Source organism: Lutibacter sp. (assembly GCF_013139515.1).
Lineage (GTDB): Bacteria > Bacteroidota > Bacteroidia > Flavobacteriales > Flavobacteriaceae > Lutibacter.
On the sequence record NZ_WTAR01000003.1, the window covers coordinates 1 to 41,265 of the forward strand.

Genomic DNA, 41,265 nt, shown 5'->3' on the forward strand with positions numbered 1-41,265 from the left:
CAGCATTTTATAACATTCAAAAGGGAAATGCTTCAGCTGAACGAATTTTAACAGTTTTAGAAACCAAAAATACCATTGTAGATAAACCAAATGCTTCAAAAAAAGATACATTTAAAACTGCTATTTCTTTTGAAAATATTTCATTTAAATATTTAAATGAATATGTTCTTAAAGATTTCTCTTTACATATTCCAAAAGGGAAAACAGTAGCTTTGGTTGGTCAATCTGGTAGTGGGAAATCTACACTTGCAAATTTAATTACACGTTTTTATGATGTAAATACTGGAGTAATTAAAATTGATGGAGTTGACATAAAAGACATTCAACAAAAATCACTGCGTAATTTAATGGGAATAGTTTCACAGGAATCAATTTTATTTAATGACACTGTTAAAAATAACATAAGTTTAGGTGTTGAAAATGAAACAATTGAACAGGTAATTGAAGCTTCTAAAATTGCGAACGCACATGAGTTTATTAAAGATTTACCTAACCAATACGAAACAAATATTGGTGACAGTGGAAATACGCTTTCTGGTGGACAAAAACAACGTTTAAGTATTGCGCGTGCTGTACTTAAAAATCCTCCAATAATGATTTTAGATGAAGCTACTTCTGCACTTGATACCGAGAGCGAACAATTAGTACAAAAAGCACTAGAGAAAATGATGGAAAACAGAACGTCATTAGTTATTGCTCACAGGTTATCTACAATTCAAAAAGCCGATTTAATTGTAGTTATGAAAAAGGGTAAAATTGTTGAACAAGGTAAACACGAAGAGTTAATTACAAAAAAAGGTGAATACTTTAAGCTAGTTACTATGCAATCTTTTTAAATAATTATTAATTACTAACTATTTTCAATCCTAATTTCTCAGCTCTTTTAAGCATAAAAGCATAAGCTTCATCATAATTATTAGTTATTTCACCTTCTAAAATTGCTTCTTTAATAGCATCTTTAATTGTTCCAATTTCTCGGCAAGGTTTTAAGTTAAAGGTTTCCATAATTAATTCACCAGAAATTGGTGGTTGAAAATTACGAACGTGGTCTCGTTCTTCAACTTCTTTAATTTTTTCTCGAACAATTTTAAAGTTGTTATGGTACTTTTTAAATTTAGCAGGATTTTTAGTGGTAATATCAGCTTCACACAACGTCATTAAACTATCAATATCATCACCTGTATCAAAAATTAAACGTCTAACCGCTGAGTCAGTAACATCAGTTGCCAATACAATTGGACGAGAACTTAAATAGACCATTTTCTGAACAAATTTCATTTTCTCATTCAAAGGCATTTTTAACCGTTTAAATAATTTATACACCATTTTTGCACCTACAAATTCGTGGCTATGAAAAGTCCAACCAATAATAGTATCAAATTTTTTGGTAGGTGCTTTACCAATATCATGCAAAAGCGCAGCCCAACGCAACCACAAATTATTGGTGTTCTCAGAAATATTATCTACCACTTCTAAAGTGTGGTAAAAGTTATCTTTATGCTTCTGCCCTTCTACTTCATCTACACCTTGTAAATTAGTAAGTTCAATTAAAAAACGTTCCAATAAACTTGTTTTATGAAGCAATAATAATCCAACTGAAGGAACTTTAGAAAGCATTATCTTATTAAATTCAACTATAATACGTTCACAAGTAATAATGTCTAATCTACTTGCATTTCGTTTAATTGCACTTAGTGATTCACTTTCAATATTGAAATTTAATTGAGATGAAAAACGTACAGCACGCATCATTCGCAATGGATCATCTGAATAGGTAATATCTGGATTTAAAGGTGTTTTTATGACTTTGTTTTGCAAATCATTTAATCCGTTAAAAGGATCTAGCAATGTTCCAAAATCTGTTTTATTTAAACTTAATGCCAACGCATTTATAGTAAAATCTCGTCTATTTTGATCGTCTTGTAAAGTTCCATCTTCAACAACGGGATTTCTACTATCTTCATTATAAGACTCCTTTCTAGCGCCAACAAATTCAATTTCAATATCTTCAAAACGTAACATAGCTGTTCCGTATGTTTTAAAAACTTGTACTTTTGGGTTGTTAGGCAACAATTTTGCAACCTCTTTAGCTAAGTCAATTCCGCTACCAATAGCTACAATATCAATATCGTCAGGAGTTCCTCGCTTTAAAAAATAATCACGTACAAAACCCCCAATAACATAGGTTTCTAATTGTAAATTAGTGGATGCTTTTGATATATATTCAAAAATAGGATGCGTTAATGCATCTTTATAACTGTTGTTTATTGACATAAATTAATTTCGAAGTACTATTAGCTCACCGTTATCAGCTACTTTTAATATGGTAGAAGATTTATCATTGACTACTTCGCTATGCAAATTTACAATATAGTCTACGCTATCCAAAATTGATTTATCTATTTCTTTAAAACATTTAGGAGTTTTATTTCCGCTAATATTTGCTGAAGTTGAAACTATTGGTTTCCCAAATGCAGTAATTAATTGCTTACAAAAATCGCTTTTAACAATTCTAATCGCCACAGAGTTATCTTTTGCCACCACATTTTTAGCTAAACCAATTGGATTGTTATAAATAATAGTTGTTGGTTTTGTAGTTTTTGACAAAAGACTTAAAATGTTTTCTGAAATTGTTGGAATGTATTTTTGAAGCATTTCAATACCATCAACTAAAATTATTAAACTTTTACTTTCGTTTCGTTCTTTAATCTTAAAAATAGTTCCCACAGCCTTTTCTGAAGTTGCATCACAACCAATTCCCCAAACAGTGTCAGTTGGATATAAAAGTATTTTTTGATTATTTAATACTTCTAGAGATTTATTTAATTCTAACTTTAGCATACTAATTTTGCAAAAATAAACCTTTAAATAATAGTTATAAAAAAAACTTCAAAAAATATTTTTTGAAGTTTTTTTAATTTATTCTGAGTTTCTAATTAAACTGCAACATCATTTTCACGAAGCGCATCATTTAATGAGGTTTTTTTATTAGTACTTTCTTTACGCTTACCAATAATCATAGCACAAGGAACATTAAACTCTCCTGCAGGAAATTGTTTTTTATAACTACCAGGAATTACTACAGAACGAGCAGGAACTCTCCCTTTCATTTCAATAGGTTTATCACCAGTAACATCAATAATTTTAGTGCTCATTGTTAAAACCACACCAGCACCTAAAACAGCTTCAGTTTCAACATGAACACCTTCAACAACAATACAACGAGAACCAACAAATACATTGTCTTCAATAATAACTGGAGCGGCTTGTAAAGGTTCTAAAACTCCACCAATACCAACTCCACCACTTAAATGAACATTTTTTCCAATTTGAGCACAACTACCTACTGTAGCCCAAGTATCAACCATAGTTCCTTCACCTACATAAGCACCAATATTTATATAACTTGGCATTAAAATAGTTCCTGGAGCAATATAAGAACCGTGACGAGCAACTGCATGCGGTACAACTCTAATTCCTTTTTCTTTATAACCCGTTTTTAATGGAATCTTATCATGATATTCAAAAATACCAACTTCTAAAGTTTTCATTTTTTGTATAGGAAAATATAATACCACTGCTTTTTTCACCCATTCATTTACTTGCCAGCCACCATCAATAGGTTCAGCTACACGAAGTGTACCACTATCTAATAAATTAACAACTTCACGAATTGTATTTTGAGTAATTTCTTCTTTTAACAATTCTCTATTTTCCCAAGCGGCTTCTATAATTTTTTTTATTGCATTCATTCTTTAAAAATTCTATTGAGCACAAATATATAGTTTAAAAAAAAATTATCGTTCAAAATCACTAAATTTGCACAACTTTAAAAATATCGTTAATATTTTGGCTCGAATTTTAGCTTTTGATTACGGAGAAAAAAGAACTGGCATTGCTGTAACAGATGAATTACAAATTATTGCATCAGGGTTAACTACAGTTAATACTAAAAAAATATTCTCTTTTTTAACTGAATATTTAAAAACTGAACGTGTAGAATTATTTATTGTTGGAGAACCAAAACAACTAAATAATACTGAAAGCGAAAGCGAACAATTTATAAGGCCATTCATTTTAAAATTAAGTCAAACATTTCCAAAAATTCCAATAAAAAGAGTTGACGAACGTTTTACTTCAAAAATGGCTTTTCAAAGCATGATTGATAGTGGTTTGAAAAAAAAACAACGTCAAAACAAAGCTCTTGTTGATGAAATTAGTGCAACCATTATTTTACAAACTTATTTAAATCAATAATAAAAGGTTTAAAAAGGAAATGACTTTTTGAGTTTTTCTAAATCTATCTCAATTTCATATTCTTCAAAAACATTTAGAATTTCATCTAAATTTTTAAATTCCTCAAATTGATAAGGAGTTTTATCTAAACGCCCTACCGATTCAAAATAATCTCTAAATTTAAAACCCGACCCAAAAACTTTATCTGAAAATTCTACCCAAACAGATGGTATCTTATATGCATCAGCAATAATTATCCCATGCAGTGAACTTGAAATAATTTTTTCGCACTTCAACATTTCATCAACAACTTTTAATGGGTTTTTATTTTGAACATCAATAATATTAATTGCAGGATTATTAGAAAATAGACTTTTTAATAATGAGTTATTTTTATCGTGATAATGAGGAATAATACCTAATTTATAGTGTGCTGTTTTATGTTTTGCAGGATATACTTCAGGTAACAATAATGCAGGATCACCATAAATTTTAGGACAATCTACACCAAGTTCAATCAATTTCGCTCTAGTTAAAGGACCTCTAACCGCTAAAACCTTTTTGGGAAGTTCATCACAAATTGAATCAGCAGAAATAAAACCACTTCCCCAAATAATAGAATTACGAGTACTTCTTTGCAGAATAGAACCTATCATAAAATAGTGTGTAAGTTTTCTACACTTTCTTTTCGATATTCTTTTAACTTTTTTTGAACCAAAAAAATTAGCAATTATTGGGTTTAAAATATCTCCAAAATTATTTCTATGCGCATCATAAGAAAGGTAAATACTATTATTTTTATCTGATTTAAACCAAGGGAATTTAAAACTCATATCTATATTTTTACCAAAATTACCTAAATTAAATAACACAACAAAAGTATCAGGTTTTATAAACTCTACTATTTTTTTATACTAAACTTTCATTTAATTTTCAGTTTAATGATAACTATTTCATTATTTATCTAATCTTTTGTACTTTTGCAAACCAAAAAAAGAATATGATATTACCAATTATTGCATATGGCGACCCTGTTTTAAGAAAAGTAGGTATTGATGTTGATAAAGAGTACCCAAATCTTTCTCAACTTATTCAAAATATGCAAGAAACCATGGTAAATGCAAACGGTATTGGTTTAGCTGCGCCTCAAATTGGTAAAGCAATTAGAATTTTTATTGTTGATACTTCTCCGTTTGAAAATGATAAAGATCTAGATGAAAATGAGCGTAATTTTTTAGCAACTTTCAAAAAGGTTTTTATTAACGCTAAAATAATAAAAGAAGAAGGTGATGAATGGGCTTTTAACGAAGGCTGCTTAAGTATTCCTGATATTACTGAAGACGTATACAGAGAAGAAAAAATTACTATTGAGTATTTAGATGAAAATTTTAAAAAACACACCGATGTACTAGACGGACTAGCCGCAAGAGTTGTTCAACACGAATACGATCACATTGAAGGAATATTATTTACCGATAAAATTTCATCATTAAAAAAACGATTAATTAAAAAGAAATTAGAAAATATTTCAAAAGGAAAAATAAATCCAAGTTACAGAATGAAATTTCCTTTTCTAAAAAAATAAGAATATTATGGAATTAAAAGATATAGTTGCAATTAACGGAAAACCAGGATTATACGAAATTAAAGCACAATCTAAAGGTGGTATTATTGTAGAATCGCTAATTGATTCAAAAAGATTTCCAATTACTGTTACTCACAACATTAGCGCTTTAAACGAAATTGCAATTTATACGTATGAAGAAGAAATTCCGTTGCGAATTGTATTAAAAGGCATTGGTGAAAAAGAAAGTGGTAAAGAAGCTATTAGCCATAAAGAAAGTGGTACTATTTTAACTTCATACTTTAGAGAAATATTACCAGATTTTGATGAAGAACGTGTATATACTTCAAATATTAAAAAAGTATTACAATGGTATAATTTATTAGCTTCAAAAAGCTTTGATTTTACAGCAATAAAAGAGGCCGAAGAGGAAACTGAAGAAGCTTAATTTATGAATACTCGCGAACAGCAATTACAAGCATTTGGTCGTTTATTAGACATTATGGATGAGTTGCGCTTAAAATGTCCGTGGGATAAAAAGCAAACTTTTGAATCACTGCGGCATTTAACTATTGAAGAAACCTATGAATTAGGTGACGCAATTCTTAATAATGACTTACAAGAAATTAAAAAAGAGTTAGGAGACGTTTTACTTCACATTGTTTTTTACGCTAAAATTGGTTCTGAAACCAATGATTTTGACATCGCTGATGTTGCAAATTCTATTGCCGAAAAACTAATTTATCGTCACCCGCATATTTATAGCAATGTAGAAGTGAAGGATGAAGAAGAAGTGAAACAAAACTGGGAAAAACTTAAATTAAAAGAAGGTAAAAACTCTGTTTTAGAAGGTGTTCCAAAATCGTTACCTGCTATGGTAAAAGCAAACAGAATTCAAGATAAAGTTGCAGGTGTAGGTTTTGATTGGGAAAAACCAGCACAAGTTTGGGAAAAAGTACAAGAAGAACTTTCTGAATTAAATACTGAAATTAAGAAAGGTAATACAGATGCTATTGAAGCCGAATTTGGTGACGTTTTATTTTCAATGATTAATTATGCTCGTTTTATAAACGTAAATCCAGAAAATGCTTTAGAACGCACCAATAAAAAATTTATCAATCGCTTTCAATTTTTAGAAAAAGAAGCTAAAAAAATTGGTAAAGATTTGCATGATATGTCACTCACTGAAATGGATGTATTTTGGAATGCATCAAAAAAATTCTACAAATAAAATCAGCTGTATTATTTCAATCAAAATATTTTTCTACCTTAGTAAAACAAATATACTATTATGGAGAAAATTGTAATTATAACTGGAGGGAATAGAGGTTTAGGTTTAGGCTTAGCAAGTGTTTATCATAAAAATGGCTATAGAGTAATTTCAATTTCAAAAAGTAACATTGAAAAATTATATACTGTTGAACATTATCAATGTGATTTAAGCAAACCAGATACTATTGAAAATACAATGGTAGAAATATTTTCTCATTTTGATAAAAATAACACTGTTAATTTAACGCTAATTAATAATGCTGGAAATTTAGGAACGGTAAATACTTTAGAAAACATTTCTCCATCAAATATTAGCTATACTATTCAAGTTAATTTAGTGGCTCCATTAATTTTAAATTCTCTATTTATAAAACTTTCAAAAGATTGGGATTGTAAAAAGCAACTATTCAATATTTCATCTGGTGCAGCTATTAACCCATATGAAAGCTGGGCTATGTATTGCTCTTCAAAAGCAGGTGTAGACATGATGACTAAAGTACTTTCTAAAGAACAAAAAGAGGTGCAAAACGGTGTAAGTATTGTTTCTATTTACCCAGGAATTGTTGACACAGATATGCAAGCTGAAGCAAGAAACACACCCAAAGAAAATTTCAAGTCAGTTCAACGGTTTATTGATTTTCATGAACACGGTGAATTAATTTCACCTAATGAAGTTGCTACTAAAATTTACCATTTAGATATTTCTGGTGAATTAAAAAACGGGCGAATTTTAGATATAAGAAACGTATAAAAAAAGCAGCCAATTGGTAGTCATGGTCGGAAGATTTTTTCTTCCGACTTTTCTATTTTATAAAGGATCACAAAGTAAATTAATCATCTGATTCTCAATTATTTACCTTGCGTGTTTGACATAATTTTCGTATCTTAATATCTGCTAATCAGTTTATTATGTCGATATTTAAAGGTCACAAAATTTCAGTAAATCAATTATTAAGAGTTATTCCAGAAGCTCTTTTATCCAAACTCTCGATAACCACTAAAGTAGATTACTATGCTAAAGTTCTTCACGGAAAAAAAATGTTCTATCTTTTATTATATGGTATTTTAGAAAACGAAAAACTTAGTCAGCGTACTTTAGAAGACACATTTAATGATGTGATTTTTAAAACACTCTTTGATTTGGATAAATCAGAAAGTATAAGGCGTAGTTCTATTTCAGAACGACTCTCTAAAATTGATTCTGATTACTTTAGGCAGATCTACCAATGCGTTTACAGGCAATTTTATGATGCTTATCCAAATAAAGGCAACGCAAAACACCAATTAATTCATGTTGATAGTTCTATGGTTAGTGAAGCAGCAGGAAAACTGTTAGAAGGACTTGATAATAAAAGTGGTAAAAAGTCAGTCAAATATAGTGTTGCATTTGATGGTTTATTGCCTTGCCATTTTGATGTGTTTACTAAATCAAAGTATTCTAGTGAGAACATAGCTTTACCAGAAGCTATAATGAATCATGTGAAGCAAGAAACTCACCATCAAAATATTTATGTTATTGATAGAGGACTTCAGTCTACAAGAACGATGAAATCATTTAGTAATGATGCTGTTACTTTTATTGTTCGAGCAAAAGAAAATCGAAAACATGTAGAACTACAATCATTACTTAAGCAAGGTCAAGATTTAGATTTAGGAGAACTGACCCTTGTTAAAGATAGTAAAGTGCATCTTTATACAGGAAGACCTATCAACAACAAAAAAGGGAATATTCACTATAGAGAAGAATTGGTAGAAACCCCTTTTCGCCTAATTGTTGCGAAAACAAAAACAGAAGATTCTAAAGTCTTTTGGTTTATTACCAATAATTTTGATTTATCTGCTAAACAAGTTGCTCAAGCCTATAGAAGAAGATGGGATATTGAAGTATTCTTTCGTTTTATAAAACAAGAACTAAATGTAAGCCATCTTGTTTCGTTAAACAAAAATGGAATAGAGGTCATGCTATATATGACTTTAATTGTTGCCATGTTAATCTTAATATATAAGAAAGCCAACAAAATAGGTTATAAAACCGCTAAAAGAAGATTTAAAATGGAGCTTAGAAACTTGGCTATTGCTATGATTGTTGTAAAATGTGAAGGCAAACTAGACCATTTTGAAACCTAAAAAAAATGGTCGAAATTTCTTCCGACCATGACTAGCCAATTGGCTGCTTTTTTTGATTATAATTTTTTAGCGTTTTTAACTTTTTGTTTTGTTAAAGCTAAATCTATAACTTCTTTCATTTCAGAAACATAATTAAATGTTAATCCTTTTAAATAAGATTGTTTAATTTCTTCAATATCTTTTCTATTCTCTACAGAAAGAATTAATTCTTTAATATTAGCGCGTTTTGCTGCCAATATTTTTTCTTTAATTCCACCAACTGGTAATACTTTACCTCTTAAAGTAATTTCACCCGTCATGGCTAATCTAGATTTAACTTTTCGCTGTGTAAATACTGACACTAATGATGTTAACATGGTAATACCTGCACTTGGCCCATCTTTAGGCGTTGCGCCTTCAGGAACGTGAATATGCACTTTGTATTTGTCTAAAATTTCACTATCAATTCCAAAATCACTTGCATTTGCTCTAATATATTCCATAGCAATTGTTGCAGACTCCTTCATTACTTTCCCTAAATTACCCGTAATTGTAAGTCCTTTTCCTTTTGAAATAATAGATTCAATAAATAAAATATCACCTCCAACACTTGTCCAAGCCAAACCTGTTACAACACCTGCAACATCGTTACTTTCATATTTATCACGCTCTAAATGTGAGGGTCCTAATACTTTTTCAATAATTTCTATTGAAATTTTAGTATCGTACTCCTCCTCCATTGCAATAGATTTTGCTGCAAAACGCACCATTTTAGCTATTTGTTTTTCTAAACCTCTTACTCCAGATTCACGAGTATAAGCTTCAACAATTTTTTCCAATTGTTTTTTTCCTATTTGAAGGTGCTCACTAGTTAAACCATGTTCCTTTAACTGTTTTGGCAATAAATGACGTTTTGCTATTTCAACTTTTTCTTCAATAGTATAACCCGAAACGTTAATAATTTCCATTCTATCACGTAAAGCCCAAGGAATTGTTGATAAACTATTTGCTGTTGCAACAAACAACACTTTAGATAAATCGTAATCTTTTTCTAAGTAATTATCGTAAAAAGTAGTATTTTGCTCAGGATCTAAAACTTCTAACATTGCTGAAGATGGATCTCCATTATGACTTGAGGAGGCTAATTTATCAATCTCATCCAATACAAAAACAGGGTTTGATGTTCCTGCTTTTTTAATGTCTTTAATAATTCTACCTGGCATTGCACCAATGTACGTTTTTCTATGTCCACGTATTTCAGCTTCATCACGCACACCACCTAAAGACATTCTCACATACTTCCTTCCCAATGCTTCAGCTATTGATTTTCCTAAAGAAGTTTTACCAACTCCTGGAGGGCCGTACAAACAAATTATTGGCGATTTCATATCGCCTTTTAATTTCAACACAGCTAAATGTTCAATAATACGTTCTTTTACTTTATCCAACCCAAAATGATCTCTGTCTAATATTTTTTGAGCTCGTTTTAAATCAAATTTATCTTTAGAATATTCGTTCCAAGGTAACTCTAACAATAAATCTAAATAATTGCGCTGAATTGAATACTCAGCAGCTTGTGGGTTCATACGTTGTAAACGCCCTAACTCTTTATCAAACGTTTCTTGAATATCTTTATTCCACTTTTTAGATTTAGATTTCACACGCATTTCTTCCAAATCCTCATCGTACGAAACGCCTCCTAATTCTTCTTGAATTGTTTTTAATTGCTGATGTAAGTAATATTCACGTTGTTGCTGATCCATATCAGAACGTGTTTTAGATTGAATATCACTATGCAATTCTAAACGCTGTAACTCAGCATCCATCTTTTTCAGCGTCAATAAAGCACGTTCTTTTAAGTTCGTAGTTTCTAATAATTCTTGTTTTTCTTCAACTTTTAAGTTCATATTAGACGAAACAAAATTTATCAAAAATGGTTTACTTTCAATATTTTTTATTGCAAAAGAAGCTTCTGAAGGTAAATTTGGATTTTCCTTAATAATACGAACAGCCATCTCTTTAATTGAATCTATAATTGCTACAAATTCAGGTTCTTTCTCTTCTGATCTATCTTCAACGCGTGCTTTTGTAGTTGCCTGTATATAAGGTTCTTCTTGTACAAAAGTATCAACTTCAAATTGTTTTTTTCCTTGAATAATTACAGTTATATTTCCGTCAGGCATTTTTAGCATTCTTAAAATACGTGCAACTGTTCCAACTTTATGAATATCATTAATTGTTGGGTCTTCAACTGTTTCATTTTTTTGTGCTACAACACCAATAATTTTATTTCCTTTATTTGCTTCCTTAATTAATTGTATTGATTTATCTCTTCCTGCAGTAATTGGTATTACAACTCCCGGAAACAAAACAGTATTACGCAATGGCAAAATTGGTAATACATCTGGTACATCTTCTTTATTTATTTCCTCTTCATCTTCAGGGGTCATTAAAGGTATTAAATCAGCATCTTCATCTAAAATGTGCTGTAATGACATATTGTCTATATTTAAAAATTTTGATTTACTCATAGTCTTTATTGGGTCATTTTGTCATTAATAAATTCCTTTTTGAAGAAAACATTAAAACGAAAATGATTTATTTTTCTGATTATCAATAGTTTATAATTGCGCTAACAATATTTTCAATTATTAAATTTCAATTGTTATGCCAAATAAGTGAAACCTAAACATATTTTTTTAGTAACTTTAAATAAAACTGTAACAGTTTACAAATAACAATGTCTTTAATATAGAAATCAATTTTTGGAAGTACAGATTCAACATAAAAACCAACTTGTAGAACGTTGTAAAAAAGGTGATAAAACAGCACAGTTTTCACTGTATAAACAATACTATAAAGCAATGTATAATACGGCTTTAAGAATTGTAAATAATAGTTTTGAAGCTGAAGACATAATGCAAGAATCATTTTTAGCTGCTTTCACAAAATTAGATTCATTTAGTGAAACTGTAACTTTTGGAGCTTGGTTAAAAAGAATTGTAATAAATAAAAGTTTAACAGCTTTAAAAAATAATAACAAACTAGAAACTGTTTCACTTGAAAAAGTAACTGTAAAAGATGTTGAAGATGAAAAGCACGATTACAGTTTGTTAAAAACGAGTGACATTTTAAACAAAGTAGCGCAACTTAAAAATAATTATAAAGTGGCATTAACGTTAAATTTAATTGAAGGATACGATTATGAAGAAATAGCTCAAATTATGGATATAAGTTATGAAAATAGTAGAACAACTGTATCTAGAGCAAAAAATAAATTAAGACAACTTTTATCTCAATAAAAATGAAAGATAATTTAGAACATACATTTAAAGAGTTAGAAAATCAATTTGATATTGAAGAACCATCTATTGGTCATTTTAACAGGTTTGAAGCTAAACTAAACAGTAAACCTACTTCAAAGAAAAGCTTTAAATTATTTTCGTATGCAGCTGTTGCAGCCTCCATAATATTAATGGTTGGCGTTTGGATGGGAGCATCATTCTCTAATAAAGGAATGGAATTAGCAGGTATTTCTTCTGAAATGGAAGAAACACAAAGTTATTTTATTACAACAATTCAAAAAGAACTTTCAACAATTGAAAATGAACGAAATACTACAACTGAGCAACTAATTAACGATGCTCTTTTACAAATAAACAAACTAGAAAATCAATACCAGCTACTTACTTTAGAGCTCAAAGAAAGTAGTGAAGACAGAAGAATTATTTACGCAATGATTTCAAATTTTCAACAACGTATTGATATTTTACAAAGTTTGTTAATTCAAATTGAAACAATAAAACAATTAAAAACACAAAACAATGAAAACTATATATAAAATAGTACTTATAATTTTCCTAATACCACTTACAATTACTGCTACTGATAAAAAAGGAAAATATACCAAGTCTAAAACCATAAATAAGGAGTATAAAGTATCTAAAGATGCTACTTTAAATGTGAATAATAAATATGGAAATATTACAATTGCAAGTTGGAATGAAAATAAAATTGTAATTGACATAACCATTACTACCAATGGGAATGATGAAGATAAAGTTGAAAAACGTTTAAAACAAATTGATGTTGAATTTGAAGCAAGTTCAAGCAATGTTTCAGCTAAAACTATCATTGAAAAAAACTCAAGCAATTGGAACTTATGGGGGAAAAATAATAATGTAAATATGCAAATTGATTATATTATTAAAATACCTGTAACAAATAATGTTGATTTAAATAACGATTACGGAGCAATTAGTTTAGATAAACTAGAAGGAACTTCAAAAATTAATTGTGATTATGGTAAATTAACTATTGGTGAATTATTAAATGCTAACAACCATATTAATATAGATTATACCAATAAATCAACTATTGATTTTATGAAAGATGGTGAAATTAATGCTGATTACTCTACACTGCACGTTGAAAAATCTGGAAAAATTAAATTAAATGCCGATTATTCACATATTTCTTTTGGGAAGCTTGAAAGTTTAAATTACAACTGTGATTATGGAGATTTAAAAATTGAAAATTGTGAAAGTTTAATTGGAAATAGTGACTATATGCATACAACTGTTGGAAAGTTAAGAGAGATGGGAGATTTAAATGCTGATTACGGTTCAATAAAAATTAAAGAGTTAGATACTAATTTTAAAAGCATAAAATTAACATCTTCATATACTAACGTGAAATTTGGTGTAAGTTCTTCAGCATCATTTAATATTACTGCTTCTATAAATTATGGTGAATTTAAATTTGATGAAGGTTTTACTTTTACCAAAGAAATTAAAAAATCAACTTCAAAAAAATATGAAGGATATTTTAATTCATCAAACTCAAATAGTAGCATTATTTTAAAAACTAGCTATGGAAATGTAACGTTTAATAGTTATTAAATTTTGAACATAAATACCTTGAAATTTTAAAAAAGTCGAGATTTAAAATCTCGGCTTTTTTATTTAGGCCACTTTATAGTATCATCATCAATAAATAATGGTGACCATTGTATTTCATCTAAAACACCATCGTTTAGCCAAAAGTTAATAGATTTTTCATCTATTTCAATTACTTTTTGATCTTCACTATCATTTTCTGAACAATCTTCTAAATTTAAGCCCCCTAAATTAATATCTTTCAAATATTTTAATAAATCGCTTTCTTCTAAACCAACTAATTTTTTTCCTTGCAACTGATAAAATTTAGAAGAAACTGAAATTAAAAGTAATTTCCAATCTTCCTCTTCATCAAAACTAAGCGATAGTTTTAATTCATCATATTCCCAAGCTTCTGTTAAGTCTTCATTAGAATCGGAATGAGAATACTTATCAATAAATGATGGTTCTCCTATAATTAATTTAACTTCAGCTCTAGACATTCCAAATTTTAAATTGCCCAAACCAAAACCTGGTTTTATTTCTTTTAATGCTTCTTTCATAATTTTATATGGATTCATTACCCTAGCAAATACAATTGATTATTTATAAGTCTATTATAAAATTAACTTTTCCCAAGTTTCCTTAAAGCTACCCATTGTCTAAACATATCTCTAGAATCGGTTGCTGGATAACCCACTACCGTTTTACCAGCAGCAACATCGCTCATTACACCAGAACCTCCACCAACAACAGCACCTGAATGAATTGTTAAATGATCCTTTATTGAAGAACTTCCTCCTATAATAACGCCATCTCCTAAGGTTACAGAACCTGCTAAACCACTACTTCCTGCCATAATACAAGAACGGCCTAAAACACAATTATGAGCAATTTGAACTAAATTATCTATTTTACAACCATCACCAATAACAGTAGAACTAAATTTTGCTCTATCAACTGTAGAGTTAGCACCTATTTCAACATAATTTCCAATTACAACATTTCCTATTTGAGGTATTTTTACAAGACCTCTTCCATCATCACTAGGTCTGTATCCAAAACCATCAGCGCCAATACTAACATTCGTATGAAAAATACAGTGACTTCCAATTTCACAACGCTCACGAATGACCGTACCTGACCAAATAACAGTATGACTTCCTATTATTGTTTCATCAAAAATGGAAACATTTGGATATAAAATTGCACCGTCACCAATTACAACACCTCTACCAATATAGCAATTAGCACCAATCTTACAACCATTTCCAATACTAGCAGATTCATGAATTACAGCTGTAGGATGAATATCAACATCAAATTGAGGTGGGCAAGGATTAAATGCTTCTAACAATTTTGCCATCGCTAAATCCGCATTTTTTACTTTAATTAATGCTTGGTTATCTTTAGGTTCAATCTTTAAATTATCGTTTACAATTGCAGCACTTGCATTGGATTTATCCCATAAGTGCACATATTTCCTACTACCAATAAATGTAATTTGATTTTTAGTTGCTTTTTCTAATTGCTCAGGGGAAGTAATTTTTTGGTCTGTATTCCCAACTAACTCACCTTTTAAAATTGTATTGATTTCTTGAATTGTAAATGATTTCATTATTTTCTATTTTTTTAACAGCGATAACTTAAGGTTATAAATATTTTGTTAAATATATCAATATATTTAGAGTATGAAAGTTCAATTGCAAATTTATCTTTCATTTACAATAAATTTAAACTTTCTTTTATAAAATGCTCTAAAATCAATAATTGTATTATAATATTTCCATCAAAAATCCGTACTTTTCAAACTTTAAATTTTTCTGCCTAAATGAAAGTATGTATTGCTGAAAAACCAAGCGTTGCTAGAGAAATTGCTACTGTTTTAGGAGCAAACACAAAACGCGATGGTTATTTTGAAGGAAATGGTTATGCAGTAACCTATACTTTTGGGCATTTATGTACTTTATTTGAACCTAATGATTACAAGCCTTACTGGAAAAGCTGGGATTTGAATAATTTACCAATGCTTCCAGAAAAATTTCAAACAAAAGTTGTTTCAAATGATGGAATTCAAAAGCAATTTAATATTGTAAAAAGCTTATTTGATAAAGCGTCTGTTATTATAAATTGCGGTGATGCTGGGCAAGAAGGAGAATTAATTCAACGTTGGGTTATAAATCAGGCGAATTATAAAGGTGAAGTTTTGCGCTTATGGATTTCTTCTTTAACTACTGAAGCTATAAAAGAGGGATTTCAAAATTTAAAACCTTCTGAAAATTACGATAATTTATATTATGCTGGGTTTTCAAGAGCAATTGGAGATTGGTTATTAGGAATGAATGCCACCAGATTGTACACTGTAAAACACGGTGGATACAAACAAATGCTTTCTGTAGGAAGAGTTCAAACTCCAACTTTAGCAATGTTAGTAAATAGATTTAAAGAAATTGAAAGTTTTAAACCTAAACCTTATTGGGAATTACAAACATTGTATAGGGAAACACTCTTTAATTGTGAAGAAGGTCGGTTTTTAAAGAAAGAGGAAGGTGAAATTTTCGCAAATAAAGTAAAAGAAAGTGATTTTGAAATTGTTTCCATTACAAAAAAGAAAGGTACAGAGTACGCTCCAAAATTATTTGACTTAACTGGTTTACAAGTTTATTGCAATAATAAGTTTAGTTTTTCGGCTGATGAAACCTTAAAAATTGTTCAAAAACTATACGAACAAAAAGCCGTTACTTATCCAAGAGTTGACACCACATTTTTACCTAATGATGTATACCCAAAAATTGAAGGTATTTTAAAAAATTTAACCAACTATAATGCTTTAACTCAACCTTTATTAAAGAAAAAAATAAAGAAATCATCAAAAGTTTTTGATGATAAAAAAGTAACCGATCACCACGCAATTATTCCAACTGGAGTTCAAATAAATTTGCAATACGCTCAACAACAAGTTTATGATATTATAACAAAAAGATTTATTGGTGTTTTTTATGAAGACTGTAAAGTTTCAAATACTGCAGTAATTGGAAAAGCAGATGATGTAACTTTTAAAACTAGTGGGAAGGAAATATTAGAAAAAGGTTGGCGTATTGTTTTTGAAACTCCTGGAGTTGAAAAAAAAGAAGTTGGAATTCTACCAACATTTAAAAAAGGAGAAAAAGGAAGTCATATTCCATCATTTCTAGAAAAACAAACCAAGGCTCCAAGTTATTATACAGAAGCTACACTTTTAAGAGCAATGGAAACTGCTGGAAAACAAGTAGATGATGACGATTTACGCGAAGTAATGAAAGAAAACGGTATTGGTCGTCCTTCTACTCGTGCAAATATTATTGAAACCTTATTTAGACGCAAATATATTGAGCGTAAAAAGAAAAAGCTTATACCAACTCTTACTGGCATTCAGTTAATAGATACCATACAAAATGAATTGTTAAAATCTGCCGAATTAACTGGTAGATGGGAAAAAAAATTAAAAGAAATTGAGCAAGGAAATTTTAATGCCGGAACATTCATAAAAAACATGAAAAATATGGTGGATAATTTAGTGTACGAAGTTCGTTCTGAAACTAGAAGAGCTAATATTTCATCAACAAACATTGCTAAAACAACGGTAAAAAAAATAGCAACTAAAAAAACTGGAATTACTGCAGAAAAATGTCCTAAATGTAAAAATGGCACCATTTTAAAAGGTAAAATAGCTTATGGTTGTAATGATTATAAAAATGGTTGTACACTTCGTCTTCCATTTAACTTTTTAGATAAAAAGATTTCAGAAAATCAATATATACGTTTATTAAATAAAGGATGTACAGTAAACTTAAAAGGTTTTAAAACTGAAACTGGCACAACTGAAGGTTTAGTCCGTTTTGATGAAAATTTCAACTTAAAATTAGAAGAAAAGAAAGTTGTTAATAATAAAATTCCTGACATATTAACTTGTCCTAAGTGTAAAAAAGGAACTGTACTTAAAGGAAAAACGGCTTATGGTTGTAGTGAATTTAAAAGTGGTTGTGATTTTCTTTTTAATTTCGATAAAATTAGAGAAAAAGCAGCAGGACAAAAACTTACCAAAGAATTAGTTTATGAAATTTTAAATGGAACAGCTTAAAAATTCTCAACAACATCAGCATTTTATAATTTTTAAACCATTTGGTTATTTAAGTCAGTTTGTGAATAATCAAACCAGACGTAAAAATAAAAAAATGTTAGGTGAATTATATAATTTCCCTAAAAATACGATGGCAATTGGGCGCTTAGATGAAACTTCAGAAGGGCTTTTATTTCTAACAACTGATGGAAAAGTGAGTGAGTTTATTAGAAGTAGTAAAGTTGAAAAAAAATACTACGCACAAGTTGATGGAAAAATTACTTCAGAAGCAATTGAGCAATTAAAAAATGGTGTAGAAATTAGCACTGAAACTGGTCTATATTTTACAAAAAACTGTATTGTTAAAAAAATAGATAAAACTCCTCAACTCCCCAAAAGAGCAAAAAAAATTAGAGATGATAGGCACGGCTCAACTAGTTGGGTTTCTATTACTTTAAGAGAAGGTAAATTTAGACAAGTACGTAAAATGACGGCCGCTGTAGGTTTTCCAACCTTACGGTTGGTAAGGGTTAGAATTGGCGTAATTCACATTAATAATATGGTTGCTGGTGAAGTTATAAAACTTAACAAGTTAATTTAAAATTTTCTATATTTTTCAGTTATTTCAAAAATATGTTCAAAAATACGTTGTTCAACTTCGTTAAATTCTAAACTTCTTCTTTTTAAAACTAAATTAGCTGTTTCATTAGCTTTATTAATTTGATACGTTGAAAATCCTGCTGCACCACCCCAACTAAATGAAGGTATAAAATTTCTTGGGAAATTGCTTCCATAAATATTACAACTAACGCCTACAACAGTTCCCGTATTAAACATGGTATTTATCGCGCATTTAGAATGATCACCCATCATTAAACCGCAAAATTGTAATCCAGTTTTAGTAAATCTACCAGCTTCATAATTCCATAATTTAACCTCAGCATAATTATTTTTTAAGTTTGAATTATTAGAATCTGCTCCAATATTACACCATTCTCCTAATACGGAATTCCCTAAGAATCCTTCATGTCCTTTATTTGAATAACCCATCAAAACTGAATTATTTACTTCTCCTCCAACTTTACAATAAGGACCAATTGTTGTTGCTCCATAAATTTTGGCTCCCATTTTAATAACTGACTGTTCTCCCAAACTAAAAGGTCCTCTAATCAAACTTCCTTCCATTATTAATGAGTCTTTTCCAATATAAATTGGACCTTCAGTAGCGTTTAAAATTGAAAAAAGAACTTGAGCGCCTTCTTCAATAAATATATTTTTTTCATTAATACATTGAACTCCTACAGGGATTGACTGAGATTTTCTTCCTTCAGTAATTAATTCAAAATCATCACTAATTGCTTGATCATTTAGAGAAAATATATCCCACGTATTTTTAATTTGAATTAGATCAAAATTAAAATCTTCATGTTCATAATTTTCAAAATTAACTTCTTCTTGTGTTTCATTGGTAAAAAAAGCAATGACTTCTTCATTCTTAAAAAGAGCCTGATTTTCTTTAAGGTTTTTAACTTTTTCTATTAATGCTTTGGTTGGTAAAAAAGAAGCATTAATCATTATATTTTGCTCCATTTCAACCATTGGGTATTTTTCTTCTAAATACTCTTCAGTTATAGTTGTAGTTGTATAACCTAGTTGTTTCTCCCACTTTTCACGAATAGTTAATATTCCTACTCTTAAATCGGCAACTGGTTTGGTATAAGTAAATGGCAATAGTGTATTACGTACCGTACCATCAAATAAAATATAATTCATTTTTAAAATAATTTAAACAAATGTACAGTAAGTTTTTTAGTAGTCAAACTAAAAAAAATGTGTTCTTATAATACTTTATATTTTTTCAAATAAGTATCAATATTATCAGCAATATCATAACAAGCGCTTACCGAATTTATTTCAGAACAATAACGAGAATCTATTGCGTGGTTTTTACAACCAATAGCTCCCATTTCTATTTGTTTAAAATTTGAGTCAATTTCAACGCACTTATTGTATAAAGTTTCAATGGTTTCATTGGGTTGAAGTGTTACTTCATTTTTGGTTAAAAACCCTTTCAAGTAATTTTCTATCGCAAATTGAGAATTTTTACAAACCGAATAACTTACAAAATCTTCAGCTGGTTTAAATAGTTCTTCTTTTGCTGTTTCTAGTTTTTTTGTTGCTTCTTTTAAAAAGGCTTCAGATCTAGATTTCATATGCTTAAAATTTATTTTTGATGTTTTTTAAAACTATAGTTTTTATATATTATTATACGATATAATAGTACTATAAAACGACACTTAAAGGTACAAAAAAAGTGCCAAGTATAATAACTTGGCACTTCAAAAATTAGTGTAATTTATAAATTTTTATAAAGTTCTAATCGTTCCCATTGAACATCTACTTGTTCTTGGGCTTTATCTAACAGTTCTTTACCTAATTCTGCATTTTCTTTAACAACTCTTGTAAAACGAGTTTCAGTATACATAAACTCTTCTAAAGGTGCTGAAGGTGCTTTTGAATCTAATTTAAATTTCTTTCCTTTTTTAGCTAAAGGATTAAATCTAAATAATGGCCAATAACCTGTTTCAACAGCTTTTTCTTGGTGTGACGTTCCGTCTTTTAAATCATAACCGTGTTCCCCACAATGTGAATAAGCTATAATTAATGATGGCCCTGGATAAGCTGCTGCTTCTGCAATTGCTTTTAAAGTTTGGTTATCTTTAGCTCCAATTGCAATTTGAGCAACATACACATTCCCATAAGAAACTGCTTGTAATGCTAAACTTTTTTTAGCAGTTGGTTTTCCTGAAATTGCAAACTTAGCACTTGCTCCCATTGGAGTTGCTTTTGATGCTTGTCCACCAGTATTTGAATATACTTCAGTATCCATTACTAAAACATTGATATTTTCTCCTGATGAGAATAAGTGATCTAAACCACCATAACCAATATCATAAGCCCAACCATCTCCACCAAAAATCCAAACGTCTTTTTTACGTAAATATTCAGAAAGGTTTCTTAGTTTTTTGGCTTCATAAGTATCTATCGTATCTAAAATTACATTTAGCTCTTCAATACTGTTTAATTGTTGCTCTTTTAAAGCTTCTGTACCTTCAACATTATCAACTAAACTATTAACTAAAGTACTTCCTATTTTTCTTTCTAATGATTTTAATAAATCAAATGCAATTTCTTGTTTTTTAGATAAAGCTAATTTCATACCTAAACCAAACTCTGCGTTGTCTTCAAATAAAGAGTTTGCCCAAGCTGGTCCTCTACCATCTTTATTAGTAGTATAAGGTGTTGTTGGTAAATTACCTCCGTAAATTGAAGAACAACCTGTTGCATTAGCAATTGAGATACTGTCTCCAAATAATTGAGTAACTAATTTAATATAAGGTGTTTCACCACAACCTGAACAAGCTCCTGAGAACTCGAATAATGGTTGCAAGAATTGTGAACCTTTAACTGTAGAAGTTACTAATTTTGTTCTATCATAATCAGGTAAATCAATAAAGTGATTCCAGTTTTCATTTTCAACTTTTTCTACATCTGGTTTTTTAGCTAAGTTAATTGCAAAAGTATTTGCAACTTCTTTACTTTCAGCTGGACAAACAGCTACACATAAATCACACCCTGTACAATCTTCAGGAGAAACTTGTAAAATATAACTTTCAGTTTCACTATTAAATGGTCTTCCTTTTGCAGGAACACGTTTTAGTGAATCTGGAGCATCAACTAATAAATCATTAGAAACCACTTTTGCTCTAATTGCTGCGTGTGGACAAATTGCTACACACTTATTACATTGTGTACAAAGGTCTGCATCATCCCAAGTTGGTACAAAATCTGCAATACCACGTTTTTCATATTTAGTTGTTCCTGTTGGGAAAGTTCCATCAACTGGGAACGCACTTACTGGTAAAGAATCTCCATTACCTGATAAAATAGTTCCTAAAATTTCTCTTGTAAACTCATCTGCATCTGCAGTCATCATAGCTGCTAAATCATTTTCATTAGTAGTATGACGAGGATATTCAACTTTTTGAAGGTTTTCTAAAGATTTATCAACCGCATTAAAGTTCATTTCAACAACGCCTTCTCCTTTATGAGAATATGATTTTACAATTGCATCTTTAATTTTCTTAATTGCCTCATCTTTAGGTAAAACACCTGATATTGCGAAGAAACAGGTTTGCAATATTGTATTTGTACGTTTTCCTAAATTAGCTGCTTGAGCTACTTTAGTTGCATCAACCACATAAAATTCAACATTATTATCAATAATTTTACGTTGTACAACACCTGGTAATTCTTCCCAAACTTTATATTTAGAATGTGGAGTGTTTAATAAAAAAGTACCACCTTCTTTAATGTTTTTTAAAATATCATATTCATTAACAAAATTTGGTTGATGACAAGCAATAAAATTAGCATTGCTAATTAAATATGAAGAATAAATAGGGTCTGGACCAAAACGTAAATGAGATACTGTTTGAGCTCCTGCTTTTTTAGAGTCATAAACAAAATATCCTTGCACGTAATTATCAGTAGTTTCACCAATAATTTTAATAGAGTTTTTATTTGCTCCAACTGTACCATCAGATCCTAAACCATAAAACATACAATTAAAAGTATCTTTACTTAATTTAAATTCAGTATCATATTCTAAACTTGTATGGGTTACATCATCATTAATACCTATTGTAAAATGATTTTTAGGAGAATTCTTATCTAATTCATCATAAATACCTTTTACCATTGCAGGTGTAAATTCTTTTGAAGAAAGACCATAACGACCACCAACAATAGTTGGCATGTAATCACTCATTTCAACAAATGAAGTTACAACATCTAAATATAATGGCTCACCTACACTTCCTGGTTCTTTAGTTCTATCTAATACAGCAACTTTTTTAACTGTTTTAGGCAATCTTTCTAAGAAATCTGCTAATGAGAATGGACGGTATAAACGAACAAATAATGCTCCTACTTTTTCACCATTTTCTACTAGTGTTTCAATAGTTTCATTTACTGGACCTTCACCTGAACCCATAATAATAATTACTTTCTCAGCTTCTGGGTGTCCTACATAATGGAATAAGCTATATCTTCTTCCTGTTTGTTTATAGAATTCATCCATTGTATCTTGTACAATTTCAGGAACTTTTTGAAAATATGTATTTGCAGCTTCACGTGCTTGAAAAAATACATCAGGGTTTTGAGCTGTCCCTCTTAATACAGGATTATCAGGATCCAATGCATTTTTCTTAAGTTTCATTACCTCTTCTTCTGGCATCATTGATTTTATAACTGAATCAGGAATAGCATCAATTTTAGAAATTTCATGTGAAGTTCTAAATCCATCAAAAATATTCATAAAAGGCACTCTACTTTTTAAGGTAGCAACTTGAGATATTAAAGCAAAATCATGAGCTTCTTGAACATTCCCTGCAAATAACATAGAGAAACCTGTTGAACGAGCTGACATTACATCTGAATGATCTCCAAAAATTGATAACGCGTGTGTAGCAAGTGTTCTTGCAGCAACATGTATAACATTTGGCAATAATTCACCAGCTATTTTATACATATTAGGAATCATTAATAATAATCCTTGTGATGCCGTAAACGTAGTTGTAAGTGCTCCACCTTGTAAAGAACCGTGTACAGCACCAGCTGCACCACCTTCACTTTGCATCTCTACAATTCTTGGAACATTCTCCCAAATATTTTTCTGTCCTTTTGCACTATAAACATCAACATGTTCTCCCATTGGTGATGCTGGGGTAATTGGGTAAATTGCACAAACTTCGTTTGTTTTGTGAGCAATAATTGCTACTGCTTCATTAGCATCACAAATTAACTTTTTTTTCTCTTCTTTCATTATACGTTGTATTTACTTATGATAATTTGTAAAATGAATTGTAGATGTAAAATCTTTTAACAAATCATTTTATTAAACTGTTCAATTTTGACAGAGTAAAACTAGAAGAATAATGGAAAGGGTACAATGATATATATCAGCTAATTAACGTACAAAATTATTTAGAATTAATTAAAACAACACAATTAAATAACTGATATTTAGCGTTTTAAAATTTATAAATACTTTACGTTAAAATTGTTTGTAATAACATTCACATAAAAAAAGACTTAAAAATCTTCTTTTATCAGAAAAGAGATAAGATTTATTCTTCAAAAAATGAAGTTAAAACATGAAACACACTATTAATAGTGTGTTTCATGTTTTTTATTTATTCAAATACATTTTTCTACGAGAATACAACTCGTAAAACTGATCATCTTTTAAATCATCAATAAATAAAATACTTTCACCGGTAGATTTCATTTCAGGTCCTAGTTTTTTATCAACATTAGGAAACTTATTAAATGAAAATACGGGTTGTTTTATGGCATAACCCTCTAACTGAGGGTTAAAATTAAAGTCTTTCACTTTATTTTCGCCCAACATTACTTTTGTAGCGTAATTTACATAAGGTTCTTTATAAGCTTTTGATATAAAAGGCACTGTACGTGAAGCTCTTGGATTGGCTTCAATAATATAAACAACATCGTCTTTAACAGCAAATTGAATATTTATCAATCCAACCGTTTTTAAAGCTAACGCTATTTTTTTAGTGTGATCTTTAATTTGTTGCATTACAAACTCACCTAAATTAAATGGTGGCAATGTAGCATTTGAATCTCCAGAATGAACACCACAAGGCTCAATATGTTCCATAATACCAATAATATAAACATCTTCACCATCACATATTGCATCAGCTTCAGCTTCAATTGCTCCATCTAAATAATGATCTAAAAGCAATACATTGTTTGGTATTTTCCGAAGAATATCAACAACATGTTTCTCTAATTCTTCTTTATTGATAACAATTTTCATTCCTTGCCCTCCTAATACATAAGAAGGACGAACTAAAATTGGAAAATCTAAATCATCTGCAATTACAGAAGCTTCATCAGCTGTTGTTGCTGTCCCATATTCTGGAAAAGGGATTTTTAAATCAACTAACAATCCTGAAAATCGTTTTCTATCTTCCGCTAAATCTAAAGCTTCAAAACTAGTTCCTATAATTTTCACTCCCCACTTTTCTAATTTTTCAGCTAATTTTAAAGCTGTTTGACCACCTAATTGAACAATAACTCCTTCAGGTTTTTCATGTTGAATGATATCATAAATATGTTCCCAAAAAACAGGTTCAAAATATAACTTATCAGCAGTATCAAAATCGGTTGAAACAGTTTCAGGATTACAATTAATCATAATAGTTTCATAACCAGCTTCTTTAGCGGCTAAAACTCCGTGCACACAACAGTAATCAAACTCAATTCCTTGTCCAATTCTATTTGGGCCAGAACCTAAAACTACAATTTTTTTCTTATCAGTTACTTCACTTTCATTATCTGCATAACTACCTTCTGAAGTAATCATTTTATTTTCAAAAGTTGAATAATAATATGGTGTTTGAGCATCAAACTCAGCTGCACACGCATCAACTAATTTATACACTCTATTAATATCTAATTCTGTTCTTTTGGCATGAACTTCACTTTCCCAACAACCTAACATATGTGCAATTTGTCTATCTGCAAATCCTTTTTGTTTTGCTTCTAATAACAATTCATAGGTTAATGAATCTAATTTATAGGTTGAAATTTCATTCTCTAAAGCTAATAATTCTTCATATTGCTTTAAAAACCACATATCAATCTTCGTAATTTCGTGAATTCTACTCAACGGAATTCCCATTTGAATTGCATCATAAATTACAAAAACACGATCCCAACTTGCGTAGGTTAGTTTTTTAATAATTTTATCATAATCCTTCACTCCTTTTCCATCAGCACCTAATCCATTCCGTTTTATTTCTAAAGATTGTGTTGCTTTATGCAATGCTTCTTGAAATGAACGGCCAATTCCCATAACTTCTCCAACTGATTTCATTTGAAGACCTAACGTTCTATCTGCACCTTCAAACTTATCAAAATTCCAACGTGGTATTTTAACAATTACATAGTCTAATGTTGGTTCAAATAATGCTGAAGTTGTTTTTGTAATTTGATTATTTAATTCATCTAAATTATAACCTATAGCTAATTTTGAAGCAATTTTAGCAATTGGATATCCTGTTGCTTTTGAAGCCAATGCTGATGAACGTGAAACACGTGGATTAATTTCAATGGCAATAATATCTTCTTTTTCATCAGGACTCACTGCAAATTGAACGTTACAACCTCCAGCAAAATCACCAATTGAACGCATCATATGAATTGCCATATCACGCATTCTTTGAAAAGTGGTATCACTTAAAGTCATTGCAGGCGCAACAGTAATTGAGTCTCCTGTATGAATTCCCATTGGGTCCATATTTTCAATGGTACAAATAATTACTACGTTGTCATTTTTATCTCTCAACAACTCTAATTCATATTCTTTCCATCCTAATAAAGCCTTATCAATAATAACTTCGTGAATTGGCGAAGCTTCTAAACCACGACTTAATAATTCATCAAAATCTTCTTTTTTATAAACAATTGAGGCTCCAAAACCGCCTAATGTAAATGATGGACGAATTACTAAAGGAAAACCATATTCCTGTGCTATTTCTTTACCTTTTAAAAATGAATTTGCAGTAGTTGATGGTGCCTGACCGATACCAATTTTAATCATTAATTTTCTAAACTGCTCTCTATCTTCAGTAATATTAATGGCATCAATATCAACACCAATTAATTCAACATTAAAATCTTTCCAAATACCTTTATCATCAGCTTCAATACATAAATTTAATGCTGTTTGCCCTCCCATAGTTGGTAAAACTGCATCAATCCCAGGGTGAGCTTTTAAAATTTCAATGATAGATTTAGTAGTCAAAGGCTTTAAATAAACATTATCAGCCAATGACGGATCCGTCATAATAGTTGCTGGGTTTGAATTAATTAAAGTAACTTCAATTCCTTCTTCTTTTAGTGATCTAATTGACTGTGAACCAGAATAATCAAATTCACATGCTTGTCCTATAACAATTGGTCCTGATCCAATTATTAAAATAGATTTTATGTTGGTATTTTTAGGCATTGGTAATTGTAAATATTAATGTGTAAATATCTATAAAATTAGTTTTTGATAAAAAAATAGTTTTCAAAACTTATTAAAAGGATACAAAAAAAGGTGTTACTTAAAAAAAGTAACACCTTATATATTAAAACTATAGTTTCATTATTTCTTTGGTCTTGGTGCCGAAGAAACACTTAAATTTTTTCTACCTTTAGCTCTTCTTCTTGACAAAACTTTACGTCCTGTTGCACTAGCCATACGCTCTCTAAAACCGTGCTTATTTCTTCTTTTTCTTTTTGATGGCTGAAATGTTCTTTTTGGCATTACTTATAAATTTTAAAAATCGTGTTTCTTATATTGTTGCTTTCTTTAAGAATCTTCTCCTTAAAAGCGTTGGCAAATATACAATTACTTTTGTTTTTGACAAATAGAATTTTAAAAAAAATTAAAATAATATTTTAAAGCCAAAAAAGAAAAATTACATACATTTATACAAATTAAAAATATCTGAAAATGTATCAAGAATCAATGCTTAAAGAAGGAAGTTTAAAAGACCTTGTTATTGTTGTAACTGGAGGAGGAAGTGGTTTAGGAAAAGCTATGACTACTTATTTTTTAGAACTTGGAGCCCACGTAGCTATTACTTCCCGAAATATTGAAAAATTAGAAAAAGCTAAAACAGAATTAGAAGAAAAAACTGGAGGTACTGTGTTAGCTGTTCAATGCGATGTTAGAAATTATAATGAAGTAGAAAATGTTTTGGCTGAAACTTTGAAAAAATTTGGTAAAGTAGACGGACTTTTAAATAATGCTGCTGGAAATTTTATCAGTCCAACTGAACGATTATCTGCAAATGCTTTTGACACTGTTATAGATATTGTTTTAAAAGGAAGTAAAAATTGCACCTTAGCCTTTGGAAAACATTGGATAAAAATAAAACAACCAAAATCTACCATTTTAAATATTGTAACAACGTATGCTTGGACAGGATCGGCGTATGTTGTACCATCTGCAACTGCAAAAGCTGGAGTTTTGGCAATGACACGCTCTTTAGCTGTTGAATGGGCTAAGTACGGAATTCGCTCTAACGCTATTGCTCCAGGTCCTTTTCCTACAAAAGGCGCTTGGGACAGATTATTACCTGGTGACTTAAGAGAAAAATTTGATATGAAAAAGAAAGTTCCTGTTGGTAGAGTTGGTGTACATCAAGAATTGGCAAATTTAGCGGCTTACTTAATGAGTGATTTCTCTGCGTATGTGAATGGAGAAGTTATTACTATTGATGGTGGAGAATGGTTAAAAGGTGCAGGTGAATTTAATATGTTAGAAGAAATTTCAGAAGAAATGTGGGATATGTTAGAAGCAATGGTAAGAAGTAAGAAAAAGAAATAGCAGTATTTCAACCAAAATAATAACAAAAAGAAACCTTCAAAATAAAAAAATATTTGAAGGTTTCTTTTTTTGTCAACTAAAATAGAGTTAGTACTTTTGCCCAAACCTAATATCAATGAAAAACACAAAATACGTTTTTGTAACAGGAGGCGTTACTTCTTCACTAGGAAAAGGGATAATTGCAGCTTCTTTAGCTAAATTATTACAAGAAAGAGGCTACTCTGTTACCATTCAAAAACTAGATCCATATATAAATATTGACCCAGGAACGTTAAATCCATACGAACATGGAGAGTGTTATGTAACTGATGATGGTGCTGAAACCGATTTAGATTTAGGACATTACGAGCGTTTTTTAAATATTCCTACTTCACAGGCAAATAATGTTACAACTGGTAAAATTTACCAATCTGTAATTAACAAAGAACGTAAAGGTGAGTTTTTAGGAAAAACGGTACAAGTGGTTCCTCATATTACTGATGAGATTAAACATCGAATTCAAATTTTAGGAAATACGAGAGAGTTTGATATTGTTATTACTGAAATTGGAGGAACTGTTGGTGATATTGAATCGTTACCTTATATAGAATCTGTTCGTCAATTATTATGGGAATTAGGTCATGAAAATGCCATTGTAATTCATTTAACACTAATACCTTATTTAGCTGCTGCAGGTGAATTAAAAACAAAACCAACGCAACATTCAGTAAAAATGTTGATGCAAAGTGGTGTAAGTCCAGATATTTTAGTGTGTAGAACTGAGCATAAAATATCTGATTCAATAAAAAATAAATTAGCATTGTTTTGTAATGTTAAAAAAGAAGATGTTATTGAATCTATAGATGCAGAAACGATTTACGACGTTCCTAACTTAATGTTAGAAGAAGGTTTAGACATCGTTGTATTAAAAAAATTACAATTACCAATAGACAAACAACCCGAACTTAAAGAATGGAATAATTTCTTAAAAGGCTTCAAAAATCCAAAAAGCACGATTGAAATTGGGTTGATTGGTAAATATGTTGAATTGCATGATGCTTACAAATCAATTTCTGAAGCGTTTATCCATGCAGGTGCATCTAATCGGGTTAAAGTTAATATTAACTGGATTCATTCTGAAGATTTAACAACAGCAAACGTTGCTACAAAATTAAAAAACTTAAATGGTATTTTAGTTGCTCCAGGTTTTGGAGAAAGAGGAATTGAAGGAAAAATTGAAGCTGTAAAATACGCTCGTGAAAACAAGATTCCTTTTTTAGGAATTTGTTTGGGAATGCAAATGGCAGTAATAGAATTTTCTAGAAATGTTTTAGGCCTAAAAGATGCTAATTCTTCTGAAATGGATACTAAAACGTTAAATCCTGTTATTGATTTAATGGAAGAACAAAAAAGTATTACAAACTATGGTGGCACTATGCGTTTAGGCGCTTGGGATTGTAAACTAAAAGAAAACACACAAATTAAAAATATTTATTCTAAGGAATTAATAAGTGAACGTCACAGACATAGATATGAGTTTAACAACGATTACTTAAAACAAATTGAAAAAGCAGGAATGATTGCTACTGGCAAAAACCCAAAAACAAATTTAGTTGAAGTTATTGAAATTCCCTCACACCCATGGTTTATTGGAGTTCAATACCATCCTGAATATAAGAGTACTGTTTTAAATCCACACCCTTTATTTATAGGTTTTGTAAAAGCGGCTTTGGAACACTCTTTGAAGTAACATAGAATTAGTATTAAAAACTCAATTATAACATTACATTTAGTACATTTGTCGGACTTTTTAAGAAGTTTTTAAATAAGCACGTGACAAACTGACATTATAAACACACACATGGAAGAAAAAAAATTCGATTTAAATTCATTAATAGGTTTTGTATTATTAGGAGCTATTATGTTATGGTGGATGTATAGTAACCAACCTACACCTGAAGAATTAGAAGCTGAAAAAAATAATAAAACAGAACAAGTACAAGAAGAAACTATAACTTCAAACAATACAAGTGCCAATTCAACTGTTGAAATTGTACAGGCAACTGATTCACTTTCTCTTGCTAAAGCTCAAAATCAATTAGGTGCATTTGCATATTCAGCAACCATTACTGATGCAGAAACTGTTTTAGAAAACGATGTACTTAGATTAGTAATTTCAAATAAAGGTGGACAAATTAAAGAAGCTTTATTAAAAAATTATGTAACGTACGATTCTTTACCATTGTATATTATAAAAGATAACAACGCTTCTTTTAACTTGAATTTTGGAACTACAGATAATAGAATTCTTAATACGAAAGATTTATTGTTTGAACCAACATTAACTACTAATGGTGAAAGTCAAATACTTTCAATGAAATTGAAAGTTGATAATACTAAATTTTTAGAATACTACTACGAAATTAAACCTAATGAGTATATGGTTGATTTTAACATACGTTCTCAAGGTTTAAGTTCAACTTTTAACACTTCGCAACAAGTTAATTTAGATTGGAACTTAGAAGCTTTTAGAAAAGAAAAAAGTATTCGTTACGAGAACCAACAAACTGAAATGTATTATGAAAAAGAAGATGAAAATATAGATTACTTATCAGTTGGCGGTGAAGATGATGCTGAAGAAATTGATGTTAATTGGGTAGCTTATAAGCAGCATTTTTTCTCTACAATTTTAATTTCTGAACAAGCTTTTGAAAACGCCAGTTTAGCTTCAAAAACCTTATCTATTGATGAAGAAATAGATACAACTTTTACCAAAGCCTTTTCTTTAAAAGCACCTTTAGCTTTACAAAGTGGTGAATTAGATTACAACATGAATTGGTACATTGGACCAAATGATTACCATATTCTAAAAAAATACGATCGCAATATAAAAGAAATTGTAAATCTTGGTTGGGGAATTTTTGGCTACATAAATCGCCTAGTTTTTGTTCCTGTATTTAACTTTTTACAAGGTTTTATTGGTAATTATGGTTTAATTATTATTCTATTAACTATAGTTGTTAGAATAATAATGTCACCATTAGTATATAAATCTTATTTATCAAGCGCAAAAATGAAGGTTTTAAAACCTGAAATGGAAGAAATTAACAAGCGTTTACCAGGTAAAGAAAATGCAATGAAACGCCAACAAGAAACAATGGCCGTTCAAAGCAAAGCTGGTGTAAGCCCATTAGCTGGTTGTATTCCGGCATTGTTACAAATGCCTGTATTCTTTGCATTGTTTCGATTTTTTCCTTCAAATATAGATTTACGTCAAAAAGGGTTTTTATGGGCTGATGATTTATCTGCTTATGATTCTGTATTTGAATTACCATTTACAATTCCAATGTATGGTTCACACATTAGTCTATTTCCTATATTAGCTTCAATTGCAATTTTCTTTTATATGAGAATGAGTCAAAGTCAGCAAATGAATATGCAACAACCTACACAAGAAGGAATGCCAGATATGCAAAAGATGATGAAAATGATGATGTATTTCTCTCCTGTAATGATGTTAATTTTCTTTAATATGTATGCGAGTAGTTTAAGTTTATATTACTTTGTTTCAAACTTACTAACTATTACAATTATGCTAATTATTAAGAATTACATTATTGATGAAGATAAAATTCATGCGAAGATTCAAGAGAACAAAAAGAAACCTAAAAAAGAAGGGAAGTTTCGTCAGCGTTTAAATGATGCTATGAAACAAGCGCAAGAACAACAAAAAAAGAAAAAATAACATATATACACCTTAGTTAAAAGACTCAAATTTAAATATTTGAGTCTTTTTTTTGCAACTTGTAACAAAAGTTACTTTAAATATCTCTATTACTAAGTAAATATAAAATTTTAAAAGAAAATAACCTTCTTATTCAATACCACGAAGGTTTTTAAATTTAAACGACTATATTAATTTTGCTAAAAAATTATATTCAGATGTAAATTATTCTCCCAACCTCAATCACATAATTCATATTAAGAGTGTAAAGATTAAAGCATCATTCAATGATCTAAATGCATATGGTAAAGTTTTTTGATGATAATTTTAAAAAGCCTAAAACAGATATATCGCAGTAATTACTAAAACACCAAATCAAGTAGTTATTCCTACTTTATTTAGAATACTTAGCAAAAATACATCACAAAACATTGAGATTTTCTCTACATATGATGCTGCAGCAGAATGGCTTGAAATTGATGAAGAAATTTCTATTTATTTACTCTAAAAGAAGTGATATAAATCATACCTCAACTTGCTTGAAATTTATATTTTTGCTTACACTTTTTTCGTAAAAATATGTCTAAATTAAAATTTACTTATAAAATTTCTAAAGAAAATAATCTAATTACAATAGTACAAGAAGGTATTTTAAATTTAGACTCTATGATGAATTTTATAAACACCCTAAATAGTGACCCTTTATTCTCTCCTAAATTTGATCACATTGTAGACTTGAATAACGTGCAATTTGAACTTTCACTTGAAGATATTAATAAATATGTACAACACTTAGAAAGTAATTCTAAAATATATGGGGTAAAAAAAATTGCCCTAATAACAAACACACCAAATCAGGTAGTCTATTCTACATTATTTAAAGAAGCTCAAGAACAATTACAACCTTTACAAAGTGTTCAAATATTTTCAACATTAGAAAGTGCGTATAATTTTGTAGAAAAAGAAAATATTTCATTTGCGCAAATCTTACAAACAGTAAACATATCAAAAAAAGAGTTAATTGCTTAATTTTATCTACTTTTGAGTATAAATAAATATCTCATGAAATTAGTAAAACAATTATTAATCTTAATTTCATTTTCATTTTTTTTAATCACCTGCTCAAAAAATGAGAATACAACTACCCCTATTCCACAAAACACTTTAAAAGAAGTTACTATTTTTCATATAAACGATCAACATGGGAGACTTGATAATTTTTCAAAAATTAAACATATAATTGATCAAGAAAAAGAATTAACCAATGTTATGGTTGTTTGTAGTGGAGATATTTTTTCTGGAAACCCAGTAGTCGATAATCATAACGAAAAAGGATTTCCAATGATTGACCTTATGAATAAAGTTGGATTTGATGTTGCAACCATTGGTAATCATGAATTTGATTATGGTGAAATTATTTTAAAAGACCGTTTTCAACAATCTCAATTTGATTGGGTTTGTGCGAATGTTGATATGAACACAACTGGCATACCAGAACCAAATGAATACAAAACAATTACTAAAAACGATGTTAAAATTACTTTTTTAGGGCTCGTTGAAACAAATGGTAAAGAAGGTGCTATTATTCCTTCAACTCACCCTTGGAGAGTTAAAAATTTAACTTTTCAAAAATATACTTCTGTCATTGATAATTACTCACAATTAAAAGAATCTGAAGAATCAGATTTGTATATTGCCCTTACACATTTAGGTGAATCAACCGATAAAAATATTGCTGCAAATTATCCATATTTTGATTTAATTATTGGGGGGCATTCTCATTCAAGAACAAATACAACTGTAAATAGTATTCCTGTTTTTCAAGCTGGTTCTAATTTAAATTATTTAGGAAAAATTAAGTTAACTATTAAAGATAAAGCTATTCAAAATTTAGATTATGAACTAATTGATTTGAATAGTTATTCTAATTTTGATTCAGCACTTAAAAGTGTAATTGACACCTACAACGAAGATGCTAATTTAGATGAGGTCATTGGCTATTCAGAAGCATATCATTCTAGATCACAAGTTGGTTATTTTTATACAAGCGCTTTAAAATATGAAATGGATGTTGATTTAACGTTTCAAAATACAGGAGGTGTAAGAGCTAATTTAGATGAAGGTGATATTTTAAAACGTGAAATTTATACTATTGACCCTTTTAATAATGGAAGTGTAACTTACACTATGACTGTTGGTGAAATTAAAAACTTCTTAAAAAATAGTGGTGCTGGTTTTTATTATTCAGGTGGAACAATTGATCAAGATGGTTTTGAAGTTGTTATAAGAGATAATGCGAATATGATTTTAAGTGATAATACAACATTAACTATTGGATTAAACGATTATATTCCTGCTGTTTACGACACTTACTTTACACAAACACCAACATATAAACCCTATACAACTGCAGAAGCAATTATTAATTATTTAGAAAATGATGCTACACCAATAAATTACACAGGCTATAGTAATTACTTTAAGTTTAATTAATTACTTCTCCAAAAAGGCAAGTACATTTTTCTCAATTCTATTCATAATATCACTTACATCCGATTTGACGAACGTTTCACCTGTTATATTTTCGTATAGTTCAATATAACGATCAGAAATTTCTTTAATTTTCTCATCACTCATTTCGGGTACAGTTTGTCCTTCCAATCCTTGAAAATTATTAGTAATTAGCCACTGACGAACAAACTCTTTAGACAATTGTTTTTGAGTTTCTCCTTTGCTTTGCCTTTCTTCATATCCTTCATTATAAAAATAACGTGAAGAATCTGGTGTATGAATTTCATCAATTAACACAATTTTCCCGTCTTTTGTTTTACCAAATTCATATTTAGTATCCACTAAAATCAAGCCACGTTCTGCAGCAATTTCAGTACCTCTATCAAACAATGCTTTCGTATAATTTTCCAATACTTCGTAATCTTCTTTTGAAACAATACCTTTTGAAATAATAGCTTCCTTTGAAATATCTTCATCGTGATCTCCTTCTTCAGCTTTTGTAGCTGGCGTAATTATTGGTTCAGGAAATTTATCGTTTTCGCACATTCCATCAGGCATTGAAACTCCACACAACATACGCTTCCCTAGCTTATATTCGCGCGCTGCGTGACCAGACATATATCCGCGAATCACCATTTCAACTTTAAATGGTGTGCACATATGCCCTATTGCAACATTTGGATCAGGAATAGCAATAATCCAGTTTGGAACAATATCTTTAGTTGCTTCCATCATTTTTGAAGCAATTTGATTTAATATTTGGCCTTTAAAAGGTATTTGTTTTGGCATGACTACATCAAAAGCTGAAAGTCTATCAGAAGCAATCATTACTAATATTTCATCGTTCAAATTATAAACTTCTCTTACTTTTCCTTTGTAAACATATGTTTGCTTTGGAAAATTAAATGCTGTGTTGTTAATTGTATTACTCATTTCCTATTTCTAAACTTTTATATGCAGATATTATTTGCTTTACCAATCTATGCCTTACTACATCTTTTTCATCTAATTGCACAAATGCTATTCCTTTAACCTCTTTAAGCGTTAACATGGCTTCTTTTAAACCTGACACTTGCCTTCTAGGCAAATCAATCTGCCCAGGATCTCCATTAATCACAAATTTTGCACTTTTACCCATTCTAGTTAAAAACATTTTCATTTGACTATGTGTAGTATTTTGTGCTTCGTCTAAAATTACAAAAGCATTATCTAACGTTCTACCACGCATAAATGCCAAAGGCGCAATTTGTATAATTCCTTTTTCAATGTATGAATCAAGCCGTTCATAAGGTATCATATCACGCAATGCATCATATAAAGGTTGCATGTATGGGTCTAATTTTTCTTTTAAATCTCCGGGTAAAAAACCTAAATTTTCACCCGATTCTACAGCCGGACGTGTTAAAACAATCCTTTTCACCCCCCTCTCTTTCAACGCTTTAACAGCTAATGCAACAGCTGTATAAGTTTTACCTGTGCCTGCAGGACCAATAGCAAAAAGCATATCGTTTTTTTCTATGAACTCAACCATTTTTCGTTGATTGGCAGTCTGGGCTTTTATTAGCTTTCCTCCTACACCGTGTACCAAAACACCATCAGCTAATTTTGAACTTTTATGCTCACTACCATTTGAAGTTAAAATACGTTCAATACTATTTTCATCTAATTTATTATAACGATTAAAATAGGTAATAAGCATACCCAACCTTTTCTCAAATTCATCTAAAATTTCAGGCTCACCATAAGCTTTCAATTCATTTCCACGAGCAACAATTTTAAGTTTAGGGTAATATTTTCGTAAAATTTCTACATTCGTATTTTGAGTACCAAACAAGTCGTTTGGATTAATCTCTGTCAGTTCAATAATACGTTCGTTCAAATGATGTGAGTGTTAAGTTATAATAAAAAAATGTATACTAAATAACCGAATATTTCATTAGATTTGCATAACAAATGTAAGCATTATCAAATAACAATCTTCTAAGTTTTAGAAATAAGTTTTAAACATTTTATTAAGGTTTTACAATTGTAAGTATCAAAAAAATCGCAAGAAATTTATATGTCAATAATAACTTTAACTACTGATTTTGGAATTAAAGACCACTTTGTTGGCGCTGTAAAAGGCACCATCTACAGCGAATTACCTGATGCCAAAATTGTTGATATTTCTCATTTAATTTCTCCATTTAATATTACAGAAACAGCATATATCTTAAAAAATGCTTATAAAAGTTTCCCTGAAGGCAGCATCCATATTATTGGTGTAGATTCTGAGTTAAATAATGAAAATAAACACATTGCTTTAAAATTAGACAATCATTACTTTATTTGTCCAGATAATGGTGTAATTTCATTACTAGCTTCAGAAATAAAGCCAGAAAAAATTGTTGAAATAAATATTCATGACAGAGTTTCAACAAGTTTTCCTGTATTAGATGTTTTTGTGAAAGTTGCGTGCCATATTGCACGAGGAGGAACACTAGAAATTATTGGTAAAATTATTCCTGATTTTAAACAAACTATAGAGCTTCAACCTGCTGTTTCATCAGATAATAATACTATTTCAGGCCATATCATTTATATTGATAATTACGGAAATTGTGTTAGCAATATTACTGAAAAATTATTTCAAGATGTTAGTAAAGGGCGTAATTTTGAAGTTACAGCTAATAGATATACTTTTAAAAAAGTATATCTAAAATACAGCGATCTAGTTGATTTTTCTTTACCTAAAGAACAACGGCAAAAAGACGGAAGCAAAATGGCCATTTTTAACTCTGTGAATTATTTAGAAATAGCAATGTATCGCAGTAACTCTAGTACTGTTGGCAGTGCACATTCACTGTTAGGATTGAATTATAGAGACATGATAACTGTTAAGTTTATATAAAAAAATTATGTTTACACGAATTGTAAAAATGAGTTTTGAAGATTCAAAAGTTGAAGAATTTCTTCAAAATTTTAATGAAAATAAAGAAAAAATACGCAATTTTGAAGGCTGTAATCAGTTAAAATTATTGAGAGACAAAAACAACCCAAACACGTTTTTCACTTATAGTTATTGGGAATCTGAAGCAAATTTAGAAGTTTACAGAAACTCAGAACTTTTTAAACAGGTTTGGGCAAAAACAAAAGTATTATTCAACAACAAACCTGAGGCATGGAGCGTTGATACAGTTGAAAGTTTAACGTAAACATTAAAAAACTATACTTATAAAATACAAGTCTTACTTTTTGAATTATAAATTACAAATGAAACCAATATTACTAAAAGAACTAAATTCATTTTTTTCATCACCAATTGCCTATTTAGTAATTGCGGTGTATTTATTGGTTAACGGTTTATTTTTATGGGTTTTTGAAGGTGATTTCAATATTTTGCATGCCGGTTTTGCAGATTTAAATAATTACTTTTTTTTAGCTCCATGGATATTTATTTTTTTAATTCCTGCAATTACTATGCGTAGTTTTTCTGATGAATATAATACAGGAACTATTGAAATTTTAAAAACCAAACCAATTACAAATTGGCAACTTATTTTAGGAAAATACGTAGGTTCATTACTATTAGTAATTTTGGCTATTTTACCAACTTTAATTTACGTTTACAGTATTTATAAATTAGGAAATCCTGTTGGAAATCTAAAATTAGGAACCACTTTGGGGTCGTTTATAGGATTACTATTTTTAGCTAGCACTTATACTGCTATTGGTGTTTTTGCTTCTACAATTTCAAAAAATCAAATTGTTTCATTTATTACAGCCGTATTTATTTCCTTCTTTTTCTTTTACGGGTTTGAAGCTTTAGCAAATTATAATCTCTTCGGAAATTTAGATTATACCTTTCAAAATTTTGGAATGAATTCACACTTTGAAAGTATAAGTAAAGGTGTAATTGATACACGTGATTTAATTTATTTTGTATCTATAACTTTCTTTTTTTTAATACTAACAAATTACAGAATACAACATGAACAGTAAGTATTCTAAAATAGGATTTCTTTTAGTTGGCTTGCTCCTACTCAACTTTGTAAGTTCAAAAATTTACAAACGATTTGATTTAACTGAAGATGGAAGATATACGCTATCAAAAGCTACAAAAAACATCATTAAAAATGCACAAAACAGTATTACTATAAAAGTGTATTTACAAGGCGATTTTCCTGCGGAATTTAAACGTCTTCAAATTGAAACAAAACAACACTTAGAAGAATTAAAAGCTCTCAATAAAAATATAAAATTTCATTTTATAAACCCTTCTAAAATTGGTCAGGAATTAATAAATAAAGGATTAGAACCAAGCCGATTACAAGTACAAGAAAATGGAAAATTATCTGAAATTGTAATTTTTCCTTGGGCAGTTGTTTCATCAAAAAATAAGACAGAAAATATTTCGCTTTTAAAAGATATTTTTTCTGATTCTCAAGATGAACAATTAGAAAGTTCTATCCAAAATTTAGAATATGCTTTTGCAAATGCTATACATAAGGTAACTTCAAAAAAATCAAAAAAAATAGCCATTATCAAAGGAAACGGTGAGTTAAATGATATTTATATAGCTGATTTTTTAAAAAAATTAAACGAATATTATTTCTTAGCTCCTTTCACATTAGATTCAGTTGTTTCTCAACCACAAAAAACACTTACTGATATTTCTAAATTTGACTTAGCAATTATAGCCAAACCTACCGAAAAATTTACTGAAGATGAAAAATTTACGTTAGATCAATTTTTAATGAATGGCGGAAAAACGTTATGGCTAGTTGATAATGTGCAAGCCGAATTAGATAGTCTAATGCAAACCGGCGAAACTTTAGCATACCCAAGAGATTTAGGTTTAACTGATTTATTTTTCAACTATGGTGTTAGAATTAATACTGATTTAATTACAGATTTATACAATTCTGAAATTCCTTTGGCAACAGGAAATATTGGAAATAAAACACAATTTAGTCAATTTCAATGGATGTATTTTCCGTTATTAAATTCAATAAATAATCACCCAATAAATAATAATATTGAAGCTGTAAACGCAAAATTTGCAAACAGTATTGACATACTTAAAAACACTATTAAAAAAACTGTTTTATTGCAAAGTTCTAAACTTTCAAAAACAGTAGGAACACCTTCAATTATTTCATTAAAAAAAATAACAGAGCAACCAAATTCTTCAGAATACACAAATGGAGAAAAACCAATTGCTGTTATATTAGAAGGTGAATTTAAATCGGCTTATAATGGCCGCGTGAAGCCTTTTAAACTTAAAAATTCAAAGGAAAACAGTATTGAAACAAAAATGGTTATAATTTCAGATGGAGATATTATTGCTAACGAAATTTCACAAGGAAAACCTCTTGAATTAGGCGTAAATAAATGGACTAATCAACATTACGGAAATAAAGAATTTTTGCTAAATACTGTCAACTATTTATTAGATGACACTGGTTTAATTAACATTCGCTCTAAAACAGTTCAAATTGACTTTTTAAACAAACAAAAAGCATTTGAAGAAACTCGTAAATGGCAATTACTAAATATTCTTTTTCCACTAATAGTTCTCGCTCTTTTTGGTTTCATTTTTAACTATTTCAGAAAGAAAAAATATCAGTAACACTTTTAACATAACTTCATAAATTATTGTTAAAGTTAAACTTGGTAATTCTTCAAGGTTTTATAAATGTTATATTTGTTACTTAACTTAAATATAACAACTACTATGTTAAAAAAATTAGCAATCTTATGCTTAGCTATAGGATTTACTTCAACAGCAAATGCACAAATAAAAACACCTCAACCTAGTCCTTCTTCAAAAATTGAAAAGGTTGTTGGATTAACTGATGTTACTTTAGAATTCTCTAGACCAGCAATGAGAGGAAGAACTATCTTTGGTGGATTAGTACCTTTTGGAAAGACATGGAGAACTGGTGCTAACGCAAATACTAAAATAACTTTTGGTGATAACGTTACTATTGACGGACAAGAATTAAAAAAGGGAACATATGCAATTTACACCATTCCAAATGAAACTACTTGGGATGTGATTTTTTACAGTGATTCTAACAATTGGGGAACACCAAGAGAATGGGACGAAAGTAAAGTAGCTGCAAAAACAACTGTAGAAGCTCACACAATGAATATGAAAATTGAATCTTTTACAATGACATTTGATGATTTAGCTTCAGGTTCAGCTGTACTAGGAATACTTTGGGAGAGTACTTATGTTGGTGTTAAATTTGAAGTTCCAACAGATAAAATTGCTTCAAAAAGTATTGAAACAGCGATGTCTGGTCCTTCAGATAACGATTATTTTCAATCAGCAACTTATTACCATACTGAAGGAAAAGATTTAAAGCAAGCTTTAGCTTGGATGGAAAAAGCAACTAAAGGTGATAATCCTCCTTTTTGGTACTTACGAAGAATGAG

The 41,265-nt window shown here is 29.6% G+C and carries 36 protein-coding genes; 22 read left to right on the forward strand and 14 right to left on the reverse strand.

Annotated features, from left to right (window positions below):
• Positions 1-836: ABC transporter ATP-binding protein (locus GQ540_RS00070; RefSeq protein WP_291795453.1), on the forward strand; the 836-nt coding region annotated here is incomplete at its 5' end.
• A 7-nt stretch (positions 837-843) separates the two neighbouring features.
• Here the strand turns inward: GQ540_RS00070 and GQ540_RS00075 are convergent.
• From GQ540_RS00075 to GQ540_RS00085, 3 genes are all read right to left on the reverse strand, one after another.
• Positions 844-2,274, reverse strand: a complete 1,431-nt coding sequence (locus tag GQ540_RS00075; RefSeq protein WP_291795456.1) for an HD domain-containing protein — start codon at positions 2,272-2,274, stop codon at positions 844-846.
• A gap of 3 nt (positions 2,275-2,277) precedes the next feature.
• A complete protein-coding gene (locus GQ540_RS00080; protein ID WP_291795459.1) occupies positions 2,278-2,841 on the reverse strand; it encodes an L-threonylcarbamoyladenylate synthase in 564 nt (187 codons plus the stop codon).
• Between the two features lie 95 nt (positions 2,842-2,936).
• Complete coding sequence (locus tag GQ540_RS00085) at positions 2,937-3,752, reverse strand: 2,3,4,5-tetrahydropyridine-2,6-dicarboxylate N-succinyltransferase (protein ID WP_291795464.1); 816 nt, start codon at positions 3,750-3,752, stop codon at positions 2,937-2,939.
• Between the two features lie 97 nt (positions 3,753-3,849).
• Here GQ540_RS00085 and ruvX point away from each other — a divergent pair, with 97 nt between their 5' ends.
• Positions 3,850-4,257, forward strand: coding sequence for a Holliday junction resolvase RuvX (ruvX, locus tag GQ540_RS00090; RefSeq protein ID WP_291795467.1), 408 nt, complete (start codon positions 3,850-3,852; stop codon positions 4,255-4,257).
• 8 nt (positions 4,258-4,265) lie between these two features.
• Here the strand turns inward: ruvX and GQ540_RS00095 are convergent, their stop codons facing one another.
• A complete protein-coding gene (locus GQ540_RS00095; RefSeq protein WP_291795470.1) occupies positions 4,266-5,069 on the reverse strand; it encodes a polysaccharide pyruvyl transferase family protein in 804 nt (267 codons plus the stop codon).
• Positions 5,070-5,236: 167 nt separating this feature from the next.
• Between GQ540_RS00095 and def the strand changes: the two genes are divergently transcribed.
• From def to GQ540_RS00120, 5 genes are all read left to right on the forward strand, one after another.
• Positions 5,237-5,821, forward strand: coding sequence for a peptide deformylase (gene def / locus GQ540_RS00100; protein ID WP_291795471.1), 585 nt, complete (start codon positions 5,237-5,239; stop codon positions 5,819-5,821).
• A 7-nt stretch (positions 5,822-5,828) separates the two neighbouring features.
• A complete protein-coding gene (locus GQ540_RS00105) occupies positions 5,829-6,248 on the forward strand; it encodes a DUF5606 domain-containing protein (RefSeq protein ID WP_291795474.1) in 420 nt (139 codons plus the stop codon).
• A 3-nt stretch (positions 6,249-6,251) separates the two neighbouring features.
• Positions 6,252-7,031: a nucleoside triphosphate pyrophosphohydrolase gene (mazG, locus tag GQ540_RS00110; RefSeq protein WP_291795477.1), complete on the forward strand. Its 780-nt coding sequence runs from the start codon at positions 6,252-6,254 to the stop codon at positions 7,029-7,031.
• A 60-nt stretch (positions 7,032-7,091) separates the two neighbouring features.
• Complete coding sequence (locus GQ540_RS00115) at positions 7,092-7,823, forward strand: SDR family NAD(P)-dependent oxidoreductase (RefSeq protein ID WP_291795480.1); 732 nt, start codon at positions 7,092-7,094, stop codon at positions 7,821-7,823.
• Positions 7,824-7,981: 158 nt separating this feature from the next.
• The gene (locus GQ540_RS00120) at positions 7,982-9,199 is read left to right on the forward strand and encodes an IS4 family transposase (protein WP_291795483.1); all 1,218 of its coding nucleotides are present in this window, start codon (positions 7,982-7,984) and stop codon (positions 9,197-9,199) included.
• Between the two features lie 56 nt (positions 9,200-9,255).
• On the opposite strand, the gene lon is transcribed toward GQ540_RS00120, so the two are convergent.
• On the reverse strand, positions 9,256-11,709 hold the full coding sequence (gene lon, locus GQ540_RS00125; protein WP_291795486.1) for an endopeptidase La: 2,454 nt from the start codon (positions 11,707-11,709) through the stop codon (positions 9,256-9,258).
• A 234-nt stretch (positions 11,710-11,943) separates the two neighbouring features.
• Between lon and GQ540_RS00130 the strand changes: the two genes are divergently transcribed.
• From GQ540_RS00130 to GQ540_RS00140, 3 genes are read left to right on the forward strand one after another with little or no spacing between them, the layout of a single operon-like run.
• Positions 11,944-12,480: an RNA polymerase sigma factor gene (locus GQ540_RS00130; RefSeq protein WP_291795489.1), complete on the forward strand. Its 537-nt coding sequence runs from the start codon at positions 11,944-11,946 to the stop codon at positions 12,478-12,480.
• A gap of 2 nt (positions 12,481-12,482) precedes the next feature.
• Positions 12,483-13,019 (forward strand): hypothetical protein, encoded by a 537-nt coding sequence (locus GQ540_RS00135; protein WP_291795492.1) that lies wholly within the window; start codon positions 12,483-12,485, stop codon positions 13,017-13,019.
• Positions 13,003-14,079, forward strand: a complete 1,077-nt coding sequence (locus GQ540_RS00140) for a hypothetical protein (protein WP_291795495.1) — start codon at positions 13,003-13,005, stop codon at positions 14,077-14,079. The genes GQ540_RS00135 and GQ540_RS00140 overlap by 17 nt, the downstream gene beginning before the upstream one ends.
• A gap of 59 nt (positions 14,080-14,138) precedes the next feature.
• Here the strand turns inward: GQ540_RS00140 and GQ540_RS00145 are convergent, their stop codons facing one another.
• Together GQ540_RS00145 and lpxD are read right to left on the reverse strand one after the other, a co-directional pair.
• On the reverse strand, positions 14,139-14,618 hold the full coding sequence (locus tag GQ540_RS00145) for a hypothetical protein (protein WP_291795497.1): 480 nt from the start codon (positions 14,616-14,618) through the stop codon (positions 14,139-14,141).
• Between the two features lie 62 nt (positions 14,619-14,680).
• A complete protein-coding gene (gene lpxD / locus GQ540_RS00150; protein WP_291795499.1) occupies positions 14,681-15,673 on the reverse strand; it encodes a UDP-3-O-(3-hydroxymyristoyl)glucosamine N-acyltransferase in 993 nt (330 codons plus the stop codon).
• 213 nt (positions 15,674-15,886) lie between these two features.
• On the opposite strand from lpxD, the gene GQ540_RS00155 reads away from it, so the two are divergent.
• Positions 15,887-18,175, forward strand: a complete 2,289-nt coding sequence (locus tag GQ540_RS00155) for a type IA DNA topoisomerase (RefSeq protein WP_291795503.1) — start codon at positions 15,887-15,889, stop codon at positions 18,173-18,175.
• Complete coding sequence (locus GQ540_RS00160) at positions 18,162-18,755, forward strand: pseudouridine synthase (RefSeq protein WP_291795506.1); 594 nt, start codon at positions 18,162-18,164, stop codon at positions 18,753-18,755. Before GQ540_RS00155 ends, GQ540_RS00160 begins: the two co-directional genes overlap by 14 nt.
• On the opposite strand, the gene GQ540_RS00165 is transcribed toward GQ540_RS00160, so the two are convergent.
• The 5 genes from GQ540_RS00165 to rpmH all read right to left on the reverse strand — a co-directional run bounded on the left by GQ540_RS00165 (position 18,752) and on the right by rpmH (position 27,560).
• Complete coding sequence (locus tag GQ540_RS00165; RefSeq protein WP_291795509.1) at positions 18,752-19,927, reverse strand: GlmU family protein; 1,176 nt, start codon at positions 19,925-19,927, stop codon at positions 18,752-18,754. The genes GQ540_RS00160 and GQ540_RS00165 overlap by 4 nt on opposite strands.
• A 65-nt stretch (positions 19,928-19,992) precedes the next feature.
• Positions 19,993-20,367: a HEPN domain-containing protein gene (locus GQ540_RS00170; RefSeq protein ID WP_291795512.1), complete on the reverse strand. Its 375-nt coding sequence runs from the start codon at positions 20,365-20,367 to the stop codon at positions 19,993-19,995.
• Between the two features lie 143 nt (positions 20,368-20,510).
• Entirely contained in the window at positions 20,511-24,041 is a 3,531-nt protein-coding gene (gene nifJ, locus GQ540_RS00175) for a pyruvate:ferredoxin (flavodoxin) oxidoreductase (protein ID WP_291795515.1), read from the reverse strand.
• Between the two features lie 366 nt (positions 24,042-24,407).
• Positions 24,408-27,257 carry a carbamoyl-phosphate synthase large subunit gene (carB, locus tag GQ540_RS00180; protein ID WP_291795518.1) on the reverse strand — a complete coding sequence of 950 codons (2,850 nt, stop codon included), beginning with the start codon at positions 27,255-27,257 and terminating at the stop codon, positions 24,408-24,410.
• A gap of 141 nt (positions 27,258-27,398) precedes the next feature.
• A complete protein-coding gene (gene rpmH, locus GQ540_RS00185) occupies positions 27,399-27,560 on the reverse strand; it encodes a 50S ribosomal protein L34 (RefSeq protein WP_291795521.1) in 162 nt (53 codons plus the stop codon).
• Between the two features lie 189 nt (positions 27,561-27,749).
• On the opposite strand from rpmH, the gene GQ540_RS00190 reads away from it, so the two are divergent.
• From GQ540_RS00190 to GQ540_RS00210, 5 genes are all read left to right on the forward strand, one after another.
• Complete coding sequence (locus GQ540_RS00190; RefSeq protein WP_291795523.1) at positions 27,750-28,628, forward strand: SDR family oxidoreductase; 879 nt, start codon at positions 27,750-27,752, stop codon at positions 28,626-28,628.
• Between the two features lie 115 nt (positions 28,629-28,743).
• The gene (locus tag GQ540_RS00195; RefSeq protein WP_291795526.1) at positions 28,744-30,357 is read left to right on the forward strand and encodes a CTP synthase; all 1,614 of its coding nucleotides are present in this window, start codon (positions 28,744-28,746) and stop codon (positions 30,355-30,357) included.
• Between the two features lie 111 nt (positions 30,358-30,468).
• Positions 30,469-32,352, forward strand: coding sequence for a membrane protein insertase YidC (yidC, locus tag GQ540_RS00200; RefSeq protein WP_291795529.1), 1,884 nt, complete (start codon positions 30,469-30,471; stop codon positions 32,350-32,352).
• A gap of 558 nt (positions 32,353-32,910) precedes the next feature.
• Positions 32,911-33,360 (forward strand): hypothetical protein, encoded by a 450-nt coding sequence (locus GQ540_RS00205; protein ID WP_291795532.1) that lies wholly within the window; start codon positions 32,911-32,913, stop codon positions 33,358-33,360.
• Positions 33,361-33,393: 33 nt separating this feature from the next.
• Positions 33,394-34,824, forward strand: a complete 1,431-nt coding sequence (locus tag GQ540_RS00210; RefSeq protein WP_291795535.1) for a bifunctional UDP-sugar hydrolase/5'-nucleotidase — start codon at positions 33,394-33,396, stop codon at positions 34,822-34,824.
• On the opposite strand, the gene GQ540_RS00215 is transcribed toward GQ540_RS00210, so the two are convergent.
• Both GQ540_RS00215 and GQ540_RS00220 read right to left on the reverse strand, forming a co-directional pair.
• A complete protein-coding gene (locus GQ540_RS00215) occupies positions 34,825-35,775 on the reverse strand; it encodes a phosphoribosylaminoimidazolesuccinocarboxamide synthase (RefSeq protein WP_291795538.1) in 951 nt (316 codons plus the stop codon). It lies immediately after the preceding gene.
• The gene (locus tag GQ540_RS00220) at positions 35,768-36,721 is read right to left on the reverse strand and encodes a PhoH family protein (protein WP_291795540.1); all 954 of its coding nucleotides are present in this window, start codon (positions 36,719-36,721) and stop codon (positions 35,768-35,770) included. The genes GQ540_RS00215 and GQ540_RS00220 overlap by 8 nt, the downstream gene beginning before the upstream one ends.
• 180 nt (positions 36,722-36,901) lie before the next feature.
• Between GQ540_RS00220 and GQ540_RS00225 the strand changes: the two genes are divergently transcribed.
• From GQ540_RS00225 to GQ540_RS00245, 5 genes are all read left to right on the forward strand, one after another.
• The gene (locus GQ540_RS00225) at positions 36,902-37,732 is read left to right on the forward strand and encodes an SAM-dependent chlorinase/fluorinase (RefSeq protein ID WP_291795543.1); all 831 of its coding nucleotides are present in this window, start codon (positions 36,902-36,904) and stop codon (positions 37,730-37,732) included.
• A 7-nt stretch (positions 37,733-37,739) separates the two neighbouring features.
• A complete protein-coding gene (locus GQ540_RS00230; RefSeq protein ID WP_291795545.1) occupies positions 37,740-38,036 on the forward strand; it encodes a putative quinol monooxygenase in 297 nt (98 codons plus the stop codon).
• Positions 38,037-38,094: 58 nt separating this feature from the next.
• Entirely contained in the window at positions 38,095-38,823 is a 729-nt protein-coding gene (gene gldF / locus GQ540_RS00235) for a gliding motility-associated ABC transporter permease subunit GldF (RefSeq protein WP_291795548.1), read from the forward strand.
• Positions 38,813-40,453 carry a gliding motility-associated ABC transporter substrate-binding protein GldG gene (gldG, locus tag GQ540_RS00240; protein ID WP_291795551.1) on the forward strand — a complete coding sequence of 547 codons (1,641 nt, stop codon included), beginning with the start codon at positions 38,813-38,815 and terminating at the stop codon, positions 40,451-40,453. Before gldF ends, gldG begins: the two co-directional genes overlap by 11 nt.
• Before the next feature lie 105 nt (positions 40,454-40,558).
• Positions 40,559-41,265, forward strand: a 707-nt coding sequence (locus tag GQ540_RS00245; RefSeq protein ID WP_291795554.1) for a DUF2911 domain-containing protein, incomplete at its 3' end; no start/stop codon positions are given.

Bases quoted from the DNA above. Each gene is read 5' to 3' on its own strand.
- GQ540_RS00075 (WP_291795456.1), bottom strand. From the start codon at position 2,274: ATGTCAATAAACAACAGTTATAAAGATGCATTAACGCATCCTATTTTT.
- GQ540_RS00080 (WP_291795459.1), bottom strand. From the start codon at position 2,841: ATGCTAAAGTTAGAATTAAATAAATCTCTAGAAGTATTAAATAATCAA.
- GQ540_RS00085 (WP_291795464.1), bottom strand. From the start codon at position 3,752: ATGAATGCAATAAAAAAAATTATAGAAGCCGCTTGGGAAAATAGAGAA.
- GQ540_RS00095 (WP_291795470.1), bottom strand. From the start codon at position 5,069: ATGAGTTTTAAATTCCCTTGGTTTAAATCAGATAAAAATAATAGTATT.
- def (WP_291795471.1), top strand. From the start codon at position 5,237: ATGATATTACCAATTATTGCATATGGCGACCCTGTTTTAAGAAAAGTA.
- GQ540_RS00105 (WP_291795474.1), top strand. From the start codon at position 5,829: ATGGAATTAAAAGATATAGTTGCAATTAACGGAAAACCAGGATTATAC.
- mazG (WP_291795477.1), top strand. From the start codon at position 6,252: ATGAATACTCGCGAACAGCAATTACAAGCATTTGGTCGTTTATTAGAC.
- GQ540_RS00115 (WP_291795480.1), top strand. From the start codon at position 7,092: ATGGAGAAAATTGTAATTATAACTGGAGGGAATAGAGGTTTAGGTTTA.
- GQ540_RS00120 (WP_291795483.1), top strand. From the start codon at position 7,982: ATGTCGATATTTAAAGGTCACAAAATTTCAGTAAATCAATTATTAAGA.
- lon (WP_291795486.1), bottom strand. From the start codon at position 11,709: ATGAGTAAATCAAAATTTTTAAATATAGACAATATGTCATTACAGCAC.
- GQ540_RS00135 (WP_291795492.1), top strand. From the start codon at position 12,483: ATGAAAGATAATTTAGAACATACATTTAAAGAGTTAGAAAATCAATTT.
- GQ540_RS00140 (WP_291795495.1), top strand. From the start codon at position 13,003: ATGAAAACTATATATAAAATAGTACTTATAATTTTCCTAATACCACTT.
- GQ540_RS00145 (WP_291795497.1), bottom strand. From the start codon at position 14,618: ATGAAAGAAGCATTAAAAGAAATAAAACCAGGTTTTGGTTTGGGCAAT.
- lpxD (WP_291795499.1), bottom strand. From the start codon at position 15,673: ATGAAATCATTTACAATTCAAGAAATCAATACAATTTTAAAAGGTGAG.
- GQ540_RS00155 (WP_291795503.1), top strand. From the start codon at position 15,887: ATGAAAGTATGTATTGCTGAAAAACCAAGCGTTGCTAGAGAAATTGCT.
- GQ540_RS00160 (WP_291795506.1), top strand. From the start codon at position 18,162: ATGGAACAGCTTAAAAATTCTCAACAACATCAGCATTTTATAATTTTT.
- GQ540_RS00165 (WP_291795509.1), bottom strand. From the start codon at position 19,927: ATGAATTATATTTTATTTGATGGTACGGTACGTAATACACTATTGCCA.
- GQ540_RS00170 (WP_291795512.1), bottom strand. From the start codon at position 20,367: ATGAAATCTAGATCTGAAGCCTTTTTAAAAGAAGCAACAAAAAAACTA.
- nifJ (WP_291795515.1), bottom strand. From the start codon at position 24,041: ATGAAAGAAGAGAAAAAAAAGTTAATTTGTGATGCTAATGAAGCAGTA.
- carB (WP_291795518.1), bottom strand. From the start codon at position 27,257: ATGCCTAAAAATACCAACATAAAATCTATTTTAATAATTGGATCAGGA.
- rpmH (WP_291795521.1), bottom strand. From the start codon at position 27,560: ATGCCAAAAAGAACATTTCAGCCATCAAAAAGAAAAAGAAGAAATAAG.
- GQ540_RS00190 (WP_291795523.1), top strand. From the start codon at position 27,750: ATGTATCAAGAATCAATGCTTAAAGAAGGAAGTTTAAAAGACCTTGTT.
- GQ540_RS00195 (WP_291795526.1), top strand. From the start codon at position 28,744: ATGAAAAACACAAAATACGTTTTTGTAACAGGAGGCGTTACTTCTTCA.
- yidC (WP_291795529.1), top strand. From the start codon at position 30,469: ATGGAAGAAAAAAAATTCGATTTAAATTCATTAATAGGTTTTGTATTA.
- GQ540_RS00205 (WP_291795532.1), top strand. From the start codon at position 32,911: ATGTCTAAATTAAAATTTACTTATAAAATTTCTAAAGAAAATAATCTA.
- GQ540_RS00210 (WP_291795535.1), top strand. From the start codon at position 33,394: ATGAAATTAGTAAAACAATTATTAATCTTAATTTCATTTTCATTTTTT.
- GQ540_RS00215 (WP_291795538.1), bottom strand. From the start codon at position 35,775: ATGAGTAATACAATTAACAACACAGCATTTAATTTTCCAAAGCAAACA.
- GQ540_RS00225 (WP_291795543.1), top strand. From the start codon at position 36,902: ATGTCAATAATAACTTTAACTACTGATTTTGGAATTAAAGACCACTTT.
- GQ540_RS00230 (WP_291795545.1), top strand. From the start codon at position 37,740: ATGTTTACACGAATTGTAAAAATGAGTTTTGAAGATTCAAAAGTTGAA.
- gldF (WP_291795548.1), top strand. From the start codon at position 38,095: ATGAAACCAATATTACTAAAAGAACTAAATTCATTTTTTTCATCACCA.
- gldG (WP_291795551.1), top strand. From the start codon at position 38,813: ATGAACAGTAAGTATTCTAAAATAGGATTTCTTTTAGTTGGCTTGCTC.